Source organism: Streptomyces sp. NPDC050549, assembly GCF_040655035.1.
In the GTDB taxonomy this organism is placed as follows: domain Bacteria; phylum Actinomycetota; class Actinomycetes; order Streptomycetales; family Streptomycetaceae; genus Streptomyces.
Window position 1 is genome coordinate 1 of sequence record NZ_JBFAJD010000034.1, and the last position, 54828, is coordinate 54828.

58 protein-coding genes and 5 pseudogenes (1 of these 63 only partly in view) are annotated in these 54828 nt (G+C 70.5%); 37 read left to right on the forward strand and 26 right to left on the reverse strand.

Annotation, left to right across the window (positions count from 1 at the left end; all coding sequences use genetic code 11):
- Positions 1-96 (forward strand): annotated as a pseudogene (locus AB0I51_RS35915) (class I SAM-dependent methyltransferase); the annotation flags it as partial.
- 29 nt (positions 97-125) lie between these two features.
- On the opposite strand, the gene AB0I51_RS35920 reads toward AB0I51_RS35915, so the two are convergent.
- Complete coding sequence (locus AB0I51_RS35920; RefSeq protein WP_362982556.1) at positions 126-536, reverse strand: cupin domain-containing protein; 411 nt, start codon at positions 534-536, stop codon at positions 126-128.
- A gap of 233 nt (positions 537-769) precedes the next feature.
- On the opposite strand from AB0I51_RS35920, the gene AB0I51_RS35925 reads away from it, so the two are divergent.
- The 10 genes from AB0I51_RS35925 to AB0I51_RS35970 all read left to right on the forward strand — a co-directional run bounded on the left by AB0I51_RS35925 (position 770) and on the right by AB0I51_RS35970 (position 9424).
- A complete protein-coding gene (locus AB0I51_RS35925) occupies positions 770-1333 on the forward strand; it encodes a carboxymuconolactone decarboxylase family protein (RefSeq protein ID WP_362982675.1) in 564 nt (187 codons plus the stop codon).
- A gap of 100 nt (positions 1334-1433) precedes the next feature.
- The gene (locus tag AB0I51_RS35930; RefSeq protein WP_362982558.1) at positions 1434-2354 is read left to right on the forward strand and encodes a sugar ABC transporter substrate-binding protein; all 921 of its coding nucleotides are present in this window, start codon (positions 1434-1436) and stop codon (positions 2352-2354) included.
- A gap of 177 nt (positions 2355-2531) precedes the next feature.
- Complete coding sequence (locus AB0I51_RS35935; RefSeq protein ID WP_362982560.1) at positions 2532-3443, forward strand: LysR family transcriptional regulator; 912 nt, start codon at positions 2532-2534, stop codon at positions 3441-3443.
- A gap of 98 nt (positions 3444-3541) precedes the next feature.
- Entirely contained in the window at positions 3542-4459 is a 918-nt protein-coding gene (locus AB0I51_RS35940) for a VOC family protein (RefSeq protein WP_362982562.1), read from the forward strand.
- 39 nt (positions 4460-4498) lie between these two features.
- The gene (locus AB0I51_RS35945; RefSeq protein WP_362982564.1) at positions 4499-5947 is read left to right on the forward strand and encodes an NAD-dependent succinate-semialdehyde dehydrogenase; all 1449 of its coding nucleotides are present in this window, start codon (positions 4499-4501) and stop codon (positions 5945-5947) included.
- Between the two features lie 6 nt (positions 5948-5953).
- Complete coding sequence (locus tag AB0I51_RS35950) at positions 5954-6724, forward strand: fumarylacetoacetate hydrolase family protein (RefSeq protein ID WP_362982566.1); 771 nt, start codon at positions 5954-5956, stop codon at positions 6722-6724.
- Complete coding sequence (locus tag AB0I51_RS35955; RefSeq protein WP_019069936.1) at positions 6721-7092, forward strand: VOC family protein; 372 nt, start codon at positions 6721-6723, stop codon at positions 7090-7092. Before AB0I51_RS35950 ends, AB0I51_RS35955 begins: the two co-directional genes overlap by 4 nt.
- 26 nt (positions 7093-7118) lie before the next feature.
- Positions 7119-7904: an alpha/beta hydrolase gene (locus AB0I51_RS35960; RefSeq protein WP_362982569.1), complete on the forward strand. Its 786-nt coding sequence runs from the start codon at positions 7119-7121 to the stop codon at positions 7902-7904.
- Positions 7901-8392 carry a heme-binding protein gene (locus AB0I51_RS35965; protein WP_362982571.1) on the forward strand — a complete coding sequence of 164 codons (492 nt, stop codon included), beginning with the start codon at positions 7901-7903 and terminating at the stop codon, positions 8390-8392. The genes AB0I51_RS35960 and AB0I51_RS35965 overlap by 4 nt, the downstream gene beginning before the upstream one ends.
- A gap of 3 nt (positions 8393-8395) precedes the next feature.
- On the forward strand, positions 8396-9424 hold the full coding sequence (locus AB0I51_RS35970; protein ID WP_362982573.1) for a methionine synthase II (cobalamin-independent)-like protein: 1029 nt from the start codon (positions 8396-8398) through the stop codon (positions 9422-9424).
- 45 nt (positions 9425-9469) lie between these two features.
- Here AB0I51_RS35970 and AB0I51_RS35975 read toward each other — a convergent pair whose 3' ends face one another.
- The gene (locus tag AB0I51_RS35975; protein WP_362982575.1) at positions 9470-9757 is read right to left on the reverse strand and encodes a putative quinol monooxygenase; all 288 of its coding nucleotides are present in this window, start codon (positions 9755-9757) and stop codon (positions 9470-9472) included.
- A 257-nt stretch (positions 9758-10014) separates the two neighbouring features.
- Between AB0I51_RS35975 and AB0I51_RS35980 the strand changes: the two genes are divergently transcribed.
- The 5 genes from AB0I51_RS35980 (at position 10015) to AB0I51_RS36000 (ending at position 16511) form a co-directional block, all read left to right on the forward strand.
- Positions 10015-11463, forward strand: a complete 1449-nt coding sequence (locus tag AB0I51_RS35980) for an aldehyde dehydrogenase family protein (protein WP_362982577.1) — start codon at positions 10015-10017, stop codon at positions 11461-11463.
- 33 nt (positions 11464-11496) lie between these two features.
- Positions 11497-12705, forward strand: coding sequence for an L-2-hydroxyglutarate oxidase (lhgO, locus tag AB0I51_RS35985; RefSeq protein ID WP_362982579.1), 1209 nt, complete (start codon positions 11497-11499; stop codon positions 12703-12705).
- A 121-nt stretch (positions 12706-12826) separates the two neighbouring features.
- A complete protein-coding gene (locus AB0I51_RS35990; protein ID WP_019069943.1) occupies positions 12827-13687 on the forward strand; it encodes an amidohydrolase family protein in 861 nt (286 codons plus the stop codon).
- A 13-nt stretch (positions 13688-13700) separates the two neighbouring features.
- The gene (locus tag AB0I51_RS35995; RefSeq protein ID WP_362982581.1) at positions 13701-15410 is read left to right on the forward strand and encodes a thiamine pyrophosphate-dependent enzyme; all 1710 of its coding nucleotides are present in this window, start codon (positions 13701-13703) and stop codon (positions 15408-15410) included.
- A gap of 21 nt (positions 15411-15431) precedes the next feature.
- Positions 15432-16511, forward strand: coding sequence for an Ldh family oxidoreductase (locus AB0I51_RS36000; RefSeq protein WP_362982583.1), 1080 nt, complete (start codon positions 15432-15434; stop codon positions 16509-16511).
- A gap of 68 nt (positions 16512-16579) precedes the next feature.
- Here AB0I51_RS36000 and AB0I51_RS36005 read toward each other — a convergent pair whose 3' ends face one another.
- The 4 genes and pseudogenes from AB0I51_RS36005 to AB0I51_RS36020 all read right to left on the reverse strand — a co-directional run bounded on the left by AB0I51_RS36005 (position 16580) and on the right by AB0I51_RS36020 (position 19113).
- Entirely contained in the window at positions 16580-17125 is a 546-nt protein-coding gene (locus AB0I51_RS36005; protein ID WP_362982585.1) for an alpha/beta hydrolase fold domain-containing protein, read from the reverse strand.
- A gap of 77 nt (positions 17126-17202) precedes the next feature.
- Positions 17203-17514: pseudogene (locus tag AB0I51_RS36010) on the reverse strand (alpha/beta hydrolase); the annotation flags it as partial.
- A 161-nt stretch (positions 17515-17675) separates the two neighbouring features.
- A complete protein-coding gene (locus AB0I51_RS36015; protein ID WP_362982587.1) occupies positions 17676-18683 on the reverse strand; it encodes a M56 family metallopeptidase in 1008 nt (335 codons plus the stop codon).
- Positions 18684-18687: 4 nt separating this feature from the next.
- Complete coding sequence (locus AB0I51_RS36020) at positions 18688-19113, reverse strand: BlaI/MecI/CopY family transcriptional regulator (RefSeq protein ID WP_362982589.1); 426 nt, start codon at positions 19111-19113, stop codon at positions 18688-18690.
- Positions 19114-19320: 207 nt separating this feature from the next.
- Between AB0I51_RS36020 and AB0I51_RS36025 the strand changes: the two genes are divergently transcribed.
- The 5 genes from AB0I51_RS36025 (at position 19321) to AB0I51_RS36045 (ending at position 24103) form a co-directional block, all read left to right on the forward strand.
- Positions 19321-20916, forward strand: a complete 1596-nt coding sequence (locus tag AB0I51_RS36025) for a glycosyltransferase (protein WP_362982591.1) — start codon at positions 19321-19323, stop codon at positions 20914-20916.
- Positions 20917-21016: 100 nt separating this feature from the next.
- The gene (locus AB0I51_RS36030) at positions 21017-21751 is read left to right on the forward strand and encodes a polysaccharide deacetylase family protein (RefSeq protein WP_362982593.1); all 735 of its coding nucleotides are present in this window, start codon (positions 21017-21019) and stop codon (positions 21749-21751) included.
- Between the two features lie 72 nt (positions 21752-21823).
- On the forward strand, positions 21824-22168 hold the full coding sequence (locus AB0I51_RS36035) for a hypothetical protein (protein ID WP_362982595.1): 345 nt from the start codon (positions 21824-21826) through the stop codon (positions 22166-22168).
- The gene (locus AB0I51_RS36040; RefSeq protein WP_362982597.1) at positions 22099-23472 is read left to right on the forward strand and encodes a carboxylesterase family protein; all 1374 of its coding nucleotides are present in this window, start codon (positions 22099-22101) and stop codon (positions 23470-23472) included. The genes AB0I51_RS36035 and AB0I51_RS36040 overlap by 70 nt, the downstream gene beginning before the upstream one ends.
- Positions 23473-23581: 109 nt before the next feature.
- Complete coding sequence (locus AB0I51_RS36045) at positions 23582-24103, forward strand: MarR family transcriptional regulator (protein WP_362982599.1); 522 nt, start codon at positions 23582-23584, stop codon at positions 24101-24103.
- 36 nt (positions 24104-24139) lie between these two features.
- Here the strand turns inward: AB0I51_RS36045 and AB0I51_RS36050 are convergent, their stop codons facing one another.
- Both AB0I51_RS36050 and AB0I51_RS36055 read right to left on the reverse strand, forming a co-directional pair.
- On the reverse strand, positions 24140-25201 hold the full coding sequence (locus AB0I51_RS36050) for a dihydrodipicolinate reductase (protein WP_362982601.1): 1062 nt from the start codon (positions 25199-25201) through the stop codon (positions 24140-24142).
- A 77-nt stretch (positions 25202-25278) separates the two neighbouring features.
- Positions 25279-25944, reverse strand: a complete 666-nt coding sequence (locus tag AB0I51_RS36055) for a TetR/AcrR family transcriptional regulator (RefSeq protein WP_362982603.1) — start codon at positions 25942-25944, stop codon at positions 25279-25281.
- 145 nt (positions 25945-26089) lie between these two features.
- Here AB0I51_RS36055 and AB0I51_RS36060 point away from each other — a divergent pair, with 145 nt between their 5' ends.
- The 5 genes and pseudogenes from AB0I51_RS36060 to AB0I51_RS36080 form a co-directional block, all read left to right on the forward strand.
- Positions 26090-27370, forward strand: a complete 1281-nt coding sequence (locus tag AB0I51_RS36060) for an acyl-CoA dehydrogenase family protein (RefSeq protein ID WP_362982605.1) — start codon at positions 26090-26092, stop codon at positions 27368-27370.
- 134 nt (positions 27371-27504) lie between these two features.
- A pseudogene (locus tag AB0I51_RS36065) lies at positions 27505-28608 on the forward strand (phosphotransferase); the annotation flags it as partial.
- Positions 28609-28634: 26 nt separating this feature from the next.
- Positions 28635-29162, forward strand: a complete 528-nt coding sequence (locus tag AB0I51_RS36070) for a CoA transferase (protein WP_362982676.1) — start codon at positions 28635-28637, stop codon at positions 29160-29162.
- Between the two features lie 41 nt (positions 29163-29203).
- Positions 29204-30346: pseudogene (locus AB0I51_RS36075) on the forward strand (ABC transporter substrate-binding protein); the annotation flags it as partial.
- Positions 30347-30401: 55 nt separating this feature from the next.
- Positions 30402-31103: pseudogene (locus AB0I51_RS36080) on the forward strand (SDR family oxidoreductase); the annotation flags it as partial.
- Positions 31104-31193: 90 nt separating this feature from the next.
- On the opposite strand, the gene AB0I51_RS36085 reads toward AB0I51_RS36080, so the two are convergent.
- The 3 genes from AB0I51_RS36085 to AB0I51_RS36095 all read right to left on the reverse strand — a co-directional run bounded on the left by AB0I51_RS36085 (position 31194) and on the right by AB0I51_RS36095 (position 33028).
- Positions 31194-31376 carry a hypothetical protein gene (locus AB0I51_RS36085; RefSeq protein WP_362982607.1) on the reverse strand — a complete coding sequence of 61 codons (183 nt, stop codon included), beginning with the start codon at positions 31374-31376 and terminating at the stop codon, positions 31194-31196.
- Positions 31377-31499: 123 nt separating this feature from the next.
- The gene (locus AB0I51_RS36090) at positions 31500-32243 is read right to left on the reverse strand and encodes an SDR family NAD(P)-dependent oxidoreductase (protein WP_362982609.1); all 744 of its coding nucleotides are present in this window, start codon (positions 32241-32243) and stop codon (positions 31500-31502) included.
- A 23-nt stretch (positions 32244-32266) separates the two neighbouring features.
- Positions 32267-33028, reverse strand: a complete 762-nt coding sequence (locus tag AB0I51_RS36095; RefSeq protein ID WP_362982611.1) for an SDR family NAD(P)-dependent oxidoreductase — start codon at positions 33026-33028, stop codon at positions 32267-32269.
- A 66-nt stretch (positions 33029-33094) separates the two neighbouring features.
- Here AB0I51_RS36095 and AB0I51_RS36100 point away from each other — a divergent pair, with 66 nt between their 5' ends.
- The 3 genes from AB0I51_RS36100 to AB0I51_RS36110 are packed head-to-tail and all read left to right on the forward strand — an operon-like array spanning position 33095 to position 36465.
- Positions 33095-34507, forward strand: a complete 1413-nt coding sequence (locus tag AB0I51_RS36100; protein ID WP_362982613.1) for a class I adenylate-forming enzyme family protein — start codon at positions 33095-33097, stop codon at positions 34505-34507.
- Between the two features lie 18 nt (positions 34508-34525).
- Positions 34526-35647, forward strand: a complete 1122-nt coding sequence (locus tag AB0I51_RS36105; RefSeq protein WP_362982677.1) for a thiolase family protein — start codon at positions 34526-34528, stop codon at positions 35645-35647.
- A gap of 56 nt (positions 35648-35703) precedes the next feature.
- Positions 35704-36465, forward strand: a complete 762-nt coding sequence (locus AB0I51_RS36110) for an SDR family oxidoreductase (protein ID WP_362982614.1) — start codon at positions 35704-35706, stop codon at positions 36463-36465.
- Here AB0I51_RS36110 and AB0I51_RS36115 read toward each other — a convergent pair.
- From AB0I51_RS36115 to AB0I51_RS36130, 4 genes are read right to left on the reverse strand one after another with little or no spacing between them, the layout of a single operon-like run.
- A complete protein-coding gene (locus AB0I51_RS36115; RefSeq protein WP_362982615.1) occupies positions 36434-37291 on the reverse strand; it encodes an acyl-CoA thioesterase domain-containing protein in 858 nt (285 codons plus the stop codon). The genes AB0I51_RS36110 and AB0I51_RS36115 overlap by 32 nt on opposite strands.
- Positions 37292-37311: 20 nt before the next feature.
- Positions 37312-38097, reverse strand: coding sequence for an acyl-CoA dehydrogenase family protein (locus AB0I51_RS36120; protein ID WP_362982616.1), 786 nt, complete (start codon positions 38095-38097; stop codon positions 37312-37314).
- Positions 38098-38099: 2 nt separating this feature from the next.
- Positions 38100-39215, reverse strand: a complete 1116-nt coding sequence (locus AB0I51_RS36125) for an acyl-CoA dehydrogenase family protein (protein ID WP_362982617.1) — start codon at positions 39213-39215, stop codon at positions 38100-38102.
- Complete coding sequence (locus AB0I51_RS36130; RefSeq protein WP_362982618.1) at positions 39212-39607, reverse strand: nuclear transport factor 2 family protein; 396 nt, start codon at positions 39605-39607, stop codon at positions 39212-39214. Before AB0I51_RS36130 ends, AB0I51_RS36125 begins: the two co-directional genes overlap by 4 nt.
- A 47-nt stretch (positions 39608-39654) precedes the next feature.
- Between AB0I51_RS36130 and AB0I51_RS36135 the strand changes: the two genes are divergently transcribed.
- From AB0I51_RS36135 to AB0I51_RS36155, 5 genes are read left to right on the forward strand one after another with little or no spacing between them, the layout of a single operon-like run.
- Positions 39655-40734, forward strand: a complete 1080-nt coding sequence (locus tag AB0I51_RS36135; RefSeq protein ID WP_362982678.1) for a branched-chain amino acid ABC transporter permease — start codon at positions 39655-39657, stop codon at positions 40732-40734.
- A 4-nt stretch (positions 40735-40738) separates the two neighbouring features.
- Positions 40739-41425: an ABC transporter ATP-binding protein gene (locus AB0I51_RS36140; RefSeq protein ID WP_362982619.1), complete on the forward strand. Its 687-nt coding sequence runs from the start codon at positions 40739-40741 to the stop codon at positions 41423-41425.
- Positions 41422-42129: an ABC transporter ATP-binding protein gene (locus AB0I51_RS36145; RefSeq protein ID WP_362982620.1), complete on the forward strand. Its 708-nt coding sequence runs from the start codon at positions 41422-41424 to the stop codon at positions 42127-42129. The genes AB0I51_RS36140 and AB0I51_RS36145 overlap by 4 nt, the downstream gene beginning before the upstream one ends.
- Positions 42126-42509, forward strand: a complete 384-nt coding sequence (locus AB0I51_RS36150; protein ID WP_362982621.1) for a hypothetical protein — start codon at positions 42126-42128, stop codon at positions 42507-42509. The genes AB0I51_RS36145 and AB0I51_RS36150 overlap by 4 nt, the downstream gene beginning before the upstream one ends.
- A complete protein-coding gene (locus AB0I51_RS36155; protein WP_362982622.1) occupies positions 42475-42954 on the forward strand; it encodes an amidohydrolase family protein in 480 nt (159 codons plus the stop codon). The genes AB0I51_RS36150 and AB0I51_RS36155 overlap by 35 nt, the downstream gene beginning before the upstream one ends.
- Positions 42955-42957: 3 nt before the next feature.
- On the opposite strand, the gene AB0I51_RS36160 is transcribed toward AB0I51_RS36155, so the two are convergent.
- The 11 genes from AB0I51_RS36160 to AB0I51_RS36210 form a co-directional block, all read right to left on the reverse strand.
- Entirely contained in the window at positions 42958-43683 is a 726-nt protein-coding gene (locus tag AB0I51_RS36160) for an SDR family oxidoreductase (RefSeq protein ID WP_362982679.1), read from the reverse strand.
- A gap of 46 nt (positions 43684-43729) precedes the next feature.
- Positions 43730-44878 (reverse strand): acyl-CoA dehydrogenase family protein, encoded by a 1149-nt coding sequence (locus tag AB0I51_RS36165; RefSeq protein WP_362982623.1) that lies wholly within the window; start codon positions 44876-44878, stop codon positions 43730-43732.
- 11 nt (positions 44879-44889) lie between these two features.
- Positions 44890-46038, reverse strand: coding sequence for a thiolase family protein (locus tag AB0I51_RS36170; RefSeq protein WP_362982624.1), 1149 nt, complete (start codon positions 46036-46038; stop codon positions 44890-44892).
- Entirely contained in the window at positions 46031-46339 is a 309-nt protein-coding gene (locus AB0I51_RS36175) for a hypothetical protein (RefSeq protein ID WP_362982625.1), read from the reverse strand. The genes AB0I51_RS36170 and AB0I51_RS36175 overlap by 8 nt, the downstream gene beginning before the upstream one ends.
- A 5-nt stretch (positions 46340-46344) precedes the next feature.
- Complete coding sequence (locus tag AB0I51_RS36180; RefSeq protein WP_362982626.1) at positions 46345-46893, reverse strand: AMP-binding protein; 549 nt, start codon at positions 46891-46893, stop codon at positions 46345-46347.
- 15 nt (positions 46894-46908) lie between these two features.
- Complete coding sequence (locus tag AB0I51_RS36185; protein ID WP_362982627.1) at positions 46909-48048, reverse strand: acyl-CoA dehydrogenase family protein; 1140 nt, start codon at positions 48046-48048, stop codon at positions 46909-46911.
- Positions 48045-49016, reverse strand: coding sequence for an acyl-CoA dehydrogenase family protein (locus AB0I51_RS36190; protein ID WP_362982628.1), 972 nt, complete (start codon positions 49014-49016; stop codon positions 48045-48047). Before AB0I51_RS36190 ends, AB0I51_RS36185 begins: the two co-directional genes overlap by 4 nt.
- Positions 49017-49018: 2 nt before the next feature.
- Positions 49019-49819 carry an enoyl-CoA hydratase/isomerase family protein gene (locus AB0I51_RS36195; protein WP_362982629.1) on the reverse strand — a complete coding sequence of 267 codons (801 nt, stop codon included), beginning with the start codon at positions 49817-49819 and terminating at the stop codon, positions 49019-49021.
- Positions 49820-49901: 82 nt separating this feature from the next.
- Positions 49902-50756 carry an FCD domain-containing protein gene (locus AB0I51_RS36200; protein ID WP_362982630.1) on the reverse strand — a complete coding sequence of 285 codons (855 nt, stop codon included), beginning with the start codon at positions 50754-50756 and terminating at the stop codon, positions 49902-49904.
- Between the two features lie 44 nt (positions 50757-50800).
- Positions 50801-51568 carry an SDR family NAD(P)-dependent oxidoreductase gene (locus tag AB0I51_RS36205; RefSeq protein ID WP_362982631.1) on the reverse strand — a complete coding sequence of 256 codons (768 nt, stop codon included), beginning with the start codon at positions 51566-51568 and terminating at the stop codon, positions 50801-50803.
- The gene (locus AB0I51_RS36210; protein WP_362982632.1) at positions 51569-52735 is read right to left on the reverse strand and encodes an acyl-CoA dehydrogenase family protein; all 1167 of its coding nucleotides are present in this window, start codon (positions 52733-52735) and stop codon (positions 51569-51571) included. It abuts the gene before it with no gap.
- A 134-nt stretch (positions 52736-52869) separates the two neighbouring features.
- Here AB0I51_RS36210 and AB0I51_RS36215 point away from each other — a divergent pair, with 134 nt between their 5' ends.
- The 3 genes from AB0I51_RS36215 to AB0I51_RS36225 form a co-directional block, all read left to right on the forward strand.
- Positions 52870-53253 (forward strand): MauE/DoxX family redox-associated membrane protein, encoded by a 384-nt coding sequence (locus tag AB0I51_RS36215; RefSeq protein WP_362982633.1) that lies wholly within the window; start codon positions 52870-52872, stop codon positions 53251-53253.
- Positions 53250-53717 carry a peroxiredoxin gene (locus AB0I51_RS36220; RefSeq protein WP_362982634.1) on the forward strand — a complete coding sequence of 156 codons (468 nt, stop codon included), beginning with the start codon at positions 53250-53252 and terminating at the stop codon, positions 53715-53717. The genes AB0I51_RS36215 and AB0I51_RS36220 overlap by 4 nt, the downstream gene beginning before the upstream one ends.
- A 64-nt stretch (positions 53718-53781) precedes the next feature.
- On the forward strand, positions 53782-54828 hold the 5' portion of the coding sequence (locus AB0I51_RS36225) for a SpoIIE family protein phosphatase (protein ID WP_362982635.1). It continues 1293 nt past the right edge of the window; the window shows 1047 of its 2340 coding nt (coding positions 1-1047); the start codon lies at positions 53782-53784; its stop codon lies off the right edge, out of view.

Below are 54828 nucleotides of genomic sequence, written 5' to 3' on the forward strand. Positions count from 1 at the left end.
GCCGTGCCGCTCGCCGAGCGCGGAGTTCCCGTCACCGGCATCGAGTTGTCACAGCCGATGGTGGAGCGGTTGCGGACCAAGGCGGACGAGGCGACTTCGACGCGGGCGCCTCCGTGTGCGGTGGGTCAGTCCTTGCCCATCTGGTCCTCCGCCGACAGGTGTTCCACCGTCTTGCCCGTCTCGGTGAACGTCCGCGTCACATAGCCCGACGAGTACACCCACAGGATGCGCAGCGGGGTGTCGCCCACGTTCCGGAACAGATGCGGGATCGGTGAGGGGACGTACGTGGTGTCGTACTGCTCCAGCCGTGTCACCTCGCCGTCGACCCACACCTCCGCCTCGCCCTCCAGGATCGTCACGTGCTCGTCGCAGTTGTGCGAGTGCAACGGCGCCCCGGAGCCGACCGGATACACGCTCATCCCACTGGTGATCAGGTTCTCCCCGCCCGCCGACGGCGTCGTGACGAGTGGTGTCGAGGCGACGGCTCCGCCGCGATCGAGCACGGGCACGGACGCGACCTTGATGATCGTGGTCATCCGGAGTTCCTTTCCACTTACACACTTCTGCGTCGAACGACGTTAGGCCTCGCGCGGGGGAATGGGTGCCCTCCGGCGTGCAGCTTTACCTTGCACTTCCGGAGGGGTGAGCTTTCCTGACCCGGCTGTAGCGTCGGCACGCATCGCACGGCTTCACGAACCGTGCACGTAACGCGCCGGAAAGAAAAGGCAGGTACCGGCCCATGAGGCTCCCCGTTCTCACCGAAGAGGAAATGGACCCGCGCCAGCGGGAACTGGCCGCCCGCATCGCCGGCCGGCGCGGCGCGGTCCGCGGACCTTTCCGGGTCTGGCTGCACAGCCCCGAGATGTGCGAACGGGCCGAATCCCTCGGTGCGTTCGCCCGCTTCGACAGCAGCCTCCCCAAGCACCTCAGCGAACTCACCCTGCTGATGGCCGCCCGCAACTGGGACGCGCAGTACTCCTGGAACGCCCATGTGCACCAGGCGATCGAGGCCGGCATCCCGGAGGCCGCCGTCAAGGCGATCGCCGAGAAGCGCGAGGCCGTCCTCGACAACGAAGCGGACCAGGCCTTCTACCAGTTCTGCCGCGAGATCCTCGACGACCACTTCGTCACCGACGCCACCTTCGCCGCCGCACTGGAGCACTTCGGCTCCAAGGGCCTGGTCGACACCATCGGCGCGCTCGGCAACTTCACCATGCTCGGTATGTGCCTCAACACCTTTCAGGTGGACCTCCAGGCCGACAAGGAACCCCCGTTCCCGGACATCCGCGGCTACGGCCGCCTCGCCCCGGACGGCACCGAGCCACGCCCGTGACAACCCCGGGGGGAGACGCGGTACTTCGCGTCCGGGGCGTCACCAGGAGCTTCGGCGGAGCAGCCGCGCCGAAGGGCGTGGACCTCGTTCCCGCAGAACCATGTTCGCCGCGTTCGCCGGCTCCACTCTCGTACTGAACGGCTGCGGCAGCAGTGACGACAGCGGGGGTTCCGGTGATGTCACCCTCGGATTCGTCTACGGCGGCGACACCGAGTTCCACAGCTGTCCCCAGAAAGCGGTCGAGCAGACGGCGAAGACGGAGAACGTCAAGATCTTCACCGCCGACTCGCACCAGAATTCCACCACCGAGCTGTCCAACATCGAGGACATGACCTCGCGCAGTGTGAGCGCGCTGATCGTGCAGACGGTCAATGTCGACGCGCTCAAGGGCGACATCGCCAAGGCGAAGGCCGCGAACATACCGATCTACCTGACGTCCGTGGCCACCGGCGACGTGAACGACATCCTCGGCGCGGCCGTCGTCGACCTGGGGAAGCTGGGTGCCCTGGACGCCGGCTGGATCGCGAAGGACGCGGGCGGCAAGAACGTCCAGGTCGGCGTGATCGCGGGGGCGCCCGGCGCCGCCTCCGACCTGATGGTGGGCGGCTTCACGAAGGCACTGCCGAGCACCGCCGAGGTGGTCGCGAACCAGCCGGGGATGTTCAACCCGGTCAAGGCGCAGGACGTGGCCGAGAACATGATCCAGGCACATCCTGACCTGCAGTACCCGTTCGTCGCCCCGGAGGACATGGTGCCGGCCGCCCGCAAGGCGTTCGACGCGGCCGGCAAGAAGGACGTCAAGATCGTGACCGCCAACGGCACCGACGAGGGCGTGGCCGCCGTCGAGGACGGACGGCTCTCCGCCACCGCCGCGAACTCGGCCATGTCGATCGGGCGGACCGCGGTGAAGAACGCGGTCGGCCTCCTGACCAAGGAGAAGGTTGACAAGATTGCCAACATTCCTCTTTTGTTGGTCACCAAGGACAACCTGAACAAGGCACCCCAGTACTGCCCCAAGTAACACAGCCGCGTGGGCAGCGATGCCTGTCCCCGCACTGTCCCGAGCCGCCCGTCCGGCACGTCGCCGGAATGTCCCGATAGAGCCGCTGCCAGGACATTCCGGATCCTGCCGGACCCCTATATGACCGGCACCGCCGCCGGGGCCCACCCCTGGCACATGTGGGCCTCCGGAGGAATCATGGATCGACTGCTCCTCATGCACAGCTTCGTCACCGTCGCGCAGGCCGGGAGCTTCAGCGGCGCCGCCAAGAAGCTGGGCTCGTCGGGCTCGCTCGTGTCGCGCCACGTCGCCGAGCTGGAGCGGCAGGTCGGCGTCCGCCTCGTCAACCGCACCGCCCGCTCGGTGAGCCTCACCGAACCGGGGCTGCGGTACGCCGAGTTCGCGGCCCGGATCCTCGACGAGATCGAGGCCGAGGACGCCGTCATCTCGCACCTCCACGACCGCGCCGAGGGCACCCTGAGCATCATCTGCCCCAAGTGGATAGGCAGCCTGGACCTCGGGGACGCGATCGCCGCGTTCTCCGCCGCCCACCCCAAGATCCACGTCCGCTTCGAACTGGGCGGCATGTCGGACCGCACGTACGACTTCCTGGACAGCGGCTTCGACGTCGCCTTCCACACCCGCGACCTGCGCGACTCCAGCGTCCGCCTCAAGAAGATCGCCTCTCTGCCCTTCGTGCTCTGCGCCTCCGAGAAGTACCTGGAGCGCGGCGGCCCGCTCACCGAGCCCAACGGCCTCGCCCACCACGAGTGCCTCGTCCACGTCAACGACCCGGTCTGGCGCATCGGCCACGGGCACACGAGCACCCTCCACAAGATCCGCAACGTGGCGTTCTCGTCCAACTCCTATCTCGCGATCCAGAAGGCCGCCGTCCACGGCCGCGGCATCGCCCTGCTCCCACAGCGCCCCGCCTACGACGACCTCCTCTCCGGCGCCCTCAGGGTCCTGCTGCCCGAACTCGCCGTACCCGACCGCCCGCTCTTCGCGATCTACGGCCCGGGCCAGGCCACCCCGCGCAAGGTCAGCGTCTTCCTGGACTTCCTCTCCGAATGGTTCTCACAGAATCCCATTCCGGCCATCCGCGCGTAGTTGCAAGAAACGATTGCGAATTCAGGCGAGCTCGGACCATTGAGGCCTTCACGCCCCGAAACCTAGGCTCGCCGGGCGACCCGCGAAACGAGGCATCCATGGGAATCCAGAGAATCGAATCGGTCACCTACGGCATCGACGACGTAGACGAATGTGTCCGTTTCTTCGGCGACTTCGGGCTGTTCCTGCTGGAGCGCACCGAGGAGCACGCGGTCTTCGAGACGCTCGCCGGACAGACCCTGCATCTGGACACCGTGCCCGGCCCGCTGCTGCCGCCACCGGTGGAGGCAGGGCCGACGATCCGCGAGGTCGTCTGGGGCGTCGACACCCCGGAGGAACTGGCCCGGCTGGTCGCCGCCGCCGGCCGCGACCGCAAGGTCCACGAGAGCGCCGACGGGGTCTTCCACACCGCGGACGAGAGCGGCTTCGGCGTCGGACTCGCCCTGGCCCGCCCGAAGGACGCGGACGTCACCCCCCGGCCCGCCAACGCGCTGGGCAGCGTCGACCGCTGGAACACCGCGCTGGAACCGCTCACCCGGGCCTACCCGCTGCGCATGTGCCATGTCGCGCTGAACATCGTCAAGGAGGGGCGCGAGGAGGCCGTCGCGTTCTACACGGAGCGGCTCGGCTTCCGGCCCACCGACATCGTCGGACCGATGGGCGTCTTCATGCAGGCACCGGGCGACGACGACCAGCACACCATGCTGCTGTGCCACCGCCCCGACCGCGCCGGCGTCAACCACGTCGCCTACGAGGTCCCCGGCTTCGACGACGTCATCGAGGGCGGCAACCACATGATCGAGCGCGGCTGGCGGGAGGCCCGCAGACTCGGCCGCCACACCGTCGGCTCGAACGTGTTCCGGTTCATCCACGCCCCGTGCGGAGGCCGCGTCGAGTACGCGGCGGACATGGACCGCGTCGACGACACCTACGGGACCCGCGTCCACGAGACCACCCCGCCGCACCACATCTGGGCGCTGCGCTCCAACCGCGACCAGGACGCCCCCGCCAACTGATTCTCCTCCCGCCTTTCCAGCCTGAGAGGGCACCCACTCATGACCTCCGACCACGGCTACCCCGCCGTCCGCATGTACATCGCGGGCGAGTGGTGCCAGGGCGGCACCGGACGGACCGCCCCGATCGTGAACCCGGCCACCGAGAAGGTGATCGGCGACGTTCCCCTCGCCACCACCGCCGACCTGGACCGCGCCCTCGACGCGGCCACCGAGGGCTTCCGCACCTGGCGCAACACCCCCATGGCCAAGCGCTCCGCGATCCTGCACGCCGCCGCCGACCTGATCACCGAGCGCGCCCCCGAGATCGGCCGGATCATGACCCGGGAACAGGGCAAGCCGCTCCGCGAGGGCACCACCGAGGCCCTGCGCACCGCCGACACCCTGCGCTGGCACATCGAGGACGCCCGTCGCGCCTACGGCCGGATCATCCCGTCCGCACCCGGTACCGTCCTCACCGTCCGCCGCGAACCCGTGGGCCCCGTGGCCGCGTTCGTGCCGTGGAACTTCCCCGTGGGCGGCCCGAATCGCAAGCTGTCCTCGGCCCTGTCCGCGGGCTGCTCGATCGTCATCAAGGCCTCCGAGGAGACCCCGGGTACGGCCGCCGCCCTGGTCGCCTGCTACGCCGACGCCGGACTCCCGGCCGGTGTCCTCAACCTCGTCTTCGGCGAACCGGCCGAAGTCTCCGCCCACTTGATCCCCTCGCCGCAGATCCGCCTGGTCGCCTTCACCGGCTCGGTACCCGTCGGCAAGCTCCTCGCGGCTCAGGCCGGCGAGGCCATGAAGCCCACGCTGATGGAACTCGGCGGCCACGCCCCGGTCATCGTGTGCGCCGACGCCGACCCGGTGAAGTCCGCCCGCAAGGCGGCACAGGCGAAGTTCTTCAACGCCGGCCAGGTGTGCACCTCACCGAGCCGCTTCTTCGTCCACGAGAGCATCGTCGACGCGTTCACCGCGGAGTTCGTGAAGGCCGCCCAGGAGGTCACCGTAGGAGACGGCCTCGACAGCGACACCACCATGGGTCCGCTCGCCAACGAGCGCCGGCTGCAGGCCATGGAGAACCTGGTTTCCGACGCCGTGGAACGCGATGCCAAGGTACTCACGGGCGGTCGACGCCTGGAGCGCGACGGCTACTTCTACGCCCCGACCGTGCTGACGGACGTACCGGCGGACGCGAAGCTGATGCACGAGGAGCCCTTCGGCCCGCTCGCGCCGGTCGTCCCGTTCACCGATCTGGACGAGACCCTCGCCCTCGCCAACGCCCTGCCCTACGGCCTCGCCGCCTACGGGTTCACAGAGTCCGCCGCCACCGCCGAGAAGCTCTCCGGCGCGCTGGAGGCCGGCATCCTCTCCATCAACCACTGCGGCGGCTCCGTCGCCGAGGCCCCCTCCGGCGGTGTGAAGGAGAGCGGCTACGGCAGGGAGGGCGGCCCCGAAGCCCTCGACGCCTACCTGATCACCAAGCGCGTCTCCCACCTGCTGGCGGGCTGAACCGCCATGAGGTACACGCGCGTTGGGGTTGGCGGCCGGGCGGTCTGGGGCCGGGTGGGGGAGGAGGACATCGAACTGCTGTCCGAGTCCCCGATCGAGGGCGATCCGACCGTCATCGGCACGGTGCCGGCCGCCGAAGCCCAGTGGCTGCCCGTAGTCGTCCCGCCCGTGTTCTACGCGGTCGGCATGAACTACCCGCGCCACATCGCGCACGCCGGCGCCGAGACCCCCACCCGTCCCGAGGTCGGCTACCGCGCCAACAACGCGCTCACCGGCCACCGTTCGCCCATCGTCAAGCCGGACGGGGTCGAGGGCCGCTTCGAGGCCGAACCGGAGCTCGTCGCCGTCATCGGCCGCACGCTCCGGCACGCCACGTACGAAGAGGCCCGTAAGTCCGTGTTCGGCTGGACGATCGGCAACGACGTCAGCGCCCGCACCTGGCAGCACCAGGACCGCTCCTTCTGGCGCAGCAAGAACAGCGACACGTTCAAGCCGATGGGTCCCTGGATGGAGACCGATGTCGACGCCCTGGCACAGACCACGACGCTCCGTGTGAACGGGGAGGTCCGTGCCTCGTTCGCCACCGGCGACATGGTCTTCGACCCGTTCGACCACATCGTCGAGCTCACCAAGCACATCACCATGCACCCGGGGGACGTGCTGTGGATGGGCGCCGAGTCCACCTGCCAACTCGAACCCGGGGACACCGTGGACATCGAGATCAGCGGCATCGGCGTCCTGTCCAACCCCGTACACAGCGAAGGGAATCCGTCATGAGCAGCGCACCCCGCTACATCCACCACGTCAACTTCCCCACCACCGACCCCGACCGGACCGCCGAGTGGTACACGAAGGTCTTCGGGATGAAGCGCATCATGCCCAAGTCCAACACCCGTGTGGTGCTGATGACCCGGGGCAACTTCGACCTCCACTTCACCCCCGTCGAGGAGATGGAGCGCATGGCGCCCTATCACTTCGCCGTCGAGGTGGACGACTGGGACGACTTCCTCGCCCACCTCAAGGACCTGGGGATCCGGCACACCCGGCCGATCGAACGGCCCGAGAACCAGTCGAAGTTCTGCTACATCCACGACCCCGACCACACCATGATCGAGCTCGTCTTCCACGGCCGTCGCCCCAACTGACCCCGCGCGTACAGGAGTTCACCCCCATGCCCATCGCCGACTCCGACGGCACATCCATCTACTACGAGCGCCACGGCAGCGGTCCGGCGATCCTGTTCGTGCACGGCAGCGGCGGCCACCACACCGCCTGGTGGCAGCAAGTGGCCGCGCTGCGCGAGGAGTTCACGGTTGTCACCGTGGACCTGCGCGGCTTCGGCAAGTCCGACTCGTCCATGCCCGAGTTCGACGGCCAGGACTTTCCCGGCGACGTCGTAGCCGTCCTCGACCAGGAGGACCTGGCCGACGCCATGCTGGTCGGCCAGTCCATCGGCTCCGTCGCCGCACTGCGCGCCGCGCTGCTGCGGCCCGAGCGGGTCGGCTCGGTCGTGCTCGGCCACTCGCTGGGCGGCATCAGCCACCCCGAACTGAAGGAACTGGCCGCCGCCGACCGCGCCCAGGCCGTCAAACTGCCGGTCATCGACCGCCTGTTGACGAAGCGGTTCCAGGAGGAGCGGGCCGACCTCACCTTCCTCTTCCAGCAGATGGGCACGTTCAACGTGGCCAGGATGCAGGACCTGCGCAACCTCGACACCAACGGACCGTCCCTGGACGACATCCGGGACTCGGGCGTCAAGGTCGCCTTCCTCGCGGGCGAGAAGGACGCGGTGCTCAGCGTGAAGACCGTGACCCGCGCCCACGAACTGCTCGCCGGCTCGCGCCTGGAGATCGTCCCGGACGCCCCGCACTCCATGTACTGGGAGACGCCCGCCAAGTACAACGCCGCCGTCGCCCACCTGCGCCGCACCCTCACCGCACCGAAGGAAGCAGCATGAGCAGCCTCACCCTGGACGCCGCCGAGGAGATCATCGACGCCGCCCACAAGCGTGCCAGGTCGATCGGGAAGGCGGTGAGCGTGGCCGTCGTGGACGCGGGCGGCTTCCCCGTCGCCATCCGTCGCCCGGACGGCGCCCGCCCGCTCACCCCGGACATCGCCCGCGCCAAGGCGTACACGGCGGCCATCATGCAGCGGCCCGGCAAGATGCTGAAGAAGTGGCAGGAGAGCCAGCCGGTCTTCTTCTCCCAGCTCTCCCAACTCCCCGGCGCCGCCATGCCGATCATGGCCACCGAAGGCAGCCTCACCATCAAGAAGGACGGCGAGATCATCGGCGGCCTCGGTATCGCGGGCGGCACCGCGGACGAGGACCAGCAGATCGCCGAGGACGTCCTCGCCTCGCTCGGCTACGAACTGGAGTTCGCCGCCTGGGGTGTTGTCGGCAAGCCTGCCCCGACCTCGTCGTCCTCCTCCGGAAAGGACGCATGACTCATGGCGGACACGTTCAACTACCGCATCGACCACCACGGTAGCCTGGTCCGCCCCGCCGAACTGACCGCCGCACGCGCGGCCGGCGACCCCGAGGCATTGAAGGCGGCGGAACTCCGGGCGGTCAAGGAGGCCGTCGTCCTCCAGCGCAAGCTGCGCTCCACCGTCGTCACCGACGGCGACTTCCCGCGAGAGGACTTCCGCAGCGCGGTCCTTGACGGAGTATCAGGTCTCCGGCGCACGGACGAGAACGACGCCGACGGGCTGGTCCGCTGGGTCGCGGAATCCCTCCCCAAGGCCAACGGCCCGCTGCTAGCGGACTGGGCGGCACGCCTCACCGGACTGACGCTGATCGCCCCGAAGGCCTCGCTGCCCTCACCCGCGTATCTCGCCGCCACCACCTTCCAGCCCGGTCACGGCCCCTCGTCCGCAAGGGAGTTGGGGGAGGCGCTCGCGGAGATCATCCACGCGGAGATCGAGCTGCTGGTCTCCCGCGGGGTCCGGCTGATCCAGCTCAACAACCCGCTCCTCGCGGGCCACTTGGCCGTCGACCCGGCCGCCCCCGGCGCGCTGTCCTTCGAGGACACCCTCGCCGTTGAGGCCCTGGCGGTACGACTCGACGAGCGTCCCGAGGGCGTACGCATCGGTGTCTCGATCGGCCATGCGGCGCCTGCCGCGGTGGACCGGGCGGCGGCCGAGCACCTCTACGGCGAGGTTCCCGCGGACCGCTGGATCCTGCCGTACGACCAGGGCACCGACGCCGAACTCGACCTGGTCAGGTCGTTGCCGGAGCACCGGGACGCATGCCTGGGTGTCGTGGACGCGAACGTGGCCGAGCTGGAGGAGATCGACGCGGTGATGGCACGCATCGACGCCGCCGCCGAGATCAAGGACCTTGAGGACATGGCCATTTCGCCGTCCCGCGGCTTCGCCGACGTGGCGACACGGCCACTGCTGACCGCCGAGCAGCAGCGGCAGAAGCTGGTCCAGGTGGAGACGCTGGCCCGGTACTGCTGGGGCAACGAGTTCTGACGCCCGAGCCGGGAAGCGCGTCGCGGCGCTTCCCGGCCGGGTCCGTCACAGGACCTCGGCGAAGGTCACCCTGCGATCGGTGAGCAGCGGCCAGACCGTCCGCACGATCAGCTCGTCGAAGTGGTCGGCCGCCTTGTGCGCGTCGAAACCGGCCCGGTCGGCGTACTGCTCGTACAGCACGAAACTCCCGGGTACGTCCGCCTCGGCGTGCACCTCGTAGGCCAGGTTCCCCGGCTCGGCACGGGTCTGCTCGCGCACCTTCAGCAACGCGGCGCGCACTGTGGCCTCGTCGGCGGGCTCGCAGAAGTAGCGGGCGATGACTGCGTAGGCCATGTCGTGTCTCTCCTCATCGAATCCTCGGTCGATCCGCGGCGGATCCTCTGCTCCCGGCGGCGTGGCACATGCCGTCCGGCCTGCCGATTCCAGCACGGATCAACCCTCCGCCGACCTGCGCGCGGCGCAAGCAATGCCTGCCTCTGCGGGACTGGTGGCACCGCCCTCACATGGTGTGTTGTCGCATTCGGCCCACTGCGGCCGCTGACTGTGCAGACCGCGGACCCGCACCGCGGCGGACGAAGGAAGTGATCTTCATGCGAAGCCTGGAAACCCTCTCCGGTGGAGAGTGGGTGACGACCGGCGAGTGGATCGAGGTGCACGACCCCGCCGATGTCCGCACCCCCCTCGCGCGCATCCCCGCCCTCGCCGCCAAGGACGTCACCCGCGCCTACGACCACGCCGAGCGCGGCTTTACCGTATGGAAGCGCACCAGCCCCTTCGAACGCGCCCGCATCTTCACCGAGGCGGCCCGGCTGATCCGCGAGCGGCTCGACGAGATCGCCGCCGACGTCACCGCCGAGAACGGCAAGACCGGCGCCGAGGCCCGCGGCGAGACCCTCAAGGCCGCCGACTTCCTCGACTACTACGCCGGCCTGGCCCGCCAGGGCTACGGCACCCTCCTGCACGACGCCCGCCCCAACACCCGGGTGCACACCCAGCGCGAACCGATCGGCGTGATCCTCGTGATCAGCCCCTGGAACGACCCGCTGATCACCCCGGCCCGCAAGCTCGCCCCGCTGCTCGCCACCGGCAACGCGGCCGTGTTCAAGCCGGCCACCGAGACACCGTTGTCGGGCCTGCACTTCGCCCGCGCCCTGCACGACGCCGGCCTGCCCGCCGGAGTCCTGAACGTGGTCACAGGTCGTACGGCCGAGATCGAGGAGGCCCTGCTCGACGACCCGCGCATCGTCGGCATCACCTTCACCGGCTCGAACGAGGTCGGAGGCCGAATCCGCCGCCGTCTCGCCGACCGCAACGTGCGCTTCCAGGGCGAACTCGGAGGCAAGAACGCCTCCGTCGTCCTCAGGGACGCCGATCTGCCGTTCGCCGCGAAGACCGTCGCAGCGGCCTCGTTCGGCCAGGCCGGACAGCGCTGCACCGCCACCAGCCGCGTCGTCGTCGAGCGGCCGGTGTACGACGAGTTCACCCGGCTCCTGGTCGCCGAGGTCGAGGCGCTCAAGGTCGGCCCGGGCAGTGACCCGGCGACCACCCTGTGCCCGCTGTCCAGCCCGAAGCAGCGCGACAGCGTCCTCGCCCACATCGAGGGCGCCGTCGAGGAGGGTGCCACCGTCCTCACCGGCGGTGCGGCGGACACCGAGGGCGACCACGCGCACGGCTGCTTCGTGCAGCCGACCGTGCTCGCCGATGTCACGGCCGAGGCGGCGATCTGGCGCGAGGAGGTCTTCGGACCGGTCCTCGCCGTCCGCGCCGTGGACGACTTCGCGCAGGCCGTGGACGCGGTGAACGACTCCCAATTCGGCCTCGCCGCCGCTGTGTTCACCCGCGACCTCGCCTCCGCGTACCGCTTCGCCGACGACGCCGAGTGCGGGCAGATCGCGGTCAACGCGACCACCCCCGGCTGGGACGTGCACCTGCCCTTCGGCGGCTTCCACGACTCAGGCACCGGCTACAAGGAGCAGGGCGACGAGGTCCTGCGCTTCTCCACCCGGGTCAAGACCGTCGCCGTCCACATCGGCGCGTGAGCGGGCGGGCAGCACAGAGAAAGGAGGACGCCGATGGCTGACGAGACGATCGGCATCGTCGGCGCCGGCATCGTGGGCCTGGCCACCGCCCGTGAGATCGCCCTGCGCCGCCCCGGCACCCGGGTCGTGGTCATGGAGAAGGAACACGAGGTCGCCGTCCACCAGACCGGCCACAACTCCGGCGTCGTGCACGCCGGCATCTACTACGCGCCGGGCAGCCTCAAGGCCGACCTGTGCGTCCGGGGCGTATCGATCCTGCGCGAGTACTGCCAGGACCGCGGCCTGCCGTACGACGAGATCGGCAAGCTCGTCGTGGCCGTACGGCCGGACGAGCTGGGCCGGATGGAGAACCTCTACGAGCGGGCCCGCAACAACCACGTGCCCGAACTCCGCAAGATCTGCCGTGAGGAGATCAAGGAGCTGGAGCCGCACGTGGGCGGAATCGCGGCCCTGCACTCCCCGCGTACCGCGATCACCGACTACCCGGCGATCGCCCGCGAGTTCGCCAAGGACATCGAGGCCTCCGGCGGCGAGGTGAGGCTCGGTTTCCCGGTCACCTCCATCACCGATGTGCCGGGTGGCATCGAGGTCGCGTCGGGGGAGGAGCGGGTCCGGGTCGACCGGCTGATCCTCTGCGCGGGGCTGCACTCCGACGCCGTGGCCAGGCTCGCGCAGGACAAGAAGGCTCCGAGGATCATCCCGTTCCGGGGCGAGTACATGCTCCTCAAACCGGACCGCACCCACCTGGTGCGCGGGCTCGTCTACCCGGTACCGGACCCCCGCTACCCCTTCCTCGGCGTGCACTTCACCCCGCGGGTCGACGGCAGCGTGGAGGTCGGTCCCAACGCCGTGCTCGCCCTGGCCAGGGAGGGCTACAAGCTCAGCCGCTTCTCGCTGAAGGACCTCGCCGGACTCGCCGCCTACCCCGGCTCCTGGAGGATGGCCGCCCAGCACTGGCGGACCGGCATCAAGGAGTACCGCGGCTCGCTGTCCGCGTCGGCCTTCATGACGGACGCGAAGCTGTACGTCCCCGGGGTCGGCGTCTCCGACGTCGTACGCGGCGGGGCGGGCGTCCGGGCCCAGGCACTGGATCCCGACGGCACGCTCGTGGACGACTTCCGCATCCATCGGGTCGGCCGGATCACCGCCGTGCGCAACGCGCCCTCGCCGGCCGCCACGGCCTCCATGGCGATCGCCGAGCACATTGTCGGGGCCGTGTTCGACACCTCGTCCGCAAACTGAGAATGCCCTGCGTACAGCGGTGTTTGGCGCAACTACTGCTTGCACTCCCAGCGCTCGGCAAGGGCCCGTCGCCCGCCTAGCGTTCCTTCCGTAAAGACCTTCGAGAGAAAGAGTTCCGGACATGTTCGTTGTCGACACGCAGATCCACATCTGGAAGGAAGAGAGCCCGGACCGCCCCTGGGTCCCGGGAGCGCGGGAGCGCATCCGCCTCAACGGACACCGCGAGGACCCCTTCTCGTACGAGGAGGCCCTGGAGCTGATGGACGAGGCCGGCGTGAACCGGGCCCTGATCCTGCCGCCGTCCTGGGAGGGCGACCGCATCGACTACGCCCTGGAGGCCTGTGAGGCGCACCCCGACCGCTTCGGCATCATGGCGCGCATCCCGCAGAACAAGCCCGAAGAGGGCAAGGCGATGCTGAAGGACTTCGCGCAGAACCCGCACGTGAAGGGCACGCGCCTCACCTTCCACCGGCCGCAGGACCGCAACTGGATGATCGACGGCACCAACGACTGGTACTGGCCGATCGCCGAGGAGCTGCGCATCCCGACGATGGTCCACGCGCCCATCTGGAAGCGGGAGTTGGGCGAGATCGCCGCCAAGCACCCCGAGCTGAAGATCATCATCGACCACATGGGCATCATGGCCCGCTGCGTCGACGACGCGATCGGCTACTGGGTCTCGGAGACCGCCGACCTGGCCGCCCACCCCAACATCTATGTGAAGGTCTCGGCGCTCCCGGGCTACTCCACACAGCCCTTCCCGAACAACAACATCCAGAAGTACGTGCGCGAGATGGTCGACAAGATGGGGCCGCAGCGCTGCTTCTACGGCACCGACATCACCCGTCTCCTGGGCCACGGCATCACGTACACCGACACGATCGAGCAGTTCACCAAGCACTGGGACTTCACTCCCGAGGAGCTTGAATGGATCATGGGCCGCGGTATCTCCGAGGTCCTGAACTGGCCGATCGAGGGCTGAGGAAGCACGAGAGATGACCGACACCACCAACACTCCGGGCGCCGACGGCGGCGATGCTCTCGTTACCGCCTTCAACGCCGTCGGCGCCGATTACATCTTCTGCTCGTCGGGCTCCGAATGGGCCCCCGTCTGGGAGTCCCTGGCCCGCCGCCACCGCGACGGACTGCCCTGCCCGCAGTACCTGGACCTGACCCACGAGACCGTCGCCGTCGGCATGGCCACCGGCTACGGCCTCATCAGGCGCCGGCCGCAGGGCGTGCTCCTGCACGCGGCCCCCGGTCTGCTCCAGGGCTCGATGGCCGTGCACGGGGCGCTGCTCGCGGGCGTCCCGATGGTGGTCAGCTCCTCGGAGTCCACCACCTACGGCGACGGCCCCGGCCAGGATCCCGGCGGCCAGTGGTACCGCAACCTGTCCATCGTGGGCGGCCCGCACCAGATCGCACAGCCCTTCACCAAGTGGTCCAACGAGGCCGCCAGCGTCCACACCCTTCCTACGATGGTGACGCGGGCGGCGGAACTCGCCTGGCGTGCCCCGGCGGGACCGGCGTACCTCAACGTCCCGCTGGAGATCCTCCTGGAGGAGTGGGACGGCCGTGAGGCCAAGCCGATCGTGGCACCGGGCTCCACGCACAGCTCGCCCGAAGAGGTCGACCCGGTCGCCCAGTCGATCCGCGAGGCGCGCAACCCGGTGATCGTCACGGAGACCGCCGGACGCGAGGCGGGCGGCTTCGAGGCCCTCGTCGCCTTCGCCGAGGCGTGGAGCATCCCCGTCGTCGAACCCGACTCGGCGGTGTGCGGCAACTTCCCGCGCACCCACCCGCTGCACGCCGGCAACGACATCGGCCCGTGGATGGACGAGGCGGACCTGATCCTTCTCGTCAACTGTCGCGCGCCCTTCTACCCGCCGTCGCGCCGCCCCACGAAGGCGACGGTCGTCGTCATCGACGAGGTGCCGCAGCGCCCGCACGTCGTCTACCAAGTCCTTTTCGCCGACAAGTACTTGGAAGGCAACGTCGCCAACACCCTGCGCCAGTTGGCCAAGCGGGCGAAGGACCTGGACGAGACGGCGGTGGCGGAGCGCAGGGCCGCGCAGGAGGCTCGCTTCGCGGCCGAGCAGACGGCGATCACCCAGGCCGAGACGAAGGCCGAGGGCGCCGAGGGCATCGACCCGGTGCTCGTGGCCGCCACGCTGCGCAAGCTGCTCGACGGCAGGGACGGGATCGTCGTCGACGAGACCATCACCCACAGCCGTGTCGTCAAGCGCCATGTCCAGACCGCCCAACCCGACTCGTACTTCTACGTGCAGGGCGGCCTCGGCCAGGGAATCGCGGTCGCGCTCGGCGTCAAACTCGCCGCCCGGGAACGCCCGGTGGTGCTCACCATCGGCGACGGCGCGTTCACCTACAACCCGGTCATCCAGTCGTACGACGCCTCGGGCGCCTACGAACTCCCGCTGCTGATCGTGGTGTTCAACAACCGCGTCTACAAGTCGATGAACCTCAACCACCGCAGGTTCTACCCCGAGGGCGCCGCTGCCGACACCGGCGAGTGGCTCGGCACCGATCTGCACCGGCTGCCCAGGCTCGCCGGGTTCGCCGAGCCGTTCGGGATGCACACCGAGACCGTCGACGCGCCCGAGGCCCTCGCCCCCGCGCTGGAGCGTGCGCTCAAGGCCGTGGCGGAGGGCACCACCGCCGTCGTCGACGTACTCGTCACCCGCTGAACCAGGAAGGTATCCGCCACCATGTCCGACACCGCAACGCCCAAGCCGGGCAGGCTCCTTGTCGCCGCCGACGACCTGCGTACCTTCTCCGCCGCACTCCTGGAGAAGGGCGGTCTGAACGCCGAGCAGGCGCGGACCACAGCCGACGTGTTCGTGTGGGCCGCGTTGCGCGGCGTCGACTCGCACGGCATCGCCCGCGTCCCCGCCTACCTGGAGCTGCTGGCCAAGGGCGTGGCCAACGCAGACGCCGACATCAAGATCGAGTCCACCGCCCCGGCCGCCGCCGTACTGGACGCCGACCGCGCCCCCGGCCCGGTCGCGCTCAGCGCCGCCGCCGACGAGGCGGTGACCCGGGCCAGGATCAGTGGAGTCGCCGCCGTCGGGGTCCGGCGGACCGTGCACACCGGCGCCATCGGCTACTACGTGTCGAAGATCGCCGAGCAGGGTCTCGTCGGCATCGGCTACGTCGCCGGCATGCCCAACATGGGCTACACCGGAGTCAAGGGTGCCGCCGTGGCGACCAGTCCGCTCGCCATCGCCGTACCGGCCTCGGCCCATGCCCCGCTGCTGCTCGACATGGCGACCGCCACCATCGCCCTGGGCAGGATCCGCCAGGCGAAGGCGAGTGGCACACCGCTGCCCGAGGGCGCGGCGGCCACCGCCGACGGCACCCCGACCACCGATCCCGAACTGGCCGTCATGCCACTGCCGTTGGGCGGCGCCAAGGGCTCCGGGATGTCCCTCGCCTTCGAACTGCTCACCAGCGTGCTGGTCGGCGCGCCGATCTTCGCCGCCTTCCACTCGGACGACCCGCAGGGCCGCAAGCACCGCCAGAACGCGCTGCTCATCGCCCTGGACCCGGCGGCCTTCGGCGACCCAGCCGCCTTCACCGAGGCGGTCGACACCACGCTGGCCACCCTCAAGCGACTGCCGCCGGCGGACGGCGCCGAGGGCGTCTTCTACCCCGGTGAGCGCAGTGCGGCGGTCGCCGAGGGACGCGGCGCGAAGGGCATTCCCGTGGCACCGAAGGTGTGGCGTGAACTGACCGAGGCGGCCGGGAAGTTCGGCCTCATCCCGCCGGAGCCGGCGCCGTCGGCGTGACGAAGCAGGCACTTCGCCGACCGTCCTGGAGCGGACGGTCGGCGAAGTGCGTTGTCCGCGCGGGTGGTTCAGCCGGTGCCCACGGCCTCCCGTACCTGACGGGCGATCAGGGCATAGGACTGCAGAGCCCGTTCGTCGTCCGTGCCGTCGTAGCCGTGGTCGGCTCCGGCGACGTCGACGTGCTCCACCAGAGCGCCCGCCGTACGCAACCGGTCCGCGTAGCGCACGCCTTCGGCCTTGAGCAGGTCGTACTCCGCCGTGACGACCAGCGCCGGTGCGATGCCCTTGAGGTCCGCGGTGTCCGAGGGGTGGGCGGGCGACACCAGGCGGTCGGTGCGCACCTTGGGATCCGGGACGTACGACGTGTCGAAGACCTCGGCCATCCAGGGCCGCAGCACCGGCTTGGCGATGGCTGCCTGCTTGTCCTTCGCACTGGTCGCCAGGTCCAGCGGCGGATAGTGAAGCACCTGGAGCGCGATCGAGGGGCCGCCCTCCTCCAGCGCCTGCCGGGCCACCGCCGCCGCCAGTCCGCCTCCGGCGCTCTGCCCGCCCACGGTGAGCCGGTCGCCGTCCCAGCCCTGTTCGACGCTGTGCTCCGCGATCCACCGGACCACCTCGAAGGCCTGCGGGGCGGTGCGGGGAACGGGTGCTGGGGCGCGACGACGTAGTCGACGTTGACCACTACGACACCTGCCTCCGCCGCCAGGAAACGGCACAGCGGGTCGTCGAGTTCGGTCAGCGGTACGACGTAACCACCGCCGTGGAAGTTCACGTGCACCGGCGGCGGCGGACCTTCGCCGGCCGGCAGGTACACCGTGGCCCGTGCCGGGGCGACCGAGGCCGGGATCGTCAACTCCCTTGTGTTGCGCGGGAATTGCGGGAACCGCTGATGCGAGGAGGCGGCGGAGCCGCGCCCGCTCGGGCGGCGGTCCGCCAGCAGGGAGAGCCGCTGCAGGGACTTGGCGGCGAAGGCGGCCACCGTCGGCCGGGCCAGAACAGACATACCGCTCCATTCATGGAGTGCGCGCGACGGGGGAGTTCCATCCGATCGCCGGGATCGATCAACAGGATTCCTGATGATGGACGGGGCGACGATAACACGGGCGTAATTCGGACGGATGTGGTGATCGGCGCTGTTGAGAGGTAGTGCCGGTGGCCTGCCGGTCAGTGGCGCCGGACGGGCCCGTCCAAGTGTTCGTGTGCACAGCACGGCCCGTGCGGCGGGAGCGCCGGAGCAGCCGATGCGACCGCCGCCCGAGCCGTTACGCACGCCGCGTGCTGCGCGGTCTCGATCATCTGCTCGCTGTCGGTCGCGGCATCGGCCAGGCTCGCGCAGCACACCGCGAGCAGCGCCGCGCCCGCGACGAACGGCAGGGCCCGGCGCGGGGGAGGAGGCGCCAACAGCGCCCGCACCCGCTGCGGCACGGCCCCGCCGGTCGCGGCCAGCGCCGGGCGAGAACGGTTCGCCGAGGTGGCGAGCGCCGCCCGGCCCACGGCGCGGGCGACGACCGCACGATCGCCGACGCGCACCGCGGCCTCCTCGTCGGCCCAGCGTTCCAGTACGAAGCCGCCGGCTGCGGACAGCGGCCGTAGCAGCGGATTCACGGCGGCGGAGAGCCGCCAGAGGGTCTGGAAGAGATGGTGCCGGCCCCGCAGATGGGCCCGCTCGTGCGCGAGCAGCGCCTCGCGCTCGCGCTCGCCCAGGCACTGCAGCATGCCGCGCGACACCACGATCCGCCCCGGCTTCCCCGGCAGTGCGAAGGCCTCCGGCGACGCCAGGTCGAGAACGGCCAACTCCGTGTCGCCGGGCAGCTGTTGGCACTCGCGGCGGGCCCAGCGCAGATGCCGCAGCTGACGGGTGGTGGCCACGGCGAGGCCCGCGACCGACGCGAGGAAGGTGAGCGCGGCGACCCCGGCGACCGTGAGATAGACGGGATCGGAGGCGCGTACGGCGGCGACCGACCACTGCCCCTCCTGGGCGACCTCGGGGATCTGCGCAAGGCCCGCGAACGCGAGCAGTCCCAGGGAGCCGAGCCAGCCCAGCGATGCCACCAGTGCGGTGGAGGCCAGCGACCAGGCGGCCGGGCGCGGGGCCGGCAGCGAAGCGGCACGAGGCGCGAACACCGCGATCACGACAGTGATCAGAAGGGGGACGTACACACTGATCAGCACCGGCTCACGGTCCTTCGTCGGCGCGGCCGGAGGGCTCCGGTCCGTCGTGCCCGGAGAGCAGTCGCTGCAGCAACTGCTCGTCCTCCTCGGACAGTTCGGAGACGAAGCGGGTGAGCACCGCCTCGCGGTCGGCCCCGTGCTCCAACAGGGAACGCATCCGCTCCGCCGTGTGCGTCGCCTCGTCCCTGGCGGGCGCGTACGCGTACCCGCGGCCCGCGCGATGCCGGACGAGCATCCCCTTGTCGTACAGGCGCGAAAGGATCGTCAGCACCGTGGTGTAGGCCAGGTCCCCCGGCAGTCCGTCCCTGACCTGGCGTGCGGTCATCGGCTCGGCGGCCCCGTAGAGCGCGGCGAGAACACCGCTCTCCAGCTCACCGCGCGCCCGCCTGCCGGACGTCGTGCCGGGTTCGTCGTTCTTCCGATCCTGCACTGTTCACCCCACCGCCTTCCACCGCTCGGCGTTCCAGCCTACCCGCCGACCTACTACGGCCTGTAGGAAGTGCGTCAAGGGTTCGCGGCGATCGGGCGGGGGGTCGGGCGGCGATTTGCGATCGCGATCTACTACATGTTGTACGACCTTAGCTACTACATGTTGTAGAGTTTCGCCGCTCCACTCCACCTGCGGAGGAAAAAGCCCATGCCCCACCTCGGAAGTACGGTGCATCTGCGCGCCCTCGCGGTTGCCACCCTGCGCCCCCGGCGGACGACCCCGCCCAGCCGTTCGTCGGCGGCCGAGCGGATCGTGATCGTCTCCGCGAGCGTCGGAGCCGGTCACGACGGCGCCGCCGCCGAGCTGGAACGGCGCCTGGTCGCGGCCGGACTCGCGGTCGACCGGCTCGACCTGCTGGACGTGCTGCCCGCCCGGCTCGGCCGGCTGGTCCGGGACGGCTACCACCGCATGCTCGTCCGGACACCCTGGCTCTACCAGCGGATCTACAGCAGCACCGAACGCGCCGGAGGCGGCGGTTCCATCGCGCGTGCTTTGCTGCGCTCCGCCGAGGAACGGCTGCTGCGCGCCCTGCCCGCCGACACGGGCGCCGTCGTCTCGACGTACCCGGGCGCGAGCCGGGTGCTGGGCAACCTCCGTTTGGCCGACCGGCTCACCGTGCCCGTCCTCACCTACCTCACCGACTTCTCCGTCCACCCGCTGTGGGTGGCCGACGGCGTCGACGTCCATCTCGCGCTGCACGCCGTGCCCGCCGCGCAGGCCAGGGCCGCCGGCGCACGCGACGTCCGGGTGTGCGGCCCGGTCGCCGACCCGCGCTTCCACCCCGTGAACGCCTCGGAACGCGCCGCGGCCCGCACCCGTTTCGGCCTGCCCGCGAACGTCCCGCTGGCTCTGCTGGTCGCCGGTTCCTGGGGCGTGGGCCCGGTACGGCAGGCCGCCCGCGAACTGCGCGACTGCGGTGCGGCCGTACCGGTCGTGGTATGCGGCCGCAACGAGGCGCTGGCCGAACAACTCCGCGCGGACGGCATCGAGCACGTCCACGGCTGGGTCGACGACATGCCCGGCCTGATGCACGCCGCCGACGTCCTGGTCCAGAACGCCGGCGGACTGACCTCCCTGGAGGCCTTCGCCGCGGGCCTGCCCGTCGCCAGCTACGGCTGCATACCCGGCCACGGACTGACCAACGCGTCCGCCCTGGACCAGGCGGGCGTCGCCGCGTGGATCCGGGACCCGGCCCAACTCAAGCACGTACTGGCCGAGTTGATCGACGGCCCGCGCGGGCTGCTGCAACGGGAGGCGGGGCTCGCGCTGTTCGCGGGCGGGGGGCCGGGTGAGGTTCCGGGCGGGGGACCGGAGCCGGCCGCCGGGACGGACCGCAGCACCCTCGCCGACGAAGGCCGAGGCAAGCTCGCCGGGGAAGACTGCGGCACCGGAGCACACCAGGGTCCGGCCACGAACGCGGACCGGGGCCCCGCCGCCGAGACCGTACGCGTCTGCCGGACCGGCGTCGGTTCCGCCACCCCGATCACCGTCCGCCGGACCCGGGCGGTCCGTCCGGCCGCCCTGCGGCTCGCGACCACCACAGCCCTGGCCTGCGCGGTCTGGGCGGGCGCGGTCGGCACGGCGGTCGCCACGACCGACGGCGGCCCGCGCCTCCTACACGCCATAGGGCAGCGCTTCGACTTCGACGACCCGGGCCACGGACACCACGGATTCCATGCGGCCCACGAGAGCCGCGGACGCGACGAGAACCACGGAGGCCACGTGACGGGAGGCCGCTCGTGACAGTCGTACGCCTTCTCCTTACGACCGCCCGTTTCGCGCTCCCCGTCCTCGCGTCCGCACGAAGCGCCTGCGCGACAGGCCGAGCGAAGGGGCATCACCAATGACCGCGACCCGCTTCCTCCGCACCGCGCTCCCCGCACTTCCCGTGCTCGCAGCCGCCGCGTACGCCGCCCCCGTCCTGTCCACCTACGGCCCGCTCCGCAACCGCGTCATGCCCCGCCTCTCCGGCCGCGGTCGGCCCGACCACGTGGCGCTCACCTTCGACGACGGTCCCGACCCGCTCTCCACCCCCCTGTTCCTGCGCCTGCTCGACGAGCGCCGGGTCCACGCCACCTTCTTCCTCCTCGGCAACCAGGCGGTACGCGCCCCCGGCCTGGTCAGCGAGATCGCCGCCGCCGGACACGAGATCGCTGTCCACGGCTGGCTCCACCGCCCCCTCCTGCTGCGCGGCCCGCGCGCCACCCGGGACGACCTGGCCCGCGCCCGCGACACGGTCGGCGACCTCACCGGCCGCACACCACGGCTCTTCCGCCCGCCCTACGGCGTGATGTCGACCGCCGCCCACCTCGCGGCCCGCCGCCTGGACCTCACGCCGGTGCTGTGGACGGCCTGGGGAGAGGACTGGCGGGCGCGCGCCACACCGGAGTCGGTCCACCGGACGGTCACCGCGGACCTGCGCGGCGGCGGCACGATCCTGCTGCACGACTCCGACTGCACCTCGGCCCCCGGCTCCTGGCGCGCGACTCTCGACGCCGTCCCTCGCGTCCTCGACACGTGCGCGATGCGCGGACTGTCCGTGGGGCCGCTGCGGGAGCATGCTGTGGATCCGCTCTGAAGTTGACAATATTGTTGGCGTTCCCGGTCGACGGAATTTACGTTCGCAAGCACCTGGACCAGGGAGCCCCCCATGCTTTCGCACGCCATGAACCGCCGGGCCTTCCTCAACGGGACGCTGACCGTCGCCGCGACGGCCGCCATCGCCGGCACCACGACCGGCGCCGACGCGACGGACCGCGACACCTCCGCAACCCCGCCGACGGGCCCGCTCCGGATCGACACCGGCCGGGTGTCCGGCGTGGCGTCCCTGGTCTCCGGCGTCACCGTGTTCAAGGGCCTGCCCTACGCGGCGACCACAGTCGGCGCCAACGGCGCCCGCCGCAGCGGGCCGAGCCCTGGACGGGCGTGCGGGTCGCGGACACCTTCGGGGACATCTGCCCGCAGCAGACGATGGGTTCGGCCCCGGTCACGATGAGCGAGGACTGCCTCAACCTCGACGTCTGGACCGGAGCCACGAGTTCACGGGAGAAGCGCCCGGTCCTGGTCTGGATCTACGGCGGCAGGCTCACCGGCGGCTACGCCTCCGACCCCGGCTTCGACGGTGCCGGCCTCGCCGCCAAGGGCCTGGTCGTGGTGACCCTCAACTACCGCACCGGTGCGTTCGGTTTCCTCGCCACCCCCGAACTCAGCGCCGAGTCCGGCCACCGGGCCTCCGGCAACTACCGTCTCCTCGACCAGATTTCGGCCCTGCGCTGGGTACGGCGCAACATCGCCGCGTTCGGCGGCGACCCGAACCGGGTGACCGTCGCAGGCCAGTCGGCCGGCGGAGCCTCCGTGATGCACCTCGTCTACTCCCCGCTCGCCAGGGGCCTGTTCCAGGGCGCGATCTCGCAGAGCGCCGGCGCCCGCGCCACCGGCGACCCCGAAATCGCCGCGCTGGCAGCGTCGTACCGCACTCTGGAAACGGCCGAGAGCCAGGGCACCGCCTACGCCGCCGCACTCGGCGCCACCTCGCTCGACGCTCTCCGAGCCTTGGCGAGCAACAAGTTGATGGCTGGTCAGAACGCGAACGACACCACGGTCAGCGGGCCGGTGAACGGCAACCCGCCGGAGTTCCGCCCGGTCCTCGACGGCTGGGTCAAGCCGTGGACGTACGAACAGGCCCTGGTGGGCGGCCACTTGAACGACGTACCGGTACTGGCCGGCGGCAACAGGGACGAGAACGGCGCCTCCCCGAGCCCGACCGTGAAACTCGCGGACTACCTCGCCACCGCAGAGAGGGAATACGGCACTCTCGCCGAGGAGTTCCTGAGTCTCTACCCCGCCACCACCGACACGGAGGCGGGCCAGGCCCGCAACGACTCCGCCCGCGAGGGTTCCCGGGTCTCCGCGAACCTGTGGGCGGCCGAGTGGGCGAAGACGGCCAAGAGCCCGGTGTTCACCTACTACTGGGAGCACGTCCCGCCGACGGCGACCGGCCCCAACTCCCGTGGCGCCTATCACGGTTCGGAGATCAACTACGTCTTCGGCAACCTCTACGCCACGAACCTGCCCTGGACCGACGCGGACCGCGCGGTCGCCGACACCCTGTCCGACTACGTGGTGAACTTCGTGACCCACGGCGACCCGAACGGCCATGGCCTCACCCGCTGGCCCGCGGCGAACCACCGCTTCGCGACCACGATGGAACTCGGCGACCGCTTCGGCCCGCCGGCCTTGACGGACGTGGCCAAGGCGGACTTCTTCGGGCGATTCTTCGCGAGCCGGAAGCGCTGGTGACGTCGGTGTCGATGCTGTCCAGCGGGTGACGTACTCTCTCCGCCGTAGACGGGGTAAACGCACGCCGTAACTTACTTGAGTTACGCAACAATATGGTAAAGTGGGTCTCATGTCCACACCACCGGTCCCCACCGCCCCCGCCTCTCCGGAGGTGACCGAGATCGAGCGAGCCCTCACTCGGATCACCTACCTGAGTACGCGCGCCCGCCAGCACGACCGGCTCATGGCCCTCGCCGGTGTGCCCCTGGACCGTGCGGCGGTGGCGTTGCTCCGGCAGGTAGCCGACTCCGAGCCGCTGCGCCCCGGGGAGCTGGCGAACCGCCTCGGCGTCGAGGCCTCGCATGTGACCCGTACGGTGCAGCAGCTGCAGAAGTCCGGCTACGTCACCCGCGTGCCCGACCCCGACGACCGCCGCGCCCAGCGGATCGAGCTGACCGAGGCCGGCGAGAAGGCCGTCGCCAGCGTCCGGGACGCCGGTGCGCGCGGAATGCAGATGGCCCTCTCCGGGTGGTCGACGGACGAACTGCAGCAACTGGCAACGCTGTTCCACCGCATGGTCGACGACTTCCTGAACTACGCGATCGACGAGGAGAGCGAGCCGGAGGCCGCCGCACCGGCGACCACCGCCTGAGCGTCCCGGGTACCAGGTGGGGAGATCGGGCCGGCCTCAGCGGAGGTCGGCGACGATCTGCGGCAGGTCGGCCGTGGTGCGGATTCCGGGGGCCGCCGCGCAGACGAAGGGGACGGCGTTGACCGCGCGGTTCGCGGTGTAGGAGGGGGACATCGCGGCCATCCGGTCGAGGGGGACCGGGAAGCGCAGGTCGATGTCGAGCGGCGCGTCCCCCTCGACCGCCACATGCCAGCCGGTGGCGCGCTGGTCCCAGGCGGGATCGAGGTCGGTGGTGCAGTACCAGTTGGCGCGGAACCGCAGCAGGGGCCGCCCTTTCCGCAGCCCGGAGACGGTGATCCGCTGCGCGGCCACCGTGCCGACCGGCAGGGTGCCCGCCACGATCGTGGTCGAGCGCCGGGCGAGCGCGACCTCACCGGTCGCCTCCACGGAATCCAGCGGTGTCCCGAGGGCCTCGGCGAGCAGGCGCAACGACGGGCCGAAGCTGTCGCGCAGTCCGGTCAGCCGATGTTCGCCGAATTCGGCAGGGGGCTGTCCGAAGCCCATCACCTCGAACAGCAGCCCGGGGGAGTCCCGTTGGGAGAGATCCGCGAACTCGTCGATCGTCAGCGAGTCGAGCCGCCGCTGGATCGAGGTGAGGACGATCGGCAGGGCCTCCGTGATGAATCCCGGGCTGCTGCCCGTGCTGTGGACGGAGGTCCCGCCCTCCGTGCACGCGTCCTCGATCCGCTTCCGCACGACCGGGTCGAGGCTGGGTGCGTGATGGAACTCGCCGCGCGTCGACACGACGTTCGCGCCCGACGAGAGCAGCGTGCACACCTCGTCGAAGTCGCACGAGCGCGGGGTGTAGAGGACGCAGTCGGCGTCGAGCGCCAGGATCTCGTCGAGGTCGTTCGTGGCGAGGATGCCGGTCGTGCCGAACTCCTCGCCGCTCAACTCGCGGGCGTCCAGGCCCGACTTGGCCGGTGTGTGGACGTACACGCCGGCCAGGGTCAGCTTCGGATGCTCCAGTACGGCACGCATCGTGCGGGCGCCGATGTTCCCTGTGGCCCACTGCACGACCCGGTAGCGCTGTACCCCGTGCCGTAGCGGCTCGGTCATCGCCCGCCTCCCGTTCCGGTGGGCGAGAACCGTACTCTCCGCTCCGAAGAGTGTCAATTACGTCGTCAATTACGCCGTCAGTTGCGCACCGGAACGCCCGAGAGGCCGCCGAGGCAGAACTGCCAGACCTCCTCGGCGCTGACCGCCGCAGCGTGGCTGCCGGCCGGAACGCCGTTGCCCTGCGCGACGAACATGACCGTCTGCATCAGGATCGAGGCCTGACGGCGGGGTTTCCCGGCGGGGATGACACCGGCGTTCTCCGCCTGTTCCACCAACTCCGTGAACACCGTGAGCAGGGGGAGATGAGCGGTCGCCACCTGTGAGGGGTGCTTCACGAGCAGCTGTAGCGCGAAGTCACTGAACAGGGGGCGCTCCACACCGGGGTTGGAGAGCGACTGCTCGAACAGCATCTCCACTGCGAGCCGCAGGGCCTGGAGCGGATCCGACTGGGAGCCGGCGGTCTCGCGGATCTCGGCGGCCGACTTGGACAACGCGTCCTCGAACAGGGCGAGCAGCAGCTCGTGTTTGCCGTCGAAGTGCTGGTAGAAGCTGCGCAGTGACTGTTTGGAGCGGTCCACGACCTCCTGGACGGTGAAGTCCGTCGTCCGCTTCTCCGCGATCAGTTCCTGTGCCGCGTCGAGGAAGCGCTGCACCCGTTGTTCGGCGCGGAGCTTGGCGGCACGGGTGGAACGCTCAACGGCGCGCTGGCGCCAGGCTGGTTGTTCTTCGGGGACAGCTGTCACATGAAGAACGATACTCCACTTCAGCGGTAACACCTCGGCTTCCCCTGCCGAAGACCGCACTGCAACTTTCGAGACTCTTACTTGCCCGAGATGAGAATGATATTCTCACCCGCATTCGTTCGGGTTGGCAGGAGGTTCGTCTGACATGGCATGGGACTTTTCCACCGAGCCGGAGTTCGAGGGGAAACTGGAGTGGATCAGGCGGTTCCGCGCCGAGCGCGTGGAACCCCTGGACCTGCTGTATCCGGACCGGGCCTACCACCCGCTCGACGACGAACTCGGCCCCGTCGTAAGGACGTTGAAGCAACAGGTCCGCGACGAGGGGCTGTGGGCCCCGCACCTCGGCCCCGAGCTCGGCGGCCGCGGCTTCGGCCAGGTCAAGCTCGCGCTCATCAATGAGATCCTGGGCCAGTCGAGTTGGGCCCCCGTCATCTTCGGCACCGCCGCCCCGGACACCGGCAACGCCGAGATCATCGCCCGCTACGGCACCGACAAGCAGAAGGAGCGCTACCTCCAGCCACTGCTGGAGGGCGAGTGCTTCTCGTGCTTCTCCATGACCGAACCCCAGGCCGGCGCCGACCCCACGATGTTCACCACCCGCGCCGAGCGCGACGGCGACGACTGGGTCATCACCGGCCGGAAGTTCTTCTCCTCCAACGCCCGCACGTCGAAGTTCGTCATCGTGATGGCCGTGACGAACCCCGACGTCAGCCCCTACAAGGGCATGTCGATGTTCCTGGTGCCCAGCGACACCCCCGGCGTCCGCATCGAACGCCACCTCGGCATCATGGGCGAGGCCACCGACGAGGGCATGCACGCGCTCATCGCCTACGACGGCGTCCGCGTCCCCGCCGACGCGCTGCTCGGCGGCGAGGGCCAGGCCTTCGCGATCGCCCAGACCCGGCTCGGAGGTGGCCGCGTCCACCATGCGATGCGGGTCGTCGGCCAGCGCCAGAAGGCGCTGGACATGATGGCCGAGCGCGCCCTGTCCCGAGAGACCCAGGGCGAGCGCCTCGCCGACAAGCAGCTCGTGCGGGCCGACCTCGCCGACTCCTACGCCCAACTCGCCCAGTTCCGGCTGTTCGTGCTCTACACCGCCTGGCAGATCGACCGCTACCAGGACTACAAGCGGGTCCGGAAGGACATCGCCGCCATCAAGTTCCTCACCCCGAAGGTGCTCCACGACATCGTGTACCGCTCGATGCATCTGCACGGAGCCCTCGGTGTGTCGAACGAGATGCCGTTCTCGGACATGTGGAACGGCGCTGCCGTCATGGCTGTCGTAGACGGTCCCACCGAGGTTCACAAGATCACCGTCGCCCGCGACGTCCTGCGTGGCTACGAAGCCGCCCCCGGCCTGTGGCCCACCCAGCACCTGCCCACTCGCCGCGAATGGGCCCGGAAGCAGTTGGAGGACCTGCTGTGACGCTCGCCAACACGGAATCCCTCGCCCGCTGGCTGGACGACCGGGGCATCGCCCCCGGCGAACCCGTCGAGACGTCGTACATCTCCGGCGGCACCTCCAACGACATCTACGGCATCCGGCGCGGCGAGCTGAGCATGGTGCTGCGCAAACCGCCGGAGAAGGTTCCGCCGGGGCGCAACGAGACCATGCTTCGCGAATACCGCGTTCTCAAGGCGCTCAACGGCACGGACGTCCCGCACCCCCAGGCGATCGCCGTGTGCGACGACCCGAGCGTGCTCGGCTCCTGCTTCTATCTCATGGCACACGTCGACGGCTGGTCGCCGATGAACTCCGGCGGCTGGCCCGAGCCGTTCCTCAGCGACCTGTCCCTGCGGCCCGGCCTCGCGTACCAACTCGTCGAGGGCATCGCCAAGTTGGGCAACGTGGACTGGCGGGCCCAGGGACTTGAGGGCTTCGGCCGCCCGGACGGATTCCACGACCGGCAGGTCGACCGCTGGCTGGCCCACCTCGCCAAGTTCCAGTTCCGCGAGATACCGGGCCTGGAGAAGGCCGCCGCCTGGCTGCGGGAACACCGTCCCGCGCACTGGACACCGGGCATCATCCACGGCGACTACCAGTTCGCCAACGTCATGTTCCGCCACGGCGCGCCCGCCGAACTCGCGGCCCTGGTCGACTTCGAAATGGCCACCGTGGGCGACCCGTTGCTCGACCTCGGCTGGGTGGTCATGGGCTGGCCGGACGCCGACGAGGACCGCACCCAGAAGGGAGACGAGGACCGCACCCAGAAGGGATACGTCGACTACACCGGCATGCCCGACCGCGCCGACCTGCTGGAGCACTACGCCAAGGTCAGCGGGCGGGACGTCAGCGAGATCGACTACTACGTGATCCTCGCCCGGTTCAAGATGGCCGTCGTCCTGGAGGGCGGCTACGCCCGGCATGTGAAGGGCGAGGGCGGCAACCCCAAGATGGCCCACTATGGCGACGTCGTCCTGCAGATGGCCGCCCAGGCGGCCGAGCCGGCTATGAGAGCCGCCCGCTGCAACGCCGTCGGCGGCCCGGTCGTCGTCGAGGACATTCCCGAACCACCCCTCCCCGCCCCGGAGTTCACCGAAGAAGACGGAGGCATACCGGTCGACGTGCACTACGCCGCCGTCAACTTCGCGGACGTCCTCGTGATCGACGGCGCCTACCAGGTGAAGGCCGAGCCGCCCTTCACCCCGGGCAGCGAGTTCGCCGGCGTGGTCGCCGCCTCCGCGCACGGATTCGAGAAGGGCGAGCGGGTCTTCGGCTCGATGTTCGTCGGCGCCTTCGCCGAACGCGTCACCGCCCGCCCCGCCGGCCTCAGCCGCGTCCCCGAGGGAACCAGCCAGGCAAGTTCTGGGCAGATGTGTGCCGGCACATCGACCGCCCCGAACTCGCCGACGACCCCCGCTTCGACACGGCCGAGCACCTCGTGGCCAACACGGCGGAGGCCGTCAAGATCCTGCGCGAGGTCCTCGCCACCCGCACCCTCGCGGACTGGAGCCGGCGCTTCGCCACCCTGGCCGGGCCGTGGGCTCCGGTGCAGGACTCCCTTCAAGTGGGCGACGACCCGCAGATCAGAGCCAACGAGTACCTGCTGCGGGCAGGTGAACTCGAACTGGTCAGCAGCCCCGTGCAGTTCGACGTGCAAGCCCCACACCTCGGGCCCGCACCCGAGTTCGCCGCCCAGACCGAGGAGATCCTCCTCGAACTGGGCCTGGACTGGGACTGCATCATCGCGCTCAAGGCGGCGGGCGCGGTCACCTGATCACCCGACAGCGGGACTCACATTCTCGACGAGGAGAACCGATGAGACGCTTGCTCATCCCCGCGCTGGTCCTGGCCCTCGCGGCAGCGGCCGGATGTTCCGGCCGCACCAAGTCCGCGGACACCAGCAGCCCTTCGACCACCGGAGCCGCCGACACGGCGACCGCGGACTTCGGCACGCTGAAGTCCGTCTGCGGCAAGGGCACGGCCAAGTCCGTCACCAGCCAGGGCGTCACCAGCTCCGACATCAAGGTCGGCGTCTTCTCCGACGTCGGGTTCACCAAGAACCCGGAGTTCGAGAACGCGGCGAAGGTCTTCACCTCCTGGTGCAACGCCGCCGGCGGCATCAACGGACGCAAGATCACACCCGTGACGCACGACTCCGCGCTCATGCAGGTCAACCAGAAGATGATCGAGGCCTGCCGCACCGACTTCTTCGAGGTGGGCGGCGGCGCCGCCCTCGACGGCCTGGGCGTCAAGACCCGCCTGAAGTGCCTGCTCCCCGAGTTCCCGGCCCAGGTCACCTCCGAGATCGGTGCGGACCTCCAGGTGATGGCCCAGGGCGCCTCAAGTGGCTATTCGCCCTACGCCGGCTACTTCTCCTGGCTGCTCAAGGAGGCGTACCCGTCGTCCGCGAGAGGCGTCGGCATCATCACCGGAGACGTGCCCGTCACCAAGGTCCTCGCGGCCCAGGACAAGGAAGTCCTCACCGCGATGGGCGGCAAGGTCACCTACTCCGACCTCTACCCCGCGCAGGGTGTCTCCGACTGGACGCCGTACGCCCAGTCCATCAAGACGAAGAAGGTCAAGGGACTCGTCTTCCTGGGCGACTTCACCCAACTGGCGAAGCTGGAGCAGGCGCTCACCAACATCGACTACAAGCTCGACTGGATCGACGCCAACAGTAACGCCTACGGTCCCGCGTTCCTCAAGCTGGCCGGTCCCGCGCTCGGTACCCAGACCAACTTCGCCTCCATCAACGGCGCTTACCCGTTGGAGAAGGTCGACGACAACCCGGCGACGAAGGAAATGGTCGCCCTGTTCAAGAAGTACGCGCCCGACGCGCAGATCACCCTGCCCGCCATGCAGGCCTTCTCCACCTGGCTGCTGTTCGCCACCTCCGCCTGCGACTGCGCCGAGCTGACCCGCAGTTGTGTCCTGGCGAACGCCAAGAAGCAGACCGACTGGACCGGTGGAGGGCTCCAGGCCTCGATCAACCTGTCCTCGCCCCGGGCGGGGCATGGGACTGGCCTGTGCACGACGTCTCACCGACCTGGTGGACACACTTCTGCTGGTGGACCGCGACGAACCGGCCGTCACCGCGGCGGCGAAGGAACTGTCGGCCGTGGACGGGGAGGTGAGGATCGAACCCTTCGTCCTCGACGTCACCGACCCGGCCGGAGTCGCCAGACTCGCCGCCCTTGCCGCCGAATCGGGCACTCTCAGGGCCGTCTCCCACGCAGCCGGGATCTCGCCCACCATGGCCGATTGGCGACGCATCTTCGAGGTCGACCTGGTCGGCACCGCGCGCCTCGCGGAGGCCCTCCGCCCGCTCGCCACCGAGGGGACGGCACTGGTGTGCTTCGCCTCGATGGCTCCGCTGCTCGGCAACCTGGAGGCCGGCTCCGCCGTAGCGGCGATCCTCGACGACCCGCTCCGGGACGACTTCCTCGACCGGCTCCGGGACGCCCTCGGGCCCGCCGTCGAGAACTCCGGGCTCGCCTACGCGTGGGCCAAGCACGGAGTGCACCGGTTCGTACGGCGGGAGGCGGTACGGCTGGGGCCGTACGGCGCCCGCGCGTGCTCCGTCTCGCCGGGGGTCATCGACACCCCTCAGGGACGACAGGAGGCCTCGGCCCAGCCCGCCATGGCCGCGCTGGTGGAACGCACGCCGCTCGGCCGGACGGGGCGGGCCGAGGACGTCGCGGCGGCGGTGGCGTTCCTGCTGTCCGACGAGGCCGCTTTCGTTTCCGGGATCGACGTTCTCGTCGACGGTGGGGTGTGTGCGGCGGTCCGGCAACGCCTTGCCGGGTCAGCGCCGACGCCCGCTGCGGCGCGCGGACCAGCCGGTCCCCAGGCCGGCCGAGTGCGCGGCGAGGAAGGCGAGCCCGAGGAGCATGAGGCTCGTCGGGCTGAAGACCAGCTGTGTCGACGTCTCGGTGACACGGATGAGGAAGGCTATGACGAAGAGCGCGGCAGCCACGAAGGCAAGCATCTGAAAACCCCTAAGAATGGACGACGAGCCACCGGTGACCCCGGCGGCTCGTCCTTCCGTGTGCCCCCGATGGCGCCGATCAGTCGTGCCCACCGCGCTTCGCACACTCAGGCCAACTGCCCTTCAGGCAAGGGATTCCGAGCGCTGGACGGTACCCGTGAGGCCGGTGGCGTCCTGGCCCGCGAGGACGACTGCGGCCCTCGCCATCGCCTCCGGCGGCTCCACCATCTCCGGCGGGATCTCCCGGCCCCCGCCGCCGGCCTGCCAGCCCTCCGTGAGCACCACCCGTGCAGGCGCAAGGCAGTTGACCGCGATGTTGTCCTTCCGCAGGTCGGCGGCGAGCCCCAGATAGAGTCGCTCGACCGCCGCCTTGGACACCCAGTACGCGTTGGCGCCCCGGTCCGTCATACCCACCCCGCCCGTCGTGACGGCCACCAACGACCCACCGCCACGCGCGCGTACGTGGGGAATCACTGCTCGGGTCACCAGGAACCCCCCGGTCAGATTGACGTCCAGACACAGCCGCCAGCGCTTGAGCGGTGTCGACTCGACCGGGCCGAGCCACAGCACCCCGGCATTGGCGATGAGAATGTCGATCCCGCCGAACTCCGCGACCGTGGCGGCGACGGCCGCGTCCACCGACGCCTCGTCGCTCACGTCGCAGGGCACCGGCAGCGCGCGCCCGCCCGCAGCCCGGATCCGGTCCGCGACCGAGTGGATCGTCCCGGGCAGTCGACCTTCCTGCTCGGAACGCGCGGCTACGGCGACCGAGGCGCCCGCCTCCGCGAGCGCCAGCGCGACCGTACGGCCGATGCCACGGCTGGCGCCCGCGACGAACGCGACCTTGCCCTTCAACGAGCCGCTCATGCCCGTGAGTTCACCCACGGCGGTCACTTCGGCGGGAACCGGAGGGCACCGTCGAGACGGACGACCTCGCCGTTGAGATAGTCGTTCTCGACGATGTGCTGCACCAGCCCCGCGTACTCGGCCGGCAGCCCCATGCGCTTCGGGTACGGGATCTGCGGCCCCCAGTAGGCCTCCAACTGGTCGCCCGCCTTGCCGTAGGCCGGCGTGTTGAAGGTGCCCGGCGCGATGGTGACCACCCGGATGCCGAGCGGGGAGAGATCGCGCGCGGCCACCAGGGTCATGCTGACGACCCCGCCCTTGGCCGCGGCGTAGGGGAGTTGGCTGATCTGGCCCTCGTACGCGGCGATCGAGGCCGTGCTGACGATGACACCCCGGCCGCCGTCCAGCGGCTCCCGACGGGCCATCGCCGCGGCGGCCAGGCGCATCACGTTGAACACGCCGGTGAGATACACGTCGATCGTCGTGCGGAAACCCGCGAGGTCAAGGGGAGAGCCGTCCTTGCCGACCAGCCGGCCACCGCTCGCCGGGCCGCCGTGCGCGTCCACCGAGATCCTGAGCGGTCCCGTCGACTCCGCCTCGGCCAGCGCCGCCTGGACATCGTCCTCGACGGTGGCGTCGGTGCGCACATGGCGCACGCCCAACTCCTGCTCCAGGGCCTTGCCCTTCTCGTCGGCCAGATCGGCTACGACGACCTTCGCTCCCGCCGCGTGCAGCCGACGGACGGTGGCCTCGCCCAGGCCGCTCGCCCCGCCGACGACGACCGCGGAGCTCCCACTGATCTGCATCAAGGATTTCCTCTCTTGCGAACAGCGCTCTAGTAATACGAGAATAGCATTCTCATAAATATAACCATGATTCTCGAGATGGTGGCCTCGGGCGGCGACCGACCGGTGGTCACGGCGAACGGCCGCTCCCTGACTGCCTCGGAACTCCTCGCCCGCGCCCGCGCCGCGCACCGCTTCCAAGGCCACCCGGCCGTGCTCTACCTGAGCACCAGTCACCTCGCCTACCCGGTGGCCCTGTTCGGCGCCGCACTGGCGGGCATCCCGTTCATCCCCCTCAACTACCGCCTCGGCGAACACCAGTTGAACCGCCTCCTGGCCCGCCACCCCGGCGCCCTCGTACTGCGCCCCGCCGACCTCGACGCCCTGCTGAGCGCCGAAGAGGACACGGCTGTACCGGAGTTGGCCCAGGACCAGGACTCGGTCGCGGTGGTTCTCTACACCAGCGGCACGACCGCCGAACCCAAGGCGGCCCTGCTGCGCCACCGGCACCTGCTCGCCTACGTCCTGAACACCCAGGAGTTCGCCTCCGCCGAGGAGGGCGACGCGGCGCTGGTGGCCGTTCCGCCGTACCACGTCGCCGGGTTGATGAACCTGCTGACGAACCTCTACTCGGGCCGCCGTCTGGTGTACCTCTCCGCCTTCGACCCGGGGGAGTGGCTGGAGACCGCGCGTAGCGAGCAGGTCACGCACGCCCTCGTCGTGCCCACCATGCTGGCCCGCATCGTCGCCGAGGTCCCGGCGGACGACGCCGGTACGCCTGCACTCCGCAGCCTGGCCTATGGCGGCGCCAGGACCCCGAGGCCCGTGGTGGAACGGGCACTGCGGATCTTCCCCGGGGCGGGATTCGTCAACGCGTACGGCCTGACCGAGACGGCCTCCTCGGTCGCGGTGCTGGGGCCCGAAGACCACCGTGAGGCGCTGGCATCCGCCGACCCGGCCGTGCGGGACCGGCTCGGCTCCGTGGGACGGCCGTTGCCCGGAGTCGAGATCGAGATCCGTGACGACGACGGAAGGCGGGTCGCGGCCGGGGAGACCGGGCTCGTCTTCGTGCGCGGCGATCAGATCTCCGGCGAATACGGCGGACGCAGCGCCCTCGACGCGGACGGCTGGTTCCCCACCCGGGACCGGGGCCGCCTGGACGGCGACGGCTACCTGTTCATCGAGGGCCGCGCGGACGACACCATCATTCGCGGCGGCGAGAACATCGCTCCCGCCGAGATAGAGGACGTTCTCGTCGCCCACCCCGGGATCGTGGAGGCCGCGGTGGTCGGCGTGGCCGACTCCGAGTGGGGGCAGCGGATCGTCGCCGTCGTGGTCGGCGAGGGCGATCCGGCGGAGGTCCGCCAGTGGGTCAGGGACCGGCTGCGCTCCTCCAAGACCCCCGACACGGTCGTCTTCCGCGCCGAACTGCCCAAGACCGAGACCGGAAAGCTGCTGCGCCGCACCCTGCTGGCCGAGTTGGAGACCACCCATGCCTGAAGCAGTCCTCGTGTCCGCCTGCGTACCCCCGTCGGCACCGCCGTCAAGGGCACCCTCCGCGACACCACCGCGTTCGACCTGGCCCACCACGTCGTCGCCGCCGCTGCCGCCACGGACGGGCTCGATCCGGACTCCGTCGACGACGTCATCCTCGGCGAGGGCCTGTACGGCGGCGGGGTCGTGGCCCGGCACGCGGCAATCACCGTGGGCCTCACCGCCGTACCCGGCCTCGCGCACAACCGTCACTGCGCCGCCGGTCTCGCGGCCGTGCAGAGCGCGGCGGGCAGCATCCGCGCGGGGATGGACGAACTCGTGATCGCCGGTGGCGTCAACTCGGCTTCCACATCTCCGAAACAGCGTTTCCGCGTGGACGGGGAGTGGGTCGAGCCGTGGAGTCCGCCCACGCACCCCGACCGCCCCGACGCCCCCAACCTGGACATGTCGATCACGGTCGGCTGGAACACCGCCGTACGGGCCGGTCTGAGCCGCGCAGACATGGACGCCTGGGCACTGCGCTCGCACCGGAACGCGATTCGCGCCATCGACGAAGGCCGTTTCGACGCCGAGCTGGTGCCCATCGACACACCGCACGGCCTGTTCTCCGTCGACGAACACCCCCGCCGCACCACGAGCCTGGAGAAGCTGGCCTCGCTCAAACCGCTCCACCCGGAGATAGACGGCTTCTCCATCACGGCGGGCAACGCGGGCGGCGCCAACGACGGTGCCGCCGCCCTGGTGGTGGCCAGCGACCGGCTGGGCCTGCCGGCACTCGCCGTCGTCCGTTCCTGGGCCTCGGTCGGCGCCGACCCCGCCGAGACCGGCCTCACTCCCGTGAAGGTGATCCCCAAAGCCCTTGCCCGCGCGGGACTTTCGACGTCCGACGTCGACCTCTTCGAGATCAACGAGGCCTTCGCCGCCGTGCCCGTCGCCGCGGTGAAGCTGCTCGGTCTCGACCCCGACCGCGTGAACGTCAACGGCAGCGGCTGCTCCCTCGGCCACCCGGTCGCCGCGACCGGCGCCCGGATGCTGGTCACGCTGGTGCACGAACTGCGCCGCCGGGGCGGTGGCATCGGCGTCGCCGCGATGTGCGCGGGCGGCGGCATGGGCTCCGCCACGGTCATCGAGGTGCCGGCGCCGTAACGCCCGAGCGCTCAAGTGGAGCGGGGGGAGAGAGTCGATGCGATGAAGGGAACGCCGTGGAGGGTTTGAAGGAGAAGGTCGTTCTCGTCGCCGGCGCGGCCACCGGGCTGGGAGCCGCATCGGCCCGACGGCTGGCGGACGAGGGCGCCAGGGTCGTCGTCGCCGATCTCGATGTCGAGGGCGCCCGGCGGACCGCCTCGGTCATCGGTGACGCCGGTGGCGAGGCGGTGGCGGTGGGCTTCGACATCGGCGACGAGGTCTCGGTCGGCGAACTGGTGACGTCCACCGTGCGGACTTACGGCGGCCTGGACGCCGTGCACATCAACGCGGGCGACATGGGCGCGGTCTCCAAGGACACCGACGTCGTCGACATGGACCTCGCGGTCTGGGACCGGACCTTCGCCGTCAATCTGCGGGGCCACATGCTCGTCACGCGATACGCCGTTCCCGAACTCCTTGCCCGGGGCGGCGGCGCGCTCGTCTACACCTCGTCCATCGCGGCCTTCACAGGCGAGGCCGCGCGCCCCGCCTACTCGGCGACCAAGGCGGGCATCAACGCCCTCGCCCGCCGTGTCGCCTCCCGTTGGGGCAGGGAGGGCATCCGGGCCAACGCGGTCGCCCCCGGTCTGATCCTGACCCCCGCCATCCGGGAAGGCGCCGCCCCCGACCTCCTGGAGGCGCTGCTCGCCCGCACCCGCAGCACCCGGCACGGCCGGGCCGACGACATCGCCGCGATGGTGGCCCACCTCATGTCCGACGCGGGAGCCTGGATCAACGGCCAGGTCATCAACGTCGACGGCGGCACTGTGATGCGCTGAGTGCCGCGCGGGCGCGGGTAGCCGCTACGCGACCGTACGGAAGCGCAACAAAGCCTCCTGCGCGAAGGAGGCGACCAGAGACCCCTGCGCGGTGAGTACGTCTCCCCGGCCGTAGCAGCGGCCGTGGGCGAGCAGCGGGCTCTGCTGGCGCGAGAAGCCAGTCCTCCGTCGTGAAAGGGCGGTGGAACCACACCGTGTGCGTGGTGACGGCAGAGGAGAACGCGGTTCCCGAATCGTGCTGGGTGACCCCCTCCAGCGGGCGAAGCGCCGTACCGATCAGACTCAGATCGCTCGCGTACGCGGTCAACGCCGGGGCGAGTTCCGGCGCGACCGCCGGTGTGCGCATCCACAGGTCGTACTCGGGCGGCTCCGACTTCGGCGAGTCCACGTCCACGATGGCCCGGGTGTCCCAGGGAAGCAGCGAGAGGTCCACGTCGTGCTCGGCTCCCGGCACCGCAGGCATCGGGAACGCGATCTGCTGGTCGGGCCCCTCCTCGTGGGAGTGCAGGGACACGGCCGCCACCGCCACGACACCCTGCGTCTGCCGTGCCACGACCGTCAACGTGGCGAAGGATCCGCCCTCGTGATGACGCGTCACCTCGTACCGCACCGGCTCCTGCGGCCGCCCCGCCCGCGCGAACTGAACATGAAGGCTCTTGACCGCCTTGCCGGGGCAGGCCAGTTGGGCGGCCCGGACACTCTGCGCGAGCAACTGCCCGCCGAAGATGCGGTGATAGCCGAGTTGTTGGTTGCGGCCCTCGAACACGGTACCGGGCCGGGCATCGAGGTCAAGGCAGGAGAGCAGGTCGCCCCACAGATCGGTCACTGATGTCACTCCTCGGTCGATCACAGGTGGACGAGCCGCGGCGCGGACCCGCCGGCCCGCAGCAGCGCCCCGGCCTCGCGCGTCAACTCCCGTGCGCTGCCCAGCAGTCCGTCCAGGACCATTGCCCGCCGCACATGCCGGTGGAGATCGTGCTCGGCGGTGAAACCGATCCCGCCCAGGACCTGCCGGCAGTGCCGGGCCGCCGTCAGCGCCGCCTGCCCGGCCGCGGCCTTGGCCAGCAGCGCGCCCAGTTCGTCGTCGGCGGCCACCAGGGTGGCCTCGGCGCCGTCCAGCGCCACGAGGGTCTCGGCGAGCCGGTGCCGTACGGCCTGGAAGGAGGCGAGCGGGCGGCCGAACTGGACGCGGTCCACGGCGTGCTGGCGCGCCAGCGCGAGCATGGCGCGGCCGGTGCCGACCAGCCACCAGCCGAGCGCGACACGGCCGACGCCGAGCGGTACGGGAGCCCCGGGGGGAACAGCGCGCAGGGGGAGCTCGGCGTCCAGGGCCGCCCCGGCCGCACTGTCGTCGCGCTCCCAGACGATCCACGTACCGCCGGTGTACGGCAGCGGCAGGGTGCCGCCGGGCGGACGGCCCGTCGTGTTCAGGAGGACGTCGTTGAGGAGTGGCGCCTGGGCACCCGTCTCGCCGAGCAGGCGGAAGGCGAGCGGTACGGCGATGTCCGGCTGTTCGGCCAGGAGTTCGGCCCATCCGAGGTCGGCCAGTGCGGTGTCAAGCGCCTGCCCCGACGCCGCCGTCATCGTCTTGCGGAGTGTCTCGGCGAGCAGGTCCTGTTCGGCTGCGTCCACGGCTACTCCTTCCCCAGGTCGAGCAGTCGGCGCGCGATGATGTTCCGCTGGATCTCGGCCGTACCGCCGTAGATGGTCGCCGCTTTCGCGTACAGGTACTCCGAGCACCACGGCGTGTCCGCCAACTCCAGTACGCCGGGCAGCAGGTCGCGCACGGTCTCGAAGAGCCGTTGCTCGGCGGTGGCCAGCAGCACCTTGTCGACCGACGTCTCCGCGCCCAGCCGCTCACCGTCGCCCAGGCGTCGCTGCGTGGCGTGGGAGCGGCAGCGGACGGTGTGCAACGCCAGGTAGGCGGCGCCCAGTTCGGCGTCGTCCGGGACGCTCGTCTCGGCCAGCAGCCGGTCGAGTCGCGTGTAGAGATGGGCGATCCGGTGCCAGAAGCAGGTGGAGCGCTCGTGCGGGAGCAGGTCCATCGCCAGGCGCCAGCCGTCGCCGGGGCGGCCGAGCATGCGCTCGGCGGGCACGATCACGTCGTCGAAGAACACCTCGGCGAACTCGTCCACGCCGTGCATCGTGCGCAGCGGCCGGACGGTGATGCCGGGGGTGTCCATGTCGACGAAGAACGCGGTGATCCCGTTGTGACCCGGCGCGGTGCGGGTCAACAGGATGCAGCGGGCGGCGAACTGAGCGAGGCTCGTCCACACTTTCTGTCCGCTGATCACCCAGTGGCCGCCGTGCGGAACGGCCTTCGTGGTGAGGGAGGCGAGGTCGCTGCCGGAGCCCGGCTCGGAGAAGCCCTGGCACCACTGCTCACGGCCGCCGAGCAGTCGCGGGACCATTTCGGAGGCCAGCGCGGGAGGGGCGTACGTGATCATCGTCGGGGCGAGGACCTCGATCATCGAGTAGATCCCCGGCTCGGCCAGTTCCCGGGCGGTGACCTCCTCGCCGAGCACCGCCCTCAGCACCGCGGGCCCGCCGAGCCCCCTCACCTCGGCGGGCCAGCCGTACCGCATCCAGTCCGCGTCGTACAACGCCCGGCGGACCCGGGCCAGTTGAGCGACCTGGGCGTCCAGGGAGTGGTCGGGGCCGGGGGACAGGTCGTGCTCGTCCAGCCAGCCGCGCAGGTCCGAGCGGAAGTCGGCGACGTTCAAGTACCCGGGCGCGGAAGCTGCGTTCATGTTCCCGGACGCTGATAGGCGTGCGGGCGGCCCGAGTCGTGGGCTCCGCTGCGACGGATGAACGTCATCGCGCGGGTGCGCAGCCGCCACCCCTCGTCCGTGCGGACGTAGGTGTCGTTGTAGTAGCCGATCCGCAGGTCGTGCGTGGCGTGGTCGACGAAGCACAGCGGCTGGGTGCCGGTGGCCGTGTCGCCCGACAGGTCGACGGCCGGCGTATCCGTGAGGAACAGCCCCTTGGGGGCGGCGGCCACGAGCGCCGGGAACTCGTCGAGGCCGTAGGAGTCCCCGAAGGCGCTGTACGTGCCGTCGGGCGTGAAGACCCCCAGCACCCCGTCCAGGTCGCCGCGGGTGATGCACACCGCGTAGCGGGCGAGGAGCTGCTGGATCTCCATCAGGTCGTCGGTCGGACCAGGAGGAGCCGGAACAGGCAAGGAGGACAATCTCGTACGTCCCTCTCGCCGGGTACGCCGGACAGGTCTCCCTGTGCCAGCTGAGCATGGCAGGCATCGGCGCGGTCGTCTGGGGACACCTCGGCGCCCACGGCCAACTGTGGGCGCTCGGCGCCGCGATCCTCGTCTCGGCGGCGGCCGGAGCACTGGTCGCACTCCCCGCACTGCGACTCTCCGGCGTGTATCTCGCCCTGGGGACAGCCGCGTTCGCCGTGATCCTCGACCGGTGGATCTTCACCATCCCGGCCTTCCACGCTCTCGGCCTGCGGATCGCCCTCTTCGACCAGGGCTCGGTCGACATCTCCGGACCCCACCTCTTCGGTCTACGGCTGGACAGCGGGCGGGAGTTGATGGTGTTCGCCGCCGTGTGCCTCGCCCTCGCCTCGATCGGCGTCGCGGCCCTGCGCCGCAGCCGCTTCGGGCGGCGGCTGATCGCCCTGCGCGACAGCGAGGCCGCCTACGCCACCCTCGGCGGCAACCTGCTGGTCGCCAAGGTCGCCGTGTTCGCCCTCGCCTCCGGCATCGCCGGACTCGGCGGAGCGCTGTACGGAATGCAGCAACGCACCGTCACCGCCGGCCAGTTCAGCCTCATCGCGGGACTGCCGGTCTTCCTCGTCGCCGTGGTCGGGGGACTCGGCGCGGTCGGCAACGGACTCTTCGCAGGCACCGCGTACGTCGCCCCGACGAACGCACTGATCGCCATCGCCCCCGGCACCGCGAACCTGGTCGCCCTGCTCCCCGGCCTGGCCGGCGTCGGACTCGGCCACAACCCCGACGGCATCGTCTCCCGCTTCCGTCGCCAGTGGGAGCCCCTCGGCCGCGACCGCATCGCGCTGCCCGCCCTGCTCTGCGTCCTTGCCCTGGCCTGGGCGCTGCGCTTCGGCGACGTGATCAACGACTGGACGTACTACGGCGGTTCACTCCTTCTCGCCGTAGCGCTCCGCGCCTGGGCGGACGCCCGGCAGGCCGCTCCCGCCGAGGCGGAGATCCCCGTCGAGTGGTGGGGCCTACGGCGTGAGTGGCGCCCCGAGGACGAGGAGGTGCTGGCCCGTGGCATCGCTGCAGGTTAGTGGAGTGACCGTCTTCTTCGGCGGAAACCGCGCTCTCGACGGAGTCGCGCTGACCGCCGGGGCGGGCCGGGTCACCGGACTCATCGGCCCCAACGGGGCAGGAAAAAGCTCCCTGTTCGACGTGGCCTCCGGACTGCGCAGACCCTCCTCGGGGCAGGTCCGGCTGGACGGCCGGGACGTCACCCGCGCCCGGCCCGCCGCCCGCGCCCGGCACGGACTGGCCCGCACCTTCCAACGCCTGGAACTCTTCGGCCGGCTCAGCGTGCGCGACAACCTCCTCGTCGCCGCCGAACTCGGCCCCGAACGCCGCCGGGCCGACAAGATCGTCACCGAGATCCTGCACCGCCTCGATCTCACCGACCTCGCCGACACCTCACCCGGCGCCCTCCCCACCGGAGTCGGCCGCCTCGTCGAGGTCGGCAGGGCCCTCGCGATCCGCCCGAAGGTGCTTCTCCTCGACGAACCCGCCGCCGGACAGGACGCGGAGGAGACCGAACGCTTCGCGGAACTCCTGCGCGCCCTCACGGAGGACGGCACCGCCGTCGTCCTCGTCGAGCACGACATGAGCCTCGTGATGGGGGTCTGCGACGAGGTGTACGTCCTCGACCTCGGCAAGATCATCGCCGTCGGCCCGCCCGAGGTGATCCGCAGCGACGAAACGGTACTCGCCGCCTACCTGGGGGACGCGTGAGCGCACTTCTCGAACTGCGCGGCATCCGCGCCGCCCATGAACGCATGACCGTCCTGCACGGCGTCGACCTCGACGTCGCCGCCGGACAGGTGGTCGCGCTCCTCGGACCGAACGGCGCCGGAAAGACCACCACACTGCGCGTCGCCGCCGGGGTCCACCCCGTCGAGTCCGGCCAACTCGTGCTCGGCGGACGGGACATGACCGGCGCCGACCCGCGCGACCTGGCCCGCGCCGGGGTCTGCCTCATCCCCGAAGGACGAGGCGTCTTCCCGAACCTGTCAGTCCGCGACAACCTCCTCATGATGACCTTCACCGGCCGCAGCCGGGAGGAGATCGAGGAGATCGCGTTCGCCCGCTTCCCCGTCCTCGCGCAGCGCGCGGGACAGGCCGCAGGCACCCTCTCCGGCGGCGAACAGCAGATGCTCGCCCTCGCCCGCGGCCTCACCAACGACCCCGCCGTACTGCTGCTCGACGAACTCTCCATGGGGCTCGCCCCGTTGGTCGTCGGCCGGCTCTACGAGCAGGTCGGCGAGATCGCCCGGCAGGGCGTCGCCGTGCTGGTCGTCGAGCAGTTCGCCGCCGCGGTCCTCGACATCTGCGACCACGCCGCCGTCCTCGTACGCGGCCGGGTCGAACGGCAGGGCCACCCCGACGGCGGCCTGCGCGCCGAACTGTCCGCTCTCTACCTGGGGAGTTCCACATGACGTCCACCGAGACGCGAGCGGACCGCTTCGTCCGCGAACTGCCCGTCCTGAAAATCCCGGACCCGGCCGCCGGAAGGGCCGTTCTCTGGCTGCGCGCGGGCGCCGCCCTGATGACGATCGGCGTCGTCCTCGGTGTGTGCGCCTACTTCATCTCGCACGACACCAGCGATCCGCTGGTGCAGAACGACGCTCTCACCCTCGGCCTCGCCGCGGTCGCCGGGAGCGTCGTCGGTTCCGCGCTCTTCCTGCGGTACTCGCTCACCGGCTTCCTGCGGTACTGGATGGCCCGTCAGTCCTACGACGTGGAACTCCTCGCCGACCGCCTGCTCGAAAGGGAACTCCGCCATGACCCCACCGGCACCGACGCCGCGCCCCGGTGACCAACTCGCCAGCACCGTCTGCGGCACCCGCGTGGTCGTCATCCGCGAACCCGCCGACGTACCGCCCCAACTGGCGTGCGGCGGCGCCACGTACGCCACCGACGTGGACGCCGACGACCGCCCCCACCTCTACCGCTGCCGGACCCTGACCGAGGCCGGCATCCCCGTGGCCGCGGGCACCGACGCGCCCTACGGCACCCCGGACCCCTGGGCGGTCATGCGGGCGGCGACCGAACGGGACGACGGCGAGCGGCTCCCACCCGAGGCGGCGCTGAGGCTGTTCACCGGAGAGCCCCGACACCCCACCCGGACAAGGCGGTTGGCAGTGGGCGCGGTCGCCGACCTGTGCCTGCTCCACGAACCGCTGCGCGCGGCCCTGGACGTGCTGTCCGGTGAACTGGTCCGCGCCGCATACGTGTCGGGCCGTCGTATGGCGCCCGCATGACCGCTACACGCTGTACCCGCCGTCAACACCCAACGCCTGCCCGGTGATGAACCCGGCCCGGTCCGAGGCGAGGAACGCGACCGCCTCCGCGATGTCCGTGGCGTCGCCGAAACGGCGCATCGGGATGTTGCGCCGGGTGACTGCGAGGGCGTCCTCGTCGAGTTCGCCGGAGCTGATCAGACGGCCGGCGATACCGTCGTTGAGCATGCCGGGCGCCACACAGTTCACGCGGACGCCGTAGCGGCCCTCCTCGGCGGCCAGCGCCCGGGCCACGGCCTCGACCGCGCCCTTCGTGCCCGACGACAGCCCGTCCCGTACCGGGAAGCGGCGGGTGGCGACGGTCGTCACGGCGACGATGTTGCCCCGGCTCTCGCGCAGCAACGGCAGCGCGGGATGGACGAGGTTGAAGAACGCAATGGCGTCGCCCTCCAGTTGGGTGCGGTACTCGCTCGGCGTCACCCTGCTCAGGTGCCTCATCGGCACATGCGGGCCCGCCGCGTACACGAGCGTGTGGATGCCGGCGCTCACCTCCGCCACGGCCTCGGCAGTGGCTGACTCGTCGGTCAAGTCCAGGCGTAGCGCCCGCACTTGGCGACCCAGCTTCCTCGCCTCCGCGGCGAGGGCGTCCGCCGCCTCCTGGTTGGACCGGTAGGTGAGGACGATGTCGCTGCCCCGCTCGGCGAGGAGCCGTACGACCGCCGCTCCGATGCCGCCCGAGCCGCCCGCCACGAACGCGACACCTGGTCTGCTGGAGAAGTCCGGCACCGTAACCGCCTCACAATCCGAGGGACTTGGCGATGATGACCTTCATGACCTCGCTGGTTCCGGCGTAGATGCGGGTGATACGCGCGTCCGCGTAGAGCCGGGCGATGGGGTATTCCAGCATGTAGCCGTACCCGCCGAACAGTTGCAGGCAGCGGTCGACCGTGCGGGCCTGCATCTCGGTGCAGAACAGCTTGACCTTGGCGGCGTCGGGTCCGCTCAGCCCGCCCGCGACGAGTTCGAGCACCGCCCGGTCCAGCATGGCCTGCGCGGCCTCGATCTCGGCTGCCACCGCGGCGAGTTCGAACTTGGTGTTCTGGAAGGAGGCGACCGGTTTCCCGAACGCCTTGCGCTCCTTGACGTAGGCGATCGTCGTGTCCAGCGCCGCCCGCGCCTGCGCGACCGAGCCCACCGCCACCGTCATCCGCTCCTGCGGCAGGTTGTGGCCGAGATAGCCGAACGCGGCACCCTCCTCGCCGAGCCGGTTGCCGACCGGCACCCTCACGTCGTCGAATGCCAGCTCCACCGTGTCCTGCACCTTGATGCCCAGCTTGTGCAGCACCCGGCCACGTGTGAACCCGGGCATGCCGTCCTCGACGACCAGCAGGGTGAGCCCGGCGCGGCGGTTGTCCGGGTCGGTCGACGTCCGGGCCACGACGATCACCAGGTCGGCGAGGAGACCGCCGGTGATGAAGGTCTTCGCGCCGTTGAGAATGTACGAGTCCCCGTCGCGCACGGCGGTCGTACGGATTCCGGCGAGATCGGAGCCCGTGCCCGGTTCGGTCATCGCAATGGCCGTCAGCAGCTTCCCGGAGGCGAGGCCCGGGAACCAGCGTTCGCGTTGGTCCCGGTCGGCGTAGGTGAGGAAGTACGGCAGGACGACGTCGAGTTGGGTGCGCACGGTGCCCAACGTCACCAGGGCGCGGGCCGCTTCCTCCTGGAGGACGACGTTGTAGCGGTAGTCGTCGAGGCCCGCTCCGCCGTACTCCTCGGGAACCGCCATGCCCAACAGGCCCAGCGAGCCCAGCTGTTCGAAGAGCGAGCGGGGCAGCCGGCCGGTCTCCTCCCACTCGGCGTAGTGCGGAACGACCGCCTTGGCGATGAAGTCCCGCGCGAGCCGGCGGAATGCCTCGTGGTCGTCGGTGAAGACGTCTCGGCGCACAACATCCCCTGTCAGGAAGCGAGTTCGACGACGGTGGCGTTGGCGGTGCCGCCGCCCTCGCACATGGCCTGCAGGCCGTAGCGGATCCCGTTCTCCCGCATGTGGTGCAGCATGCGCGTCATCAGGACGGCGCCCGACGCGCCGAGCGGATGCCCGAGCGCGATCGCGCCCCCGAGCGGGTTGAGGAGGGCCGGGTCCGTTCCGGTCTCGGCCAGCCAGGCGAGCGGGATCGGCGCGAAGGCCTCGTTGACCTCGAAGACGCCCACCTCGGAGAGTGCCACTCCGGCCTTGCGGAGCACCTTCTCGGTCGCCGGGATCGGCCCGGTCAGCATCAGGACCGGATCGGACCCGGTGACCACGCCCGCCCGGTAGCGCGCGATCGGCGTCAGCCCCAGCTCACGGGCCTTCTCCGGGGTCGTCACCAGCAGGGCCGCCGCACCGTCGGAGATCTGTGAGGAGTTCCCCGCGTGGATCGCCCCGTCCTCCTGGAAGGACGGTTTCAGCTTCGCGAGAGTGGCGCTGCTGGTCCCTCGCCGTATGCCTTCGTCCACGGCCACCGTGCCGCCCGTGCCGCCGGTCACCGGCACGATCTGCGCGTCGAACGCCCCGCCGTCCTGCGCGGCCGCCGCCCGCTCGTGGGACAGCGCGGCGAACTCGTCCAGGACACCCCGGCCCAGTCCCCACTTCCGCGCGATCAGCTCGGCCGAGACACCCTGGTTGAAGGAGAAGTCCTCGTAACGGGCGAGGACTTGGGGACCGTACGGCATCCCGCCGACCCGCGAGGCCCCGAGCGGCACCCGGCTCATCACCTCGACGCCGCCCGCCACCACGACGTCCTGCTGGCCGGACATGACCGCCTGGGCGGCGAAGTCCAGGGCCTGCTGGCTCGATCCGCAGGCCCGGTTCACCGTGGTCCCCGGGATGGTCTCGGGCCAGCCTGCGGCCAGCACCGCGTAGCGACCGATGTTGCTCGACTGGTCGCCCAGCTGACCCACGCAGCCCCACACCACGTCGTCGACGACGTCGGGATCCAGGCCCGTCCGGTCGACGAGAGCTTGCAGGACGACCGCGGAGAGGTCGGCCGCGTGCACGCCCGCGAGACCGCCGTTCCGTTTGCCGACGGCGGTGCGCACCGCCTCCACCACCACTGCCTCACGCATCACGGGTCCTGTCCTCCGTGCTCCCCTTCGGCGCCGCGGTTCGCGGAACCGCCCAGCGGCCGGTGTAGTGCGGCGCACGCCGCTCCGTGAAGGCGGCATACGCCTCCGGGACGTCGGCCGTGGCGAAGTTCATGGCCTGCGCCCGCGCCTCCCCGGCAAGGGCCTCGCGCAGCGTGCGATCGGCGTTCTCGTTGAGGAGCGCCTTGTTCTGCGCGAGAGCCACCGGGGCTCCGGCGACCAGCCGGGCGGTCAGATCGTCCACGAAGGGGTCGATCTTGTCCGCGTCCACGACCCAGGTCACCAGGTTCAGTGCGTGGGATGGCCCGTCGTACCGGACGTGAACATCACGTCGGACACGTCGTCCGGCGTCAACCGGTCGATCGCCTCATGGGCGGCGGACGCGGAAACGCCTTCTCCCGCACCGAGAAAGTCGTTCCACGACCGGTCGGCCGTCCCCTGCTGACCGAGAACGGACACCGTCTTCCGCAGTTCGCCGGCGTAGTCGTTCCCGAGGAAGGGCGAGGCGAACACGGCAGCCGCCTGCGACTTCCGGAGGATGTACGAGATCTCCTGCGCCTTGAACCGCGTGTTGAGCGGCACCATTACGCCTCCCGCGCCGTGGATGCCCAGCGCGGCGAAGATCCACTCCGCCGAGTTGGGGGCACACAGCCCGACCCGGTGCCCGGGCTCGATGCCGAGCGCGATGGTGGCCCGGACCGCGTCGACCATCCGCTCCTCCAGTTCCCGGAACGTCCACCGGCGGTCTCCGTCGATGAGCGCCGTGGCGTCCCCGAAGCGTTCGGCCGCCAGCCTGATGACGTGGGGGATGCTCAGGAATTCGTCGTCGTAGCGCATCAGTTGGCTCCAGGGCTAGCCGTTCGAGGGGAGATGCAGGATCCGCTTGGCGATGATGTTCCGCTGGATCTGGGAGGTGCCGCCGTAGACGGAGGCCGCACGGGAGTAGAGGTAGTCGCCGAACAACTCGCCGCCTTCACGGGCCAGTTCGGCCGGGAACACCTCGAGTGCCGTGTCGTAGAGCCGCTGCTCGGTCCTCGTCATCAGCAGCTTGTCCACGGAGGACTCCGGGCCGGCGACCTGCCCTGCGAGACGCTCGGCGGTACGGCGGCGGGCGTGCGCCACCAGGACCTCGTAGTCCACGACACACCGGCCGATCCGCGACAGCAGCCCGTCGGGAAGGCCGGCACCCCGCTCGGCGGCGTACCGCCGCAGCCGCTCGACGAGCAGCCCGTACTTCGAGATGTGCCCGGTGTCGAGAGCATTGCGCTCGTACGACACCGTCGTCATCGCCAGCGCCCAGCCGACTCCCTCGGCACCGACGCGCTCGGACTCCTCGACGCGGACGTCGTCGAGGAACAGCTCGCAGAACTCGTCGTCGCCGTTGGCCGCGCGCAGCGGACGGACCGTCACGCCGGGGCGGTCCAGGGGCAGGACGAACGCCGAGATCGACTTGTGGGGCGGTGTCGAGCGATCGGTGCGCGCGAGCAGGAGGCACAGGCCGGAGTACTGGGCGTAGCTGGTCCACAGCTTCTGGCCGCGCACGATGTAGTGGCCGTCGTGCCGTTCGGCGAAGGTGGTCATGCCCGCCAGGTCGGAGCCGGCTCCCGGTTCGCTGAATCCCTGGCACCACACCTCGTCACCGGCCAGCATCCGGGGCAGGAACCGCAGTCGCTGCTCCTCAGAGCCGAACTCCAGGAGGGCGTGGGCGAGATAGCCGACCCGGGGGACGCCCGGGGCCCGGCAGGCGCCCAGTTCGTCACTGATCGCGACCTGGTGCAGCGCGGTCAGGCCCCGGCCGCCGTAGCGCTCAGGGACGTCGAGGCCGACCCAGCCGCCCGAGTGCAGCAGGCGGTGCCAGCGGTGCAGGAAGATCGGTACCGGTTCGCCCGACTCCCTTTCTGGGAAAGGGTGTTGGCCGAGCCAGGCACGGAACGCGTGGCGCAGCCGGTCCAGGTCGGCCGGGTCGCCGAAGTCCAGCGGGGTGTCGGTCATCGCGTCACCTCCGGTACGGCCAGCGCGGGGAGCAGGTCGTCCGTCGTGGCGAGCAGCGTCGCACCCAGCCGCACCTTGCGCAGATACAGGTGCGCGATGTGCTCCCACGTCTGCGCGATACCACCGAAGACCTGCATCCCGGCGTACACCGCCTCCAGCGCCGAGGAGTTGACCTCCGCCTTGGCGACGCGCGCCGCTGTCAGGGCCCGCTCCGGCGGTTCGTTGTCGAGACACCAGGCGGCGTAGCGCGTGACGCTGGTGCCCGCCTCCACCAGGACCGTCGCGTCGGCGAGGAGATGCCGTACGGCCTGGAAGGAGCCGATCGTCTGGCCGTACTGGCGGCGGACGCGGGCGTATTGGACCGCCTGCTCCACGAACGAGCCCGCCGCGCCGACGAGTTCGGCGCTCACGACGACGAGTGCGTAGGCCTCCCAACGGAGTCGGTCCGGTGCCGTGAGACGGCCGACGGTCTCCACAGGAGTGTCGGCGGGGACCTCGCGGATCGCGCGCAGCAGGTCCGTGCTCGCTGCCTCCGGACCCAACTCGACCCGGGCGACAGTCCCGTCGGTGGTGACGTGGAGCGCGCTGTCGGCTCCCTCGCAGTCCCAGGCGACGAGATCCGCCGACTCCGGCCTGGGGAGGCGGAGTTCGCGGGTGAGTGCGACGGTGGGGGTTCCCCGGGAGGAGTCGTCGCCGAGCAACCGGAGCAGCTCCGGAGCGAGCAGGACCGTACCGAGCAGCGACGTGGTGAGCGGGTGACGGCCGTGTTCCTCCGCGAGCAGTGCGCACTCCTGCGCGGTCGCCGCCGGGGGCGAGGAGCGCCGTAGAGCTCTCAAACCCATGTCGTCCAGGGCCTGTTGGGCTGCCGCCCGGGTCGCCGGCTTCACCTCGTCCGGCGAGGTCACGCCGTACCGGGGTGCCAGCGCACGCACCGTCTCGCGGACGAGGACGAACTCCTCGCGCTCCACGTTCAGCGCTCCTCGGGGGGGTTCGCGCGCCGCTCGGCGCGGGCCGCGAGGTCGGTGACGATGCGGATGTGGTCGGGGTTGGTCATAGTGGCCCGCTCGGCCATCAGGGCCGCCTCCATGCCGCCGCGCGAGACCTGCTCGACGACGGCTGCGAGGGCCAGCTTGGTGGCGCGGAGGGCTTCTGCGGGCTGGGCCGCGAGCCGGTGGGCCAGGGCGAGGGCCTCGCGCATCAGGTCGTCGGGCGGGACCGTGCGGTTGGCGAGACCGAACTCGACTGCCTTGGCGGCGGGGATACGGTCCCCGGTGAAGAGGTACTCCTTCACCCGCAGCAGGCTGGTGAGCAGCGGCCAGAGGGTGACTCCGCCGTCGCCCGCCACCAGGCCGACCGACACATGCGGGTCCGCGAAGTAGGCGTCCTCGGCGATCAGTACGAGATCGCAGGCCAGGGCGAGGCTGCAACCCAGGCCCACCGCGGGGCCGTTGACGGCGGCGATCACCGGCAGCGGGAAGCGGATCATCTCGGTCTGGATGGTGCGGTCGATACGGATGGACCGCTCCCGCAGCTCCGGGTCGGTGTGGTGCCGCAGGAGATGGTCGAAGTCGCCGCCGGCGCTGAACGCCCGTCCCGCGCCCGTGAGGACGACGGCCCGGGCCTTGGTGTCGTCCGCGAGCTCGCGCCACACCTCCGACAGCCGTCGGTGCAGCTCCTCGGACACGCCGTTCAACCGGTCGGGGCGGTTCAGGGTGACGATGCGGACGTCTCCGTCGGCGGCCACGGTCAGCGCGGAACTCACCTTGCTCATACCGCGATGGTATTAAAGGTCAGACCGAAACTGTCAATGGTGTTGCACGAAGAGGAGAATTACATTCTCATCCCTGACGGGATCAGTTCTCCAGATCGGTCAGCTCCACGCCGTCCCGGCGGTCGACCTCGGCGGCAGCCCGGGCGAAGCCGCACACATGGCGTGTCATACGGCGCATCGCCGCCTCGCTGTCGCCGTCCCGGATCGCCTCGGTGATCCGGGCGTGCGCGCGGGCGGTGAGCTTGCGGACGTCCGCGTCCATGAACTGCTCGATGTCGGTGGCCGCGTGGATGGACTGCGAGAGAGCGCTCATGAACCCGATGAGAAGCTCGTTCTCACCGGCCCTCGCCACGGCGTTGTGCCAGTGGATGTTCGCGCGCAGGAACCGCTGGATGTCGTCGCCCGCCGCGACGAGCTCCGCGTGCGTGTCGTCCAGTTCCGCGAGGTCGGCGTCCGTGCGGCGCCTGGCCGCCAGCGCCGCGCACGCGGGCTCGATCGCCTCCCGGGTCTCGTGCAGGTCCTCCAGCCGGATCCGCTGGCCCCGGATCACCAACCGCACGGTGTTCGCGAGCGATTCACGCCCCGGCCGGTGCACGAAGGCGCCGCCCCCGCGCCCCGGCCTGATCTCCAGGAGCCGTTCGACCTCCAGGACGCGCAGCGCCTCGCGCACCGTCGCCCGGCTCAGCCCCGTCTGCTCGACCAGTTGACGCTCCGGCGGCAGCGCCATGCCCTCCGTGAACTCCCCGGAGAGGATCCGCTCGCGCACCTCCGCCGCCAGCACGTCCGACGCCTTGGGGACCGTGAGCGTGTCGAAGCGCGGCCGGGGCTCACCGGCCGCGGCGCGCCCCCGGCCGGTGCGGGAAGGTTGCTGGGCGCTCTGCACAGGTTCGGGCCTCTCGTCGCAGGCCGCGCTCTTCGGCCTCTTTGGCTGAACCATTCAACACAGCAGGCGCGTCACCTGTCACATCACGGGAGTGCCCGTCACATCACCATGCCGCCGTCCACCGGCAGCACCTGACCGGTGATGAAGGACGCCGCGTCCGAGGCGAGGAAGACGAAACTGCCCGCGATCTCCGCCGGCTCCGCCCACCTGCCCAGCGGAATCCGGGCGAGCATCCGGGCCGCGAACTTCTCGTCGGTGCGAATGGTCTCCGTCATGGGAGTGGCCGCCAGCGGGGCGAGCGCGTTGACCAGCACCCGCCGTCGTGCCAGTTCACGGGCCAGGGACTTCGTCAGCCCGATGATCCCGGCCTTCGCGGCCGAGTAGTCGACCTGCCCGAGTGTGCCGACCAGGCCCGCCGACGAGGTGACGTTGATGATCCGCCCCTTCCCGTCGTCCGGCAGGAACGGCAGCGCGGCCTGCGCGCAGTGGAAGGTCCCCATCACATGGATGTCGAGGTCCCGTCGGAACGCGTCCTCCTCCAGCTTGTCGAACATGGCCGGGGCGACGACCCCGGCGTTGTTGACCAGGATGTGCAGGGTTCCGTCGGCGAGCGCCGCAGCTCGCGCCACCGCCGTGTCGGCGGCGGACCGGTCCCGTACGTCGAGGGCGGCGCTGTCCGCCGTCAGCCCCGCCGCGTCGATCTTCCCGGCGACGGTCGCTGCGGCCGCCCCGTCGACGTCGGTCACCAGCACCGCGGCGCCCGCGCGCGCCAGCGCCTCCGCGACCGCGGAACCGATACCTCCCCCGGCGCCGGTGACCAGCGCCGACCGGCCCGTGAGGTCGAACAGCCCTGTGCTGTCGGTCATTCAGTAGCTCCTCGGGAGTCCCAGCGTGTGCGATCCCAGGTAGTTCAGGATCATTTCCTGACTGATCGGTGCGATCCGCATGAGGCGGGCCTCGCGGAAGTAGCGGGCCACGCCGTACTCCTCGGAGTAGCCCATGCCGCCGTGGGTCTGCAGGGCCCGGTCGGCAGCCGTGAACCCGGCGTCCGCGCACAGGTACTTGGCGGTGTTCGCTTCGCGCCCGCAGGGCTTCTTGTTGTCGTAGAGCCAGGTCGCCTTGCGCAGCACGAGTTCGGCCGCGTCGAGGTGGGCCAGGGAGTCCGCGAGGGGGAACTGAATGCCCTGGTTCACACCGATCGGGCGGCCGAAGACGACACGCTCCTTGGCGTAGCGCACCGCCTTGTCGAGCGAGGCACGGCCGATGCCGAGGGCCTCCGCCGCGATCAGCATGCGTTCCGGGTTGAGGCCGTCGAGGAGGTAGCGGAAGCCCTGCCCCTGCTCGCCGACGCGGTCCTCGACCGGGATGCGCAGGTCGTCGATGAAGAGTTCGTTCGAGGTGACGGCGTTGCGGCCCATCTTCGGGATGGGGCGGATGCCGATCCGGTCCCGGTCGATGTCCGTCAGGAACAGGGTCATCCCGTCGGTCTTCCTGGTGACCTCGTCGGCCTTGGCGGTCCGGGTCAGCAGCAGGATCTTCTCGGACTCCATCGCCTTGGAGATCCACACCTTGCGGCCGTTGACCACGTAGTGGTCGCCGTCCCGCCGTGCGTACGTCGTGATGCCCGCGGTGTCGAGGCCGGCGCCCGGTTCGGTGACGCCGAAACAGACGTGCAGGTCGCCGTTGGCGATGCGGGGGAGTGTCCGCCGCTTCAGCTCCTCGGAGCCGTGCACCACGACGGGATGCATGCCGAAGATGGACAGATGGATGGCGCTGGCCGCGTTCATGCCGCCGCCCGACCGTGCCACCTCTTCGAGCAGCAGGCTGGCCTCGGTGATGCCGAGGCCGTGTCCGCCGTACTCCTCCGGGATCGTGATCCCGAGCCAGCCGCCGCCCGCGACGGTCTCGTAGAACTCCGTCGGGAACTCGTGCGCCTGGTCCTTCGCCATCCAGTACTGGTCGTCGAAGTCGCGCAGCAGTCCGGCGACGGACTTGCGGATCGTTTCCTGGTCCTCGGTGAGTTCGAAGTCCATGCACGGACCCTTCTCCGGTTCCGGCTTCGAAACATATCAAAGGTCAGACCGAAACGGTAGAAGTCTGCCGGCGGGTGATCGATGGCGGCCTACCGTCGAGTAATATCGCGCGGCAGGCCATCAGAGGAGGAACCGTGCCACGGTCCGAACGCTCGTCACTGCTGCTCGCCGGTCTGCTGGCGACCGCGGGGGTCGCCCATTTCGCCTCACCCGAACAGTTCGACGCGACGATCCCGCGCGCCCTGCCGGGGACGCCCCGGGCCTGGACGTACGCGAGCGGTGCCGTCGAACTGGCGCTGGCCGCCGGGATCGCCGTGCCGCGCACCCGGCGCACGGCCGCACTGGCCGCGGCGGCGTTCTTCGTGGGCGTGTTCCCCGCCAATGTGCAGATGGCGCTGGACTGGCGGGACCGTCCGGCCCCGCAGAAGGCGGCGGCCCTCGGACGGCTGCCCCTGCAGATACCCCTTGTGCTGTGGGCCCGTAGTGTCGCGAAGAACAATGGGGAGGGACAGTCATGAGCGATCGCCCGAATGTCGGCGACAAGGTCGAGGACTTCACACTGCCGGACGAGACCGGCGCGGAACGCAGCCTCACGGAACTGCTCGGCGAGGGGCCGGTGGTGCTGTTCTTCTACCCGGCCGCCCTGACCGCCGGCTGCACCGCCGAGGCCTGCCACTTCCGTGATCTGGCGGCCGAGTTCGCGGCCGTCGGCGCCCGGCCGGTCGGCATCAGCGGCGACGCGGTCGACAAGCAGAAGGAGTTCGCCGGGAAGAACACCCTCGGCATGCCCCTCCTCTCGGACGTCGACGGGACGGTCCGGGAGCGGTTCGGAGTGAAACGCGGATTCTCGCTGGCACCCACCAAGCGGGTCACCTTCGTCATCGGGGAGGACCGCACGATCCTGGAGGTCGTCTCCAGCGAACTCCGGATGAACACCCACGCCGACCGCGCCCTCGCCGCACTTCGCGCCCACCGGAAATGACACAGGAGCCGCAAATGCCGTATCGCGGTTGATGCGGCGCGGTACAGGGACCATCCTGGACGATATGGAGCAGGCCTCCGCCGCGGCGGTCATCGACGCCCGGGGCATCGTGACGGGGTGGAGCGAGGGTGCCCGGACACTGACGGGATACCCGGCCGAGGAGGCCGTGGGCCGGTCGGTGGCGGCACTGCTCGCCGAACCCCCCGCCGCCACGTCCGTGGCCGCACTGGCCGGCCCGGTGGTCCTGCGACACCGGGACGGCTCCCCGCTCCCGCTCACCGTGCGGGCCTGCGCCGTGCTCGGCGCGGACGGTGCCCCGGACGGATACGTCCTCACCGCCGAACCGCCCGCCGACCCCGGACCCAGCCTCGCCGAGCAGGCCTTCCAGCAGGCGTCGATGTCCCTGTCCGTCTTCGACACCGGGCAGCGCTATCTCCGCGTCAACGACGTCGCCTGCCGGGCGATGGGAGTGCCGGAGGACGCCCTGATCGGCCGGTTCTTCCAGGAGAGCGTCGAGGACGCCGAACACAGCAGGGGTTTCCTCCGCTACCTGCGCCAGGTGGTCGAGACGGGCGGACCGCTCCGCTACGACAGTTGGACGGGCGCCCCCGCCCTGGACCGGGAGCACGCCTGGAGCATCGAGATGTGGCCGCTCAGGGATCCCTCCGGAGAGCTGACGGCGGTCGCCCTCGCAGCGTTCGACAGCACCGAGCAGTACCTCGCGCGCCAGCGGCTGGCCCTGCTGAACGAGGCGGCGACCTGTATCGGCACCACTCTCGACGTGGTGCGCACCGCCGAGGAACTGGTGGAGCTGCTGGTGCCGCGCTTCGCCGACTTCGCCAGCGTGGACCTGCTGCCCTGGGTGCTCGGCGCGGACGAACCGCCGCAGGCCCCGGACGACGAGATCGTGCTGCGCCGGGTGGCTCACGGGTCCGTCACCGAGGGCGTGCCGGACGCCGCCGTGCACCTCGGGCAGGCGGACGTCTTTCCGCTCTCCTCGCCGCCCGTGCGGGCCCTGCGCGAGGGACGGGCGGTGCGCGGCCAGGCCGGCGAACCCGACTTCGTCCGCTGGGTCGAGGACCGCAACGCCCGCTCTCCCGAAGGCCGTTCA

Excerpts from the sequence above, each read along its gene's own strand:
- AB0I51_RS35920 (WP_362982556.1), bottom strand. The coding sequence starts at position 536 with ATGACCACGATCATCAAGGTCGCGTCCGTGCCCGTGCTCGATCGCGGC.
- AB0I51_RS35925 (WP_362982675.1), top strand. The coding sequence starts at position 770 with ATGGACCCGCGCCAGCGGGAACTGGCCGCCCGCATCGCCGGCCGGCGC.
- AB0I51_RS35930 (WP_362982558.1), top strand. The coding sequence starts at position 1,434 with ATGTTCGCCGCGTTCGCCGGCTCCACTCTCGTACTGAACGGCTGCGGC.
- AB0I51_RS35935 (WP_362982560.1), top strand. The coding sequence starts at position 2,532 with ATGGATCGACTGCTCCTCATGCACAGCTTCGTCACCGTCGCGCAGGCC.
- AB0I51_RS35940 (WP_362982562.1), top strand. The coding sequence starts at position 3,542 with ATGGGAATCCAGAGAATCGAATCGGTCACCTACGGCATCGACGACGTA.
- AB0I51_RS35945 (WP_362982564.1), top strand. The coding sequence starts at position 4,499 with ATGACCTCCGACCACGGCTACCCCGCCGTCCGCATGTACATCGCGGGC.
- AB0I51_RS35950 (WP_362982566.1), top strand. The coding sequence starts at position 5,954 with ATGAGGTACACGCGCGTTGGGGTTGGCGGCCGGGCGGTCTGGGGCCGG.
- AB0I51_RS35955 (WP_019069936.1), top strand. The coding sequence starts at position 6,721 with ATGAGCAGCGCACCCCGCTACATCCACCACGTCAACTTCCCCACCACC.
- AB0I51_RS35960 (WP_362982569.1), top strand. The coding sequence starts at position 7,119 with ATGCCCATCGCCGACTCCGACGGCACATCCATCTACTACGAGCGCCAC.
- AB0I51_RS35965 (WP_362982571.1), top strand. The coding sequence starts at position 7,901 with ATGAGCAGCCTCACCCTGGACGCCGCCGAGGAGATCATCGACGCCGCC.
- AB0I51_RS35970 (WP_362982573.1), top strand. The coding sequence starts at position 8,396 with ATGGCGGACACGTTCAACTACCGCATCGACCACCACGGTAGCCTGGTC.
- AB0I51_RS35975 (WP_362982575.1), bottom strand. The coding sequence starts at position 9,757 with ATGGCCTACGCAGTCATCGCCCGCTACTTCTGCGAGCCCGCCGACGAG.
- AB0I51_RS35980 (WP_362982577.1), top strand. The coding sequence starts at position 10,015 with ATGCGAAGCCTGGAAACCCTCTCCGGTGGAGAGTGGGTGACGACCGGC.
- lhgO (WP_362982579.1), top strand. The coding sequence starts at position 11,497 with ATGGCTGACGAGACGATCGGCATCGTCGGCGCCGGCATCGTGGGCCTG.
- AB0I51_RS35990 (WP_019069943.1), top strand. The coding sequence starts at position 12,827 with ATGTTCGTTGTCGACACGCAGATCCACATCTGGAAGGAAGAGAGCCCG.
- AB0I51_RS35995 (WP_362982581.1), top strand. The coding sequence starts at position 13,701 with ATGACCGACACCACCAACACTCCGGGCGCCGACGGCGGCGATGCTCTC.
- AB0I51_RS36000 (WP_362982583.1), top strand. The coding sequence starts at position 15,432 with ATGTCCGACACCGCAACGCCCAAGCCGGGCAGGCTCCTTGTCGCCGCC.
- AB0I51_RS36025 (WP_362982591.1), top strand. The coding sequence starts at position 19,321 with ATGCCCCACCTCGGAAGTACGGTGCATCTGCGCGCCCTCGCGGTTGCC.
- AB0I51_RS36030 (WP_362982593.1), top strand. The coding sequence starts at position 21,017 with ATGACCGCGACCCGCTTCCTCCGCACCGCGCTCCCCGCACTTCCCGTG.
- AB0I51_RS36035 (WP_362982595.1), top strand. The coding sequence starts at position 21,824 with ATGCTTTCGCACGCCATGAACCGCCGGGCCTTCCTCAACGGGACGCTG.
- AB0I51_RS36045 (WP_362982599.1), top strand. The coding sequence starts at position 23,582 with ATGTCCACACCACCGGTCCCCACCGCCCCCGCCTCTCCGGAGGTGACC.
- AB0I51_RS36050 (WP_362982601.1), bottom strand. The coding sequence starts at position 25,201 with ATGACCGAGCCGCTACGGCACGGGGTACAGCGCTACCGGGTCGTGCAG.
- AB0I51_RS36060 (WP_362982605.1), top strand. The coding sequence starts at position 26,090 with ATGGCATGGGACTTTTCCACCGAGCCGGAGTTCGAGGGGAAACTGGAG.
- AB0I51_RS36085 (WP_362982607.1), bottom strand. The coding sequence starts at position 31,376 with ATGCTTGCCTTCGTGGCTGCCGCGCTCTTCGTCATAGCCTTCCTCATC.
- AB0I51_RS36090 (WP_362982609.1), bottom strand. The coding sequence starts at position 32,243 with ATGAGCGGCTCGTTGAAGGGCAAGGTCGCGTTCGTCGCGGGCGCCAGC.
- AB0I51_RS36095 (WP_362982611.1), bottom strand. The coding sequence starts at position 33,028 with ATGCAGATCAGTGGGAGCTCCGCGGTCGTCGTCGGCGGGGCGAGCGGC.
- AB0I51_RS36100 (WP_362982613.1), top strand. The coding sequence starts at position 33,095 with ATGATTCTCGAGATGGTGGCCTCGGGCGGCGACCGACCGGTGGTCACG.
- AB0I51_RS36125 (WP_362982617.1), bottom strand. The coding sequence starts at position 39,215 with ATGAACGCAGCTTCCGCGCCCGGGTACTTGAACGTCGCCGACTTCCGC.
- AB0I51_RS36130 (WP_362982618.1), bottom strand. The coding sequence starts at position 39,607 with ATGGAGATCCAGCAGCTCCTCGCCCGCTACGCGGTGTGCATCACCCGC.
- AB0I51_RS36150 (WP_362982621.1), top strand. The coding sequence starts at position 42,126 with ATGACGTCCACCGAGACGCGAGCGGACCGCTTCGTCCGCGAACTGCCC.
- AB0I51_RS36155 (WP_362982622.1), top strand. The coding sequence starts at position 42,475 with ATGACCCCACCGGCACCGACGCCGCGCCCCGGTGACCAACTCGCCAGC.
- AB0I51_RS36170 (WP_362982624.1), bottom strand. The coding sequence starts at position 46,038 with ATGCGTGAGGCAGTGGTGGTGGAGGCGGTGCGCACCGCCGTCGGCAAA.
- AB0I51_RS36180 (WP_362982626.1), bottom strand. The coding sequence starts at position 46,893 with ATGCGCTACGACGACGAATTCCTGAGCATCCCCCACGTCATCAGGCTG.
- AB0I51_RS36185 (WP_362982627.1), bottom strand. The coding sequence starts at position 48,048 with ATGACCGACACCCCGCTGGACTTCGGCGACCCGGCCGACCTGGACCGG.
- AB0I51_RS36195 (WP_362982629.1), bottom strand. The coding sequence starts at position 49,819 with ATGAGCAAGGTGAGTTCCGCGCTGACCGTGGCCGCCGACGGAGACGTC.
- AB0I51_RS36200 (WP_362982630.1), bottom strand. The coding sequence starts at position 50,756 with ATGGTTCAGCCAAAGAGGCCGAAGAGCGCGGCCTGCGACGAGAGGCCC.
- AB0I51_RS36205 (WP_362982631.1), bottom strand. The coding sequence starts at position 51,568 with ATGACCGACAGCACAGGGCTGTTCGACCTCACGGGCCGGTCGGCGCTG.
- AB0I51_RS36210 (WP_362982632.1), bottom strand. The coding sequence starts at position 52,735 with ATGGACTTCGAACTCACCGAGGACCAGGAAACGATCCGCAAGTCCGTC.
- AB0I51_RS36220 (WP_362982634.1), top strand. The coding sequence starts at position 53,250 with ATGAGCGATCGCCCGAATGTCGGCGACAAGGTCGAGGACTTCACACTG.